General features: G+C 64.4%; 46 protein-coding genes, 1 tRNA gene and 2 pseudogenes (1 of these 49 running past the window's edge). 16 read left to right on the top strand and 33 right to left on the bottom strand.

Features of this window, described 5'->3' with window-relative positions:
- Positions 1–1,677: the 5' portion of a BPTD_3080 family restriction endonuclease gene (locus tag FHS94_RS16775; protein ID WP_425506199.1), read on the bottom strand. The gene continues 1,383 nt to the left of window position 1, outside the view; the window shows 1,677 of its 3,060 coding nt (coding positions 1–1,677); the start codon lies at positions 1,675–1,677; its stop codon lies off the left edge, out of view.
- 1,084 nt (positions 1,678–2,761) lie between these two features.
- Positions 2,762–2,851: transfer RNA gene (locus FHS94_RS16770), tRNA-Ser, on the bottom strand.
- A gap of 147 nt (positions 2,852–2,998) precedes the next feature.
- On the opposite strand from FHS94_RS16770, the gene FHS94_RS16765 reads away from it, so the two are divergent.
- Positions 2,999–3,751, top strand: a complete 753-nt coding sequence (locus FHS94_RS16765) for a DUF1134 domain-containing protein (RefSeq protein WP_184060006.1) — start codon at positions 2,999–3,001, stop codon at positions 3,749–3,751.
- Positions 3,752–3,760: 9 nt separating this feature from the next.
- Here FHS94_RS16765 and FHS94_RS16760 read toward each other — a convergent pair whose 3' ends face one another.
- On the bottom strand, positions 3,761–5,083 hold the full coding sequence (locus tag FHS94_RS16760; RefSeq protein WP_184060004.1) for a dihydroorotase: 1,323 nt from the start codon (positions 5,081–5,083) through the stop codon (positions 3,761–3,763).
- Between the two features lie 43 nt (positions 5,084–5,126).
- Between FHS94_RS16760 and ygfZ the strand changes: the two genes are divergently transcribed.
- Positions 5,127–5,900, top strand: a complete 774-nt coding sequence (ygfZ, locus tag FHS94_RS16755) for a CAF17-like 4Fe-4S cluster assembly/insertion protein YgfZ (protein ID WP_184060002.1) — start codon at positions 5,127–5,129, stop codon at positions 5,898–5,900.
- A 1,134-nt stretch (positions 5,901–7,034) separates the two neighbouring features.
- Here the strand turns inward: ygfZ and FHS94_RS16750 are convergent.
- From FHS94_RS16750 to FHS94_RS16720, 7 genes are all read right to left on the bottom strand, one after another.
- Positions 7,035–8,129 carry an OmpA family protein gene (locus FHS94_RS16750; protein WP_184060000.1) on the bottom strand — a complete coding sequence of 365 codons (1,095 nt, stop codon included), beginning with the start codon at positions 8,127–8,129 and terminating at the stop codon, positions 7,035–7,037.
- Between the two features lie 131 nt (positions 8,130–8,260).
- Positions 8,261–8,761 (bottom strand): DUF2793 domain-containing protein, encoded by a 501-nt coding sequence (locus tag FHS94_RS16745; protein ID WP_184059998.1) that lies wholly within the window; start codon positions 8,759–8,761, stop codon positions 8,261–8,263.
- Positions 8,758–10,080, bottom strand: coding sequence for a GTA baseplate fiber-binding domain-containing protein (locus FHS94_RS16740; protein ID WP_221234835.1), 1,323 nt, complete (start codon positions 10,078–10,080; stop codon positions 8,758–8,760). The genes FHS94_RS16745 and FHS94_RS16740 overlap by 4 nt, the downstream gene beginning before the upstream one ends.
- Positions 10,028–10,366 (bottom strand): hypothetical protein, encoded by a 339-nt coding sequence (locus FHS94_RS16735; RefSeq protein WP_184059995.1) that lies wholly within the window; start codon positions 10,364–10,366, stop codon positions 10,028–10,030. The genes FHS94_RS16740 and FHS94_RS16735 overlap by 53 nt, the downstream gene beginning before the upstream one ends.
- 100 nt (positions 10,367–10,466) lie before the next feature.
- Complete coding sequence (locus tag FHS94_RS16730; protein WP_184059993.1) at positions 10,467–11,192, bottom strand: hypothetical protein; 726 nt, start codon at positions 11,190–11,192, stop codon at positions 10,467–10,469.
- Positions 11,193–11,431: 239 nt separating this feature from the next.
- Positions 11,432–14,545: a TonB-dependent receptor plug domain-containing protein gene (locus FHS94_RS16725; RefSeq protein WP_184059991.1), complete on the bottom strand. Its 3,114-nt coding sequence runs from the start codon at positions 14,543–14,545 to the stop codon at positions 11,432–11,434.
- 146 nt (positions 14,546–14,691) lie between these two features.
- Positions 14,692–17,754, bottom strand: coding sequence for a glycosyl hydrolase family 28-related protein (locus tag FHS94_RS16720; protein ID WP_184059989.1), 3,063 nt, complete (start codon positions 17,752–17,754; stop codon positions 14,692–14,694).
- A 241-nt stretch (positions 17,755–17,995) separates the two neighbouring features.
- Between FHS94_RS16720 and FHS94_RS16715 the strand changes: the two genes are divergently transcribed.
- Complete coding sequence (locus tag FHS94_RS16715; protein WP_184060096.1) at positions 17,996–18,493, top strand: gluconokinase; 498 nt, start codon at positions 17,996–17,998, stop codon at positions 18,491–18,493.
- Between the two features lie 20 nt (positions 18,494–18,513).
- Here the strand turns inward: FHS94_RS16715 and FHS94_RS16710 are convergent, their stop codons facing one another.
- Both FHS94_RS16710 and FHS94_RS16705 read right to left on the bottom strand, forming a co-directional pair.
- A complete protein-coding gene (locus FHS94_RS16710) occupies positions 18,514–19,191 on the bottom strand; it encodes an FCD domain-containing protein (protein ID WP_184059987.1) in 678 nt (225 codons plus the stop codon).
- 40 nt (positions 19,192–19,231) lie between these two features.
- Positions 19,232–20,581 carry a GntT/GntP/DsdX family permease gene (locus FHS94_RS16705; protein ID WP_184059985.1) on the bottom strand — a complete coding sequence of 450 codons (1,350 nt, stop codon included), beginning with the start codon at positions 20,579–20,581 and terminating at the stop codon, positions 19,232–19,234.
- Positions 20,582–20,830: 249 nt separating this feature from the next.
- On the opposite strand from FHS94_RS16705, the gene FHS94_RS16700 reads away from it, so the two are divergent.
- Positions 20,831–21,097, top strand: a complete 267-nt coding sequence (locus tag FHS94_RS16700) for a helix-turn-helix domain-containing protein (RefSeq protein WP_184059983.1) — start codon at positions 20,831–20,833, stop codon at positions 21,095–21,097.
- Positions 21,098–21,229: 132 nt separating this feature from the next.
- Here FHS94_RS16700 and FHS94_RS16695 read toward each other — a convergent pair whose 3' ends face one another.
- Entirely contained in the window at positions 21,230–24,229 is a 3,000-nt protein-coding gene (locus tag FHS94_RS16695) for a glycosyl hydrolase family 28-related protein (RefSeq protein WP_184060094.1), read from the bottom strand.
- Between the two features lie 132 nt (positions 24,230–24,361).
- On the opposite strand from FHS94_RS16695, the gene FHS94_RS16690 reads away from it, so the two are divergent.
- Complete coding sequence (locus FHS94_RS16690; RefSeq protein WP_343055336.1) at positions 24,362–25,246, top strand: alpha/beta hydrolase; 885 nt, start codon at positions 24,362–24,364, stop codon at positions 25,244–25,246.
- A gap of 3 nt (positions 25,247–25,249) precedes the next feature.
- Here the strand turns inward: FHS94_RS16690 and FHS94_RS16685 are convergent, their stop codons facing one another.
- Complete coding sequence (locus tag FHS94_RS16685) at positions 25,250–26,593, bottom strand: family 1 glycosylhydrolase (RefSeq protein ID WP_343055335.1); 1,344 nt, start codon at positions 26,591–26,593, stop codon at positions 25,250–25,252.
- Between the two features lie 96 nt (positions 26,594–26,689).
- Positions 26,690–27,415 carry an SDR family oxidoreductase gene (locus FHS94_RS16680; protein ID WP_184059982.1) on the bottom strand — a complete coding sequence of 242 codons (726 nt, stop codon included), beginning with the start codon at positions 27,413–27,415 and terminating at the stop codon, positions 26,690–26,692.
- A 147-nt stretch (positions 27,416–27,562) separates the two neighbouring features.
- Between FHS94_RS16680 and FHS94_RS16675 the strand changes: the two genes are divergently transcribed.
- A complete protein-coding gene (locus FHS94_RS16675) occupies positions 27,563–28,459 on the top strand; it encodes an AraC family transcriptional regulator (protein ID WP_184059980.1) in 897 nt (298 codons plus the stop codon).
- 302 nt (positions 28,460–28,761) lie between these two features.
- Here FHS94_RS16675 and FHS94_RS16670 read toward each other — a convergent pair whose 3' ends face one another.
- The 8 genes from FHS94_RS16670 to FHS94_RS16635 form a co-directional block, all read right to left on the bottom strand.
- Positions 28,762–28,992, bottom strand: a complete 231-nt coding sequence (locus FHS94_RS16670; protein WP_184059978.1) for a hypothetical protein — start codon at positions 28,990–28,992, stop codon at positions 28,762–28,764.
- Positions 28,989–29,819 (bottom strand): hemerythrin domain-containing protein, encoded by an 831-nt coding sequence (locus FHS94_RS16665; protein ID WP_184059976.1) that lies wholly within the window; start codon positions 29,817–29,819, stop codon positions 28,989–28,991. The genes FHS94_RS16670 and FHS94_RS16665 overlap by 4 nt, the downstream gene beginning before the upstream one ends.
- A 23-nt stretch (positions 29,820–29,842) precedes the next feature.
- Positions 29,843–30,088, bottom strand: a complete 246-nt coding sequence (locus tag FHS94_RS16660) for a glutaredoxin domain-containing protein (protein ID WP_246348735.1) — start codon at positions 30,086–30,088, stop codon at positions 29,843–29,845.
- Positions 30,088–30,705 carry a hypothetical protein gene (locus FHS94_RS16655; protein ID WP_184059974.1) on the bottom strand — a complete coding sequence of 206 codons (618 nt, stop codon included), beginning with the start codon at positions 30,703–30,705 and terminating at the stop codon, positions 30,088–30,090. Before FHS94_RS16655 ends, FHS94_RS16660 begins: the two co-directional genes overlap by 1 nt.
- A gap of 12 nt (positions 30,706–30,717) precedes the next feature.
- On the bottom strand, positions 30,718–31,866 hold the full coding sequence (locus FHS94_RS16650) for a zinc-dependent alcohol dehydrogenase (RefSeq protein WP_184059972.1): 1,149 nt from the start codon (positions 31,864–31,866) through the stop codon (positions 30,718–30,720).
- Positions 31,867–31,946: 80 nt separating this feature from the next.
- Positions 31,947–33,881, bottom strand: coding sequence for a M61 family metallopeptidase (locus tag FHS94_RS16645; protein WP_184059970.1), 1,935 nt, complete (start codon positions 33,879–33,881; stop codon positions 31,947–31,949).
- Positions 33,878–34,249 carry a Rossmann-fold NAD(P)-binding domain-containing protein gene (locus FHS94_RS16640; protein ID WP_221234833.1) on the bottom strand — a complete coding sequence of 124 codons (372 nt, stop codon included), beginning with the start codon at positions 34,247–34,249 and terminating at the stop codon, positions 33,878–33,880. Before FHS94_RS16640 ends, FHS94_RS16645 begins: the two co-directional genes overlap by 4 nt.
- Positions 34,230–35,918, bottom strand: a complete 1,689-nt coding sequence (locus FHS94_RS16635) for a glycoside hydrolase family protein (protein ID WP_184059966.1) — start codon at positions 35,916–35,918, stop codon at positions 34,230–34,232. Before FHS94_RS16635 ends, FHS94_RS16640 begins: the two co-directional genes overlap by 20 nt.
- Positions 35,919–36,225: 307 nt before the next feature.
- Between FHS94_RS16635 and FHS94_RS16630 the strand changes: the two genes are divergently transcribed.
- Complete coding sequence (locus FHS94_RS16630; protein ID WP_184059964.1) at positions 36,226–36,945, top strand: Crp/Fnr family transcriptional regulator; 720 nt, start codon at positions 36,226–36,228, stop codon at positions 36,943–36,945.
- Between the two features lie 3 nt (positions 36,946–36,948).
- Here FHS94_RS16630 and FHS94_RS16625 read toward each other — a convergent pair whose 3' ends face one another.
- Positions 36,949–37,359: a CopD family protein gene (locus FHS94_RS16625; protein ID WP_184059962.1), complete on the bottom strand. Its 411-nt coding sequence runs from the start codon at positions 37,357–37,359 to the stop codon at positions 36,949–36,951.
- 166 nt (positions 37,360–37,525) lie between these two features.
- Between FHS94_RS16625 and FHS94_RS16620 the strand changes: the two genes are divergently transcribed.
- The gene (locus tag FHS94_RS16620; RefSeq protein WP_184059960.1) at positions 37,526–39,172 is read left to right on the top strand and encodes a cellulase family glycosylhydrolase; all 1,647 of its coding nucleotides are present in this window, start codon (positions 37,526–37,528) and stop codon (positions 39,170–39,172) included.
- A complete protein-coding gene (locus tag FHS94_RS16615) occupies positions 39,096–39,833 on the top strand; it encodes a calcium-binding protein (protein ID WP_184059958.1) in 738 nt (245 codons plus the stop codon). The genes FHS94_RS16620 and FHS94_RS16615 overlap by 77 nt, the downstream gene beginning before the upstream one ends.
- A 44-nt stretch (positions 39,834–39,877) precedes the next feature.
- Here the strand turns inward: FHS94_RS16615 and FHS94_RS16610 are convergent, their stop codons facing one another.
- Complete coding sequence (locus FHS94_RS16610) at positions 39,878–40,054, bottom strand: hypothetical protein (RefSeq protein ID WP_184059956.1); 177 nt, start codon at positions 40,052–40,054, stop codon at positions 39,878–39,880.
- A 1,118-nt stretch (positions 40,055–41,172) separates the two neighbouring features.
- Here FHS94_RS16610 and FHS94_RS16605 point away from each other — a divergent pair.
- Positions 41,173–41,529, top strand: coding sequence for a phosphatase PAP2 family protein (locus tag FHS94_RS16605; protein ID WP_246348734.1), 357 nt, complete (start codon positions 41,173–41,175; stop codon positions 41,527–41,529).
- 155 nt (positions 41,530–41,684) lie between these two features.
- The gene (locus FHS94_RS19815; protein ID WP_184059955.1) at positions 41,685–42,167 is read left to right on the top strand and encodes a COG4705 family protein; all 483 of its coding nucleotides are present in this window, start codon (positions 41,685–41,687) and stop codon (positions 42,165–42,167) included.
- A 3-nt stretch (positions 42,168–42,170) separates the two neighbouring features.
- On the opposite strand, the pseudogene FHS94_RS19950 reads toward FHS94_RS19815, so the two are convergent.
- Together FHS94_RS19950 and FHS94_RS19200 are read right to left on the bottom strand one after the other, a co-directional pair.
- Positions 42,171–42,299, bottom strand: a pseudogene (locus FHS94_RS19950) (energy transducer TonB); the annotation flags it as partial.
- Between the two features lie 411 nt (positions 42,300–42,710).
- Positions 42,711–42,980, bottom strand: coding sequence for a hypothetical protein (locus FHS94_RS19200; protein WP_221234832.1), 270 nt, complete (start codon positions 42,978–42,980; stop codon positions 42,711–42,713).
- Positions 42,981–43,102: 122 nt separating this feature from the next.
- On the opposite strand from FHS94_RS19200, the gene FHS94_RS16595 reads away from it, so the two are divergent.
- The gene (locus FHS94_RS16595) at positions 43,103–43,984 is read left to right on the top strand and encodes an AraC family transcriptional regulator (RefSeq protein ID WP_184059953.1); all 882 of its coding nucleotides are present in this window, start codon (positions 43,103–43,105) and stop codon (positions 43,982–43,984) included.
- A gap of 1,023 nt (positions 43,985–45,007) precedes the next feature.
- Positions 45,008–46,267 carry a hypothetical protein gene (locus FHS94_RS16590; protein WP_184059951.1) on the top strand — a complete coding sequence of 420 codons (1,260 nt, stop codon included), beginning with the start codon at positions 45,008–45,010 and terminating at the stop codon, positions 46,265–46,267.
- 1,272 nt (positions 46,268–47,539) lie between these two features.
- Here the strand turns inward: FHS94_RS16590 and FHS94_RS16585 are convergent.
- The 4 genes from FHS94_RS16585 to FHS94_RS16570 form a co-directional block, all read right to left on the bottom strand.
- The gene (locus FHS94_RS16585) at positions 47,540–48,802 is read right to left on the bottom strand and encodes a surface lipoprotein assembly modifier (RefSeq protein WP_221234831.1); all 1,263 of its coding nucleotides are present in this window, start codon (positions 48,800–48,802) and stop codon (positions 47,540–47,542) included.
- Positions 48,803–48,912: 110 nt separating this feature from the next.
- Positions 48,913–50,028: a transferrin-binding protein-like solute binding protein gene (locus FHS94_RS16580; protein WP_184059947.1), complete on the bottom strand. Its 1,116-nt coding sequence runs from the start codon at positions 50,026–50,028 to the stop codon at positions 48,913–48,915.
- A gap of 242 nt (positions 50,029–50,270) precedes the next feature.
- Positions 50,271–50,522 (bottom strand): hypothetical protein, encoded by a 252-nt coding sequence (locus FHS94_RS16575; RefSeq protein WP_184059945.1) that lies wholly within the window; start codon positions 50,520–50,522, stop codon positions 50,271–50,273.
- A gap of 232 nt (positions 50,523–50,754) precedes the next feature.
- Positions 50,755–51,948 carry a hypothetical protein gene (locus tag FHS94_RS16570; RefSeq protein ID WP_184059943.1) on the bottom strand — a complete coding sequence of 398 codons (1,194 nt, stop codon included), beginning with the start codon at positions 51,946–51,948 and terminating at the stop codon, positions 50,755–50,757.
- 499 nt (positions 51,949–52,447) lie between these two features.
- Between FHS94_RS16570 and FHS94_RS16565 the strand changes: the two genes are divergently transcribed.
- A complete protein-coding gene (locus FHS94_RS16565) occupies positions 52,448–52,966 on the top strand; it encodes a MucR family transcriptional regulator (protein WP_184059941.1) in 519 nt (172 codons plus the stop codon).
- A 408-nt stretch (positions 52,967–53,374) separates the two neighbouring features.
- Complete coding sequence (locus FHS94_RS16560) at positions 53,375–54,106, top strand: NYN domain-containing protein (RefSeq protein WP_425506197.1); 732 nt, start codon at positions 53,375–53,377, stop codon at positions 54,104–54,106.
- Between the two features lie 237 nt (positions 54,107–54,343).
- Here the strand turns inward: FHS94_RS16560 and FHS94_RS16555 are convergent, their stop codons facing one another.
- Positions 54,344–54,844 (bottom strand): TlpA family protein disulfide reductase, encoded by a 501-nt coding sequence (locus FHS94_RS16555; protein WP_425506196.1) that lies wholly within the window; start codon positions 54,842–54,844, stop codon positions 54,344–54,346.
- A gap of 67 nt (positions 54,845–54,911) precedes the next feature.
- The gene (locus FHS94_RS16550; RefSeq protein WP_246348723.1) at positions 54,912–55,556 is read right to left on the bottom strand and encodes a hypothetical protein; all 645 of its coding nucleotides are present in this window, start codon (positions 55,554–55,556) and stop codon (positions 54,912–54,914) included.
- 864 nt (positions 55,557–56,420) lie between these two features.
- Between FHS94_RS16550 and FHS94_RS16545 the strand changes: the two are divergent.
- A pseudogene (locus tag FHS94_RS16545) lies at positions 56,421–57,368 on the top strand (recombinase family protein); the annotation flags it as partial.
- Positions 57,369–57,671: the final 303 nt, after the last annotated feature.

Below are 57,671 nucleotides of genomic sequence, written 5' to 3'. Positions count from 1 at the left end.
TCTGCGGAAATCCTCAATCTCCTCGGCCGCCGCTGCTCGGAACTCGTCTGGGAGCGCGTCGCCGGCCTCCAGAGCCGCAGAATCAATCAGAATTGTTCGTGGTGAGGCTCGCCAAGTGAGCGATTGCTTTTCGACGTTTGAGAAGGCGTCAAGGCGGCCGGGAACGAGACGCCCCTCTTCGTTCCGGTACCCTGAGATGAAATCGTAAATCAGCTTCGACGTTGCTGTGTTATTGGCCACAACAATGAACACGGGAGGCAGTTCAATACCCTGTGCCGTCCAAGCAGCCGCCGTCTTCTCGTAATGCCCATACAGACTTTCGAGCGCTGCCCGTAACAGCTCGTCTAGGTCTTCAGGGGAATGAGCGACGCCGCTCTTTCGCCCGCCCCTCGGTAGCGCCTTTTTAGGAAGGTTGGCGTAGAGCCTGCGGAACTTGGGAGAGTCTCCCTCCGGAGCGTCATCCAAAACTGGCAAGCGCGGCGTCTTCACGATCCCGCACTCGATCGCGTCCATAAGCGAGAAATCGGAGACGACCCAAGGGAAGAGTGTACCCTCCGGAAACCCCGAGCCGCGCAAGAAGAACGGGGTCGCAGAAACGTCGTAAACTGCGATGAGTTCGTGCGTGCGTGCAACCGCCGCGACACCCGAGATCCACACCCGAGCGGCTTCGTTGTTGGCCTTCGCCTCTGAAACCTCGTCAGCTTCAACCTTCCGCTCCTCGCTGATCTCAGGTGGGCGAGCCTGGTAGCAGTGGTGTGCCTCGTCATTGAGGACAATCACTCTGCGAGCTCCCGCTAGATCCCCCGCCACACGAGCTACGACCTGCGTTTCAGACTCGAGAAATCGCTTCGGCACGAGTTCGATGTCGAGCGATCCATCTGCCCCTTCTTTGATCAGCCTATCTCCTAAGATCGTCCGCGTTCCAGCAGGCATGCTTAGCTGCTCTCGCGGTTGAAACGCATGGTAGTTCGTCACGACAACGCGCGCCCGAAGCATCTCAGGCATCATTTCCTGCGGAACGATGCGCCGGTCGGGATCACTATAGTAGTTGGATGGCTCCTCAGGCCGAAGCACACGTAGGCGGTCCCTGATCGTGATCCCGGGAGTGACGATCAAAAAAGCGTTCGTGAAACGGTTACTGGTCGGGCGGCGTGCCGCGTTGATGGCCTGCCACGCTATCAGCATCGCCATAACCGTGGTCTTCCCAGACCCGGTTGCCATCTTCGCTGCAACCCGGAAAAGGCCCGGGTTCGCCTTCTCATTCGCAGCTTCAACCTCTTGCCGGAACTCCTTCGGAGCGACCTCCGTCAGCCAGATCAATGTTTCAACAGCTTCGAGTTGGCAGAAGAAAAATGGGAGCTTTCGCGCACCCGGCTCACGCCACCAACGGAGGAGCCGTTCTGTCTCCGGGGTAACGTTCCATTGTGACGGAGGCAGACGGCGCCAGAGGTCGACCTTGGGCCTGACCAACCTCACCAGCGTGTTATCGGTTGGCTCCTGAGGATCGAGCGCGAGCGCTCCCTGAACGGCGCCCTTTTTGCTTGCCGCCACGGGGACTACATACCTGTGAGGGCGGCGGCCTTGACGTATCTCAGGGACCGGCTGACCCCGCGCGTCCAAGGCCCAGTGGCGATCCGGCTCGGCGAACGGCGAGTTCAGGATCGGGTTCGAAATCACGCTACGCTCTTCCCCCTGCTACAACGTTTTGACCTTACACGGGCACCTAGCAAGGTCGAGCCATTTCCGCCCTACCCGCGTCCCTGATTTCAGCTCCTGACCCCCTAAGATCAGCGCTTCCGCTTGCTTCTCGGGCGGTTGGAGCTTCCTGTCGTGAGGTAATCAACGCAAGCGCGGCGGCGAGTGCGCCAGCACCCGTCGCGGCGCTCGACGGCGGCGTAGCTCCAACCCTGGTACACCGAGCGCAGCCGTCGTGCTGACCGGCAATCCTTCGGGGGCCGGCTATCAGAGATTGACTTTCTAGGGATCAGAGCAGGGATGGGCAGCACAGCGTTCCATGCCCCGATCAGGCCGCCACCCTCAACTAGAGCCGTTGGTGCGGATTGGTCGCAGCGCTAGACGAGAGCGGCGCACGGGCTGCCTGTGACGCTCACTCGCGGCGTTGTACCCGGCTGCCCCCATCGGTGTCTTGAAACGGGGCGGCCTCTCGCTTGCGATAGGCTGAACCATTTATTGTTCGGACGGGTACTCTCAGGTTTGACCCCGGGACTGCGCACCAGTCCAGATGGAACCGTTCAAAGTTCGAACCGGCTCTTCTGCACCACGTGCCCCCTCCAGGAGGAGGGGGGCATCGAACAAGCTACTGTCCGTAATGTCAGTTGCCCCACCCCTTCATCCCCCAGATGAAAACGTCGCCACGGGCTGTCGTAACCACGTCCCAAGCTAAAGCCGCAAAGGGCCAGCTCGGTAGGCCCGGTGACGGATCATTCTGCCCGCGAACTAAAGCAGCAGCTTTCAGGGACTGTCGGGGAACCTTCCCGAGCCGCAGGACCCTTCAAGAAACACAGCGCAGCGAATGCCACCTTACGTTTCCAATCAGGTTTTTAAGCCTCGGGAGGCAGGTCACCGCGCCTGCAAATCTGGTGCTACCCACATCAGCGGGAACGAGACGTTTACCGATTCAAGCACGCCAGTGTTCGCCGTTGGCCGCTCAGAACCGGATGACAATGTGGGAACAGCCGAGGGAACCATCCCGGGGCAACCTCGCTTTTCCCAAACAACACAGAGCTTTGCACAGGGAGGTTGGCGGAGACGGAGGGATTCGAACCCTCGATACGGTTTCCCGTATGACGCTTTAGCAAAGCGTTGGTTTCAGCCACTCACCCACGTCTCCGGCTGCGGCGCTGGGGAGGGCTATAGAGAGGCGTTCCGCCGGGATCAACCGTGCTTGCTCGCCGACAAGCACCGGTTCGCCCGATCGTTCATTGCGCATCAAGGGGCACCGGCGCTACCGTCGCTGGGTTCGGATGTGGAGAGTGTGATGCGCGGTTGGATCGGGATAGCGGCAGGCCTGGTGCTGGTATCCACAGCAACTGTGTCCTCGGCCCAGGTCCGCACCGTTGACCCGAACCAGGCGATCGACTCCGACCTGTCTCCCCAGCCACAGGCACGCGCACCGCGTCCAACGCCGCGGCCCGAGCCGGCGGACGTGCCCCCGGCAGATCCGGCCCCCTCCGATCAGGCGCCGGTACAGGGGGAGGTGCCCTCCCCTGCTGCCCAGGCGCGCGCCGACGCAACCACCAACGCGGAAACCACTTACCAACGCGACGACCTGCTCGCGGCGGCGGAGGGGGTGTTCGGCAAGGGCGCGCAAGGCCTCGCCGGAATCCTGGAGAAGGTTCTGAAGGATCAGGGTCAGCCCAACGCCTATATCGCCGGGCGCGAAGCGTCAGGGGCGTTCGTTGTCGGGCTGCGCTACGGGTCGGGCGTCATGTCCCACCGCGTCGAAGGACAGCAGCCGGTTTACTGGACCGGCCCGTCGCTCGGCTTTGACGTAGGCGGCGACGCGAACAAGGTCTTTGTGCTCGTCTATAACCTGTACGACACCGAGGAGCTGTTTCACCGCTTCCCCGCCGCTGAGGGGCGGCTGTATTTCGTTGGCGGTTTCGCCGCCACGTATCTGAGGCGCGGGAACGTCGTGCTCATCCCGGTTCGCCTGGGTGTTGGCTGGCGGGCCGGCGTCAACGTCGGCTATATGCGCTTCAGCCACAAATCGCGCGTGCTGCCCTTCTAACCGGTCCGGTCAGCCGAACTCGGTTGACTCGAACCGGATCGGCTGACCGTCGGCTGCCTCGCCCAGGGCGCTGTCCCACATGGCGACCCTGCCCCTCACGATCGTGCCGATCGGCCGCCCGGTCAGGGTGCGGCCGGTGAATGGCGACCAGCCCGCCCGCGACGCCAGCCAGCTCTCCTCCACCGTCCAGCGCGCCTTCAGGTCGACGATGCTGAAATCGGCGTCATAGCCGACCGCGATCCGCCCCTTGCCGACGATGCCAAAGATCCGTTGCGGCCCTGCGCTGGTCAGTTCGATCAGCCGCTGCAGTGTCAGCCGCCCTGCCGCCACATGGTCGAGCATCAGCGGCAACAGTGTCTGGACGCCGGGCATGCCGCTCGGGCTGTCCGGATAGGCGGTCGCCTTTTCCTCACGACTATGTGGAGCGTGGTCCGACCCGATCACATCCGGCACGCCCTGCCCCAGCCAATGCCACAGCCCCTCGCGATGCGCGCCCGACCGGATCGGCGGGTTCATCTGTGCAAAGGTGCCCAGCGTCGGATAGGCCTCCTCCCCCGCCAGCGTCAGGTGCTGCGGTGTCACTTCGCAGGTCGCGATGTCCTTGTTAGCACCCAGCAGAGCCAGCTCGGCGGGGGTGGTGACATGCAGGACGTGGATCCGGCGCCCGGCCGCGCGGGCCAGCGACAGGATGCGGCGCGTCGCCAGGATCGCGCTCTCATCGTCTCGCCACACCGGGTGCGATGACGGATCGCCGGCCACGCGATAGTCGCGCCGATCGTTCATCCGCGCCTCGTCCTCGGCATGGATCGCGACGCGACGGTGCCCGGAGGCGAGCACGGTGGCCAGTTGCGCGTCGTCCGATACCAGCAGGTCGCCGGTCGAGGCACCCATGAAGATCTTGACGCCCGCCGTTCCCGGCAACCGTTCCAGTTCGGCGAGTTCCGCTGCGTTCCGGTTGGTCGCGCCGACGTAAAAGGCGTGGTCGCACCACATCCGTCCCTTGGCGCGCGTCAGCTTGTCCCCGATCGCTTCGGCGCTGTCGGTATTGGGACGCGTGTTGGGCATCTCGAACACGGCGGTCACTCCGCCCAGCACGGCCGCGACGCTGCCGCTCTCCAGGTCTTCCTTGTGAACCATGCCCGGTTCGCGGAAGTGAACCTGGCTGTCGATCACCCCCGGCAGGATGTCCAGGCCGGTGCAATCGATCGTCTGCCCGGCCTCCCCCGCGCCGCCGATCGCGGCGATCCGGCCATCGGAGACCCACAGGTCCGCAGCAACGGGGCCTCCCGGCAGGTGAACCGTGCCACCGCGCAGCACCAGGTCGAAGTTCATTGCCGCCCTTTCGCCAATCTCCCCGCCTTCCTACCTTCGCAACATGGATGAGGCCACCCCCGCGGCGACCACGCTCGCCGATCGCGCTCTGCTCCGGCTGTCGGGCCCGGACGTACGCGGCTTTCTGCAAGGGCTCGTGACCAATGACGTGACCGGGGCGCTGCCGGTCTGGACGGCCCTTTTGACGCCGCAGGGCAAGGTCCTGTTCGACATGCTGCTCTGGGCGGATGCCGACGACATCCTGGTCGATGCCGAAGCTGACCGGATGGACGCTCTCCAACGCCGCCTGACCCTATATCGCCTACGCCGCCCGATCACGATCGTGCCTGAGCCTGCCCTCGCCGTTCACTGGTCGCGAGATCGGCCGAGTCACTCCGGCGCTGTTCCAGATCCGCGGCTTTCGGCCCTGGGGTGGCGCTGGCTGGCGCCCCCATCGGCCCCAGCGACCGGTTGGCTTGCTCACCGACTTGCCAACGGCGTCGCCGAAGGAACGGCAGAGCTTGGGGACGGCCAAATACTCTGGCTGGAGTGTAACGCGGCCGAACTCCAGGGGGTAAGCTTCACCAAGGGCTGTTATGTGGGCCAGGAAAACACCGCCCGCATGCACTATCGCGCCAAGGTCAACCGACGCCTGGTGGTCGCGCCCGACCAACCGGACGACCGCGCCACGGCTCACTATCCTGGGCTCGGCCTCATGGTGGTCCATCGGCGTGTCGAGACACTGGGCGACGCCGTATTGCCGCAATGGCTGGCAAGCGCTCTATCAGCAGAACCGCAGCCGATCGAAGAGGACGCCCAGCTTTCCCCTTCAACATAGGCGGCGCCGACGGCATCGCGGCTTGATCTACTGGCACAATGTTAAATAAAATGCGGCCGTGTCGCCCTGCCAGGTCCCGGCAGTCCACACGCCCGCCATCATCCTTATTCGGTCCGGTCTCGCGGCTTCGGCGCAACTGCGCGCTCGAGTTGTGGCGATCAGCTAGGGTTCCAGGGCAGTTTTCCGCAACAGGCGGCCTCAGGGGTCGCATGGGGCTGCTACTGCGGGCGAGTTCCAGCACGACCCCAAACCTGAAGGACCCTGCGGCGCTGGATCAGCTCGAGGCGGCGAGGTCTGGTGGCTAGCTCTCCACCAGCCGCTCGGCAGAACCCTACACGTCGTATCTCGCGGACGTGGAACGCCGCCGCGCCCTTGGCTTTGCGCGTCAGTGCAGGTCTGTCTGGTCGCGTGGATGCCAGACACGTCGCCCCAATTAAGCTTCCGAACCGGCCTATCGGGGAACCGGGACTATGTAAGCGTCCGGGCGGAAACGCCTTTGCAGCAGCAGTCGGATCGCTGAAGCGGGCCTTGAAAGCACCCGATAGATCCGACCATCAAGGCCCGCCGCTGCACAGCGGTTCCTGGCAGCATCATGTCGGGTGACGAGCCAAGGTGATCACCAAAGCTGAGGGCGCCGCAACGAGGCCCCGCGCACCGCTCAGGCGCAGGTGCACCCGCAAGCCTGGCCGCGTCGGCAGGGAATTGTCCGGAGTCTAAACAGAGCAGCAACCCGCACCGGCGCCCGCTGCCCAACCTAGTCGCCGGCCGTAGTCGCCATACGACAGTCACTGAAAGCCCTGCATGCTCGGTCGCGTGGAACGGCTCAGCCTTACCGCCAACTTTCAGCGACACACGTCCTGTATCGCCTGGCCAAGGAGCAGCGGCACAACGACACGCTCACCATAAATCTTCTCGCAGACATCCCGTCGCGAAGGCGCTCTGCGGGCCAGCTTCGCAACCAGCGCGTCGCCGTGCGCCACCAATTTCGCTTCCGCCCGGATCGAAGCCGGACGTCCAGACCGTCTGCGACCCCTCTGCAACTGCAAGGCCGCTTTCAGCTCTTTCCCACAGCCCCCAAACAGAAAGGGAGGCCGGCTCTCGCCGACCTCCCTCTGAAACCACGCAAGTGGAAGATTACTGACCCGAACCCGGGCCGTAGGTCACTTCCACGCGACGGTTCTGCACTTCGCGAACGCCGTCGGCAGTCTCGACGCGCGGACGGCTCTCGCCGAACGCTTCGGTCGTGATGCTGCCAGCGGGGATCGAGCGACCCGACAGGTAGCTCTTCACCGCATCGGCGCGACGCTGGGACAGACCGACGTTGTACGTCGCGGCGCCCGAACGGTCGGCGTGGCCGGCCAGCATGACCTGCGCGTTACCGCAGCTCTGATACTGGGTAACCGCGTTGTCGAGAATCGACGCTGCTTCCGGCGTGACGTCCGACTTGTCCCATTCGAAGAACACGATGAACGGGCCAGGCGAGCACGGCGGGGGCGGCGGCGGAGCAACTTCGACCGGCGGCGGCGGCGGCGGCGTTTCAGCAACCGGCGGCGGCGGCGGCGGGGTCGGCTCACCGAAGTTGTAGGTCAGGCCGCCCAGGATGCTGTGCGAGCGATACCGGCCGTTGAACGAGTTGTTGCCAACGTCGAACAGCTTCACATCGTCCGCGTTGAAGAAGCGATACTTCAGCGTCGCGTCAACACGATCGGTCAGCGGAGCGCGGATACCCGCCAGGCCCTGCCAAGCGAAGACCGTGTCGGAGTCGTCGAGGAAGTCAGCGCTGCGACGCAGGCCATAATTGGCCTTCACGCGAGCAACACCGACACCGCCGCCGACGAAGCCCTGAATGCCGTCGTCTTCACCGAAGTCCAGCAAGCCGTTCAGCATGAAGCTGAGGGCAGAGGTGGAACCGCCGGCATAGTCGAACTGACCGGTGCCGAAGCCGGTGGTCGCGGTCGTGGAGCGGAACGAGTCCACCGTTGCACGACGATAGCCAACCTCGGTCTCGATGCGGATCGCACCGAAGTCGTAGCCGACGACGCCATCGACGTCGAAGCCATAGTCATGATCAACGCTTCCGGCGTTGCGAACGGCGCCAATGTCATAGTCGATGTCTTCGACGATCATCGCTCCGCCTTCTACGCCAACGTACCACGAGTTATCGCGGGCCAGCGCAGGCGAAGCGAGTGCAGTCGAGGCGAGTGCCAGTACGACGGCAAGCTTCCGCATCTTAATCCCCTTTCTAGGATGTCCTGTTCGGACAGCGCTAACTGTCTACGCGAGGCTTGGTTGCGCCGCAAGATGACAAAAGCCGGCACTGTTGCACAACGGCAACAACCCCGGATACCCGCACGGGGAACTCACGGTGCGATAAGCCCGTGCAGGCGAAGTGCGGCAAGGATGGACACAACCGCCAGGCGAGCTTCCGTATCCGCGACGTTCCCGCCCGCCGGCGCGGCAATTGCGGTTCCCTGAGCGCCGACCACCTGCGTGCCGCCCAGGATCAGCCGGGTTCCCGTCACCTCGCCGGGTTTCCACGCCGCCCCGGACCAGCGCCAGGTCAGTTTTCGTCCCGAGTCCCACACCGACATGCCGTCCACCGGAAGAATGAACCGCCACCCGCCCGCCGTCCAGCCGGCGATCGCGTCGGTCATCCCGCTCCAGGCCCCGGTCGGCGCGGAACCGACCAGCCAACACTTCCCGGCCGTCGGTTCCGCGGGCGGGTCGTTGCGCTCCGCCCCTTCCACGCTCGACCAGACCGCCAGGTCGATGGTGGCCAGCGCCTCATTATGGGTAAGTTCCTTTTGTGCCTGGCCTGCCTCCAGCATCGGCAAGCCCAGCCGCGCGGTTACGTTGCTCATACGTCATCTTCCCCCATCCAGATTTCGGCAAAGCGCGACAGGCCCAGCGTTCCGCGCTGCCTCACCCGTGCCAGCACTGCTCCGCCGCTCAATTCGACGGCACCGATGTCGATCGCCGGTGTATCGGTCTCGAACTCGCGAACGCCGCCGTCCGGCAGGTGCAGCGTCACCCGGTACCGCTCCGCTTCCTCAGCCAGTGGCGCATCGGCGCCGTCGAGCCAGCGCCAGCCAAGCCGGCTGCGCCGCCGCCATCGCAACAGCCGCCCGCCGCCGCTCGTCACCTCTGCCCGCAGGTCCATGGGCGAGGGCGGCACCACCGACGCACCCGTCACGGCCGCCTCGGCCAGCGCGGGTCCGTCATCGTCGCCCAGGCCCGTGGCCATCACCGTCACCCTGCCGCCCGGCGATGCGAGGGGCAGGTCGATCAGCCGCACGGTATCGGGTTCCAGAACCGCGAACCGGTCCCCGGCTCGCGCAGTTCCGATCGCCCCCTCCGTGCCGCGCCGCCCGCGCAGCAATCGCGACAAGCGCCACCGCCCTTCGCCGACGGGCGCAGCGTGCCCGAACTGGAGCAGCTCATCACCGACCAGCGCCAGATTGGCCCCGCCATCGAGCCTCCGGTCGTCCGCGTCGGCCAGTTCCATGTCCCGATGTGCAAGCTCGACCACCAGCGACGCGCCCGCATCGAACAGTGTCGAAGGGCCAGCACCCGGCGGATCGATGACGCGACCCATTACCGCGGGTGCGGCGGTGGCGCCGGCCGCCTGCCAGCTCGCCCCGTCGTCGGCACTGATCAACAGCGCCGCCCGCCTCCACCCCGCACCGCTGCCCGACGCAATTACTGCCAGGCGTGGCGCCGCGAGCGCGACGTCGTCCAGCGGCGGCAGCTCGACCGCGTGCAGCAGCGTCCGCCCGATCGTCAGGTCGGGTGCGGCCATCACCTGCCCGCTATCGGCGCGTGTTGCCGGCGCCTGGGGCGGCGTCACCGGCACCAGCGTCAGCCGCGGCGCCATCTGCTCGACACTGGCCTCCGCCACTCGCCAGACCCCCGGCTCTCCTGCGATCGCCACGCGCTCGCCAGGACCGATCGCCAGCCCTGCCAGCCCGGGCATCACCGTTCGCCGCGTCCGCTCGACCTCGCGCCTGGCGAGCAGGGCCGCTGCCAGCGTCTTTGCCTGCGTCCCCGCCATCGCGGCTGGAACCTCCACCCGCTCGTCAGCATCGCCCGCACCGGGACGCCGCGCCCGCTGCACGCCCGCCTGATAATCACGCGCCGGATCGCGCGATCGCTCCCTCCAGCCCGCCGTTCCGCCCGCCAAACCAGCGCAACAGCCCGTCGGCATAGGCGTCCTCTACCGGCCAGGCAGCATCCAGCGTCAGCGTCGCACCGTCCGCCGCGACCACCCGGCGCATCGCGACCGGACCCGCATCCCGCTCAACGCAGCCGCCATTCGTTGCGGGGCACCACGACGTGCCGCTCTCCCTCACGCGAAAAGATCGTGCCGCTGCTTCTGGGAAGGGCCCAATCCGGCCAACACAGCCGCCGCTCGCCCAGCGCCCGCACCGGGCTGGCGCCACGATCAGGACCGAACCAAGAGCCGCCATCCAAGCGCGTCGCCTTTCGGGCGCGTGCCCGCCCACCAGGTTCGATCCAGCCGACGCAGCGCCCAAACCGCACCAGTGCCTCGCACCGGGCGGCCCCCGTTCACGCCCGCGCCGCCAGCCGCTTCTCCACCGCCGCCAGCCGCCGCAGCAGCGCGCGCTCCAGTTCGTCGGCGGGCATCATCGCCACCGGCGTCTCGCGCCCCGTCCGCCGCACCCGCGCGTCACGCGCTGCCGCGATCTTCATCGCCTGGGTGAGGTCGATCTTGTCGCCCGCATCGCCAGCCGCCTGCCGCCCGACGATCCCCCCGCGCTTGGCGGAAGGGACGCCCCGCCCAGCCGCCTGCTTGTTCGCACCAACCTGCATGCGGACCTTCCGACCCTTGGCAGAGGGGTTGTCAGCCAGCGCCGGGCGGCAGCGTTCATCACCCACGCTGCCACCACCCACGCCAGCATCCACCCGTGCCTCCCCAGCGCTCGGAACCCCCTCCGCACCCGCCGCGCCCGATCCACCGCCGCTTTCGCGCCCGTCGTCGTCAGCGCCCGGCGCATCCTCGCTCGCCGCCCGCAACGCTCGCGCCATGGCGAGCATCTCCAGCCGGTCCGCGCCCTCATCCAGCGCCTGCTCCCACAGCCGCGCAAACACAGGATCGCGCCGACGCCAGCGATACGCGGCCGTCGCGTCGATCCGCGCCGCCGCTGCGGATGCCGCGACATTGCACGTCGCCGCGAGGTGCTCAAAGAACGCCTCGATCTGCCGCCGCGTCCAGCCGCCCTTGCGCCGCGTCAGCATCAACTGCCGCACGCCGTCCTTTCTGCTCTGCGCCATTCTCGTCCCCCCGGACGCAAGTCGGGCCGGCGGCACCCGGGCCTCTGCCCAGGCACCCCGGCCCGACTCGCTATTCTCCAGCGTTCCTGTTATGTACCTGAGCAGCGTCGCGTTGTCAACAGTTTTGTGCCTATGTGGTTCGCTCCCCGCTGTGCTTTAAACGAAGATCGCGGGAAAGGCACTCGGCCCTCCCCGCGATCCGCATCGTTCACACTACCGCAGCGCCGCGGTGGCCGGCATCAGAAATTGAACCGGACACCGATGCGATAGGTGCGACCCAGCGTGTCATACAGCGCGGGGTTCACGTCCAGGCCGGTGTTGGTCTGCGGCGAGGGCTCGGGATCATGGTCGAACAGATTGTCGACCTTGAAGTACAGGCTGCCCTGCTTGGTCACGTTCACCGACCCGCCAACATCCATGTAGAAGGCGCCGGGCATCTTGTTCCGGTTGATGGTCGGGTGGTTGCCGGTCGACTGCGGGCAGTTACCCGCCGAACAGACCACATACTGGTTGCCGAACACACCGTCGGAGAACCAGCGCTCCTGCAGGAACAGGCTGAACAGGTCGTTGCTATAGGTCTGCACCGCCAGCCACTTCCAGTCGGGGATCGCACCGCTGTTCGCGCCGGCATTGTCCACCGTGTCGACGCCGGCGATGCCGGCATTGACCAGGAACTTGTTCACATGGGTGCCAAGCGCGCGAACGGTGAAGTCACCCGGCAGGCCCAGCGGACGGCGCCATTGATAGCTTGCCTCGATGTCGAAACCGTCGGTCTTCCAGGATGCCAGGTTGAACGGCTGCACGTTGACGAAGTTGCCACCCTGCACCGGACTGTTCAGCACGAAGCCGTTACAGAACGTCTGGTTACCTTCAAAGCAGAAGCGGACGATCTGGTCTGGCGACAGGGTCGATACAACGCCGTTCAACTTGATCTTGTAGTAATCGAACGACACGCTCAGCCCTGGCAGCCAGGACGGCCGTGACAGCACGACGCCCAGTTCCGTATTGCGCGCGATTTCCGGTCGCAGGTTCGGGTTGCCGACCGTGTTCTGGAAAATCTGCACGGCGGAATTGGTGAATGGGTTGTTGAAGCTTGGCAGCGTCGTGACTGTCGGTGCTGCGAACAGTTCGGACAGGTTTGGCGCACGCACGTCGCGCGAGGTCACCGCGCGCAGGCGGAACCCATCGATCGGCAGGTCCCAGGTACCGCCGACCTTCCACGACCACACGGTGCCCGACGTGCTGTAGTGCGTGCCACGGCCCGCCGCGTTCAGGTTGGCCCGGCCCGCACCGTCGCTGTTCAACAGCGGGATGTTCACCTCACCAAAGCCTTCATACACGGTGTAGACGCCGCGGCCGTTCTTGTAGTTGCCGGCCGCCCAGTTGCTGCCCAGCGGACGGTTCAGCAGCGGGTCGGCGGGGTAGTCCGCGCTATCCGGGCTGATCGCGGTGACGCCCGCGCCATAGGGATCGGCGTTGACGCGGTAGAACTCACGCCGCGCTTCGCCACCGAACGCCACGGACACCGGGCCCGCCCACAAGCTGAACGGCTCACCGGAGATGTTCACGCTGGACACGTCCTGCGTCAGCTTGGTGTGCTGGAACGGCCCTGCGCCGGGCTGGATGTATTCCTTCGCGGCCGCCGACGGCGCGAAGTTGCCAAAGATGTTGATCGGCTGGCACCCGGCTGCACGCGCAACCGGATCGGCGCAGACTACCGCGCCGTTCAGCGTGATCGCATTGGTCGCCGCCACATAACGGTTCTGCAGGATCACGTTGTTGACGTTGATGTCCGAGATGGTGGTGCCATGCTCGTAGAAGATGTCATACGCCCAGTTGGTCCCGAACACTTCCTGCTGGCCCTTGGCGCCCGCGACAAAGCGGTACTGCTTGCGGTCGGTATAGACGCGCGTGTTGGGCAGGTTGGCGTTGCTTGATCCAAAGTTGAACTGCGTGATGCCCGCCGTGGTGCAGCGGTCGCGGATCAGTTGCGGCAGAAACGGGTTGGCGCACTGCACGGTCAGGTTCGGGCGGTTATAGCCCGGGCTCGGCTGGTTGCTCGACTTCACCTGCGCGACGTTGACGGTGACGTAGAATTCGTTGTTGTCGGCGAACTCGTAACCGATCCGGCCATAGCCGACCGCGCGCTGCAACTCGGACTTCAGCGACGCGCCCGAACCCGGCGCACCCGACAGGTCGCCGCCGACGCAGAAGGCGTTGCCCGGATAACAGCCGGTGACCGATCCGGTCCCGGTCGGGCGGCCGTTCGACCCATAGTTGAAGTTGAACGGCGTTCCGTCGGGCGCGAACGCGATGCCCTGCAGCGGCCCGTTGTTGATCAGGCCATAGCGGGCGTACTGATAAGGCTGCGCATAGTCGCTGTAGACGAACTGCGGCGACCCGTTGTTGGTCTGGCCGGTATTCAGCAGCGTGGTGGCGCGATACCAGTCACGGCCGCCCGCCAGGTCCGTGCCGAAGTCGCCCGGGCCGACGCCGTTCTCGTGATTATACTCGCCGCTCAGGATGACGTGGAGCCGGTCCTCGGCGAACGACTTGCCCACCGCCAGCTGCGCAAGGACGGACTCGTCATCGCCATAGGTGGTGATGCCGCCCTGCACATTGCCCTTGATGCCCGTGAAGCGCGTATCGGTGATGAAGTTGATCACGCCGCCGACCGCGTCCGATCCGTAGGAGGCGGACGCGCCGCCATTCACCACGTCGACGCGCTTCACCAGCAGCTGCGGAAACAGGCTGACATCGGGAACGCCGCTCACATTGGCGCCGACCACGCGCTGTCCGTCGAGCAGCGTCAGGGTGCGGATCGTGCCAAGCCCGCGCAGCGAGAAGGAGCTGAGGCCCTGCGTACCGCTGGATGTGCTGAAGGTACCCGTCGCCGCGCCGGTCGACCCCTGCAGCGATGGCAGCTGCGCGATCGTGTTGAACAGGTTGGGCTGCGCGTTCTTGAGGATCTGGTCCTCGCCGATCACGGTGGTCGGGGTCGGCGCGGCAAAGCCGCTCGACGTGATGCGCGTGCCGGTGACAACCACGTCGGGCTGGGCGGTTGGCGTGCCCTGCTGGTCGGCGGTGCCGTCCGCGGGCGAATTGGGGGCGGTCAGCTGCGGCGGCGCGGCGGGATCGGCGCTCTGGGTGGACTCGGGCACGCCCGCCGCATCGGGCACGGCCTGCCCGGCCTGGGGCGCAGCCGTTGTCGCCTGATCGGCCGGGGTGGTCGGGGTCGTGGTTGTCTGGGCAGCCGCCGGGGTGATGGCCAGCGCCGCGGCAAGCGCGACCAGGCTGACGGTTGTGCTGCGAACGCCGAACCCCGGTCCGTCGGTCTTCTTGAAGTTACCCATGTTCCATCTCCCCGTGTTTTGCGATCGCCCTGCCGGTCGCCGCCGACTAACCACGATCATTTAGTCCTACTTCGTACCCGATCGGGGCCGCCGCTTCATCTACGACCAAAGTAGCGTCGCCCCGGCGCACCACCTCCGGCCGCGCTTCAAGGCTGCGCCGCGTACAGGGCATGATGCGTCAGGATGAACAGCGTCCGGCCGTCATCACCGCCGAACAGCAACTGCAGCGGGCGATCGGGCACTTCGATCCGCCCGGCCTCCGTGCCGTCCGGGTTGAACACGAAGACCTGCCCGTTCGCGACATAGACACGGCCGTCCGGCCCCTTGGCGACGCTCTCGCCGCCGCGGCCCGAAAACGGCTTCAGATCGGTCAGCGCGCCGCCCGGCCCGACCAGCGCCGAATAAGTCCGGTTCTCCGATCCATTGGCGACGTACACCCGCTCGCCGACCGCGCTCGTCACCAGGCCATAGGTGTCGAGCGTATCGGAGAAACGCCAGCCGATGAAATTGCCCGGCCCCTGCTGCCAGACCCGGAACGCGGGCAGCGCCAGGCTACCATCGGGAGAGCGGTACTCGGTCGCCTTGGCAGTGCCCGCGTCCCGCGCGAACATCTCCGCAAGCGTGGTGAAGCGGTCGGTGGCCGGATCATATTGGTCGCGGAACTCGCCATTGTTCCAGAAGCTTGACGGCAGCGCGACCCGCGTGCCAGCGCGCGCCGCGACGGGCGTGGGCGCGATCACCCGGATCGACGCCGGATCGCCCGGCTTGATCGAATACACCGTCGCCGCGGGCCCGTCGGATGACAGCACCAGCAACCGGCCGGATTTGTCGACCGCCAGGTTCACCGGGTCCAGCGGCGCGTCGGCCGCGATCGACAGCCCTTCGGTCGCGGACCAGCCATGGATGCGGTGAAAGAAGCGGTCGGCGAAGAACAGCTTGCCCTTCGCATCCACCGCGCCACCCCCGATGGAGTAGAACCCGTCCGCCAGCTTGCGCACCTGTACCATCGAAGCCGGCGGCGCGGCGGCGGGCGCGGCGTCCGTGACATCAAGCACCGCGAACTCGCGCTCGCGTACTGCCAGCCCGCGTGTCACGTCCTGGATCGCGTTTTCGTACGGGAACTTGCTCGCGCGCAGATACGTCCCGCAGCCATTCGCGTCACAGGTCGAAAAGCCGCTCTCCGCATTCACATGAACATTGCGGAAGCGGATGTTGCTCGACCCATATAGCTTCACCGCTGCCGGCGCCGGCTGGAGCGAGCGGGTGACGCGATAGCCATGATAGTTGGCGAACAGGACGTCGCGTGAGTTGCGCACTTCCAGGGACACCGTGTTGCGGCTTTCGCCCGCTTCTTCTTCGGTCTGCGGCGCCAGGAACTCCCAGTTGCGCACCCCGTCCAGCACGATCTCGGCGCGCAGGTGATGCTCTGCCGACATTTCGTACACATGGCCGGGCGTGCTGGTGTTGCTGACGTACAACCCTGCCTGCGCATAGGTGTTGGGCGTCCACAGCCCGTTAAAGGTGCCACCGCCCCCGTCCGTCACCCACAGGCTGGCATATTGACCGTCCCAGCGCTTCTTGGGGTCGGCATCGGCGGTGTGATTGGCGTTGTACGGGTCGAACTTGCTGCCATCGGGCAGGATGGTGCCGTGCCCGCCCTGGAACTTGACGTCGTCCACCAGCGACCGCTCGCCCGCTCGCCACAACAGCCCGGTCGCGCGTGGGTTAGTGCCGCCGGTGTGCAGCCCCAGCCCCGTCACGATCGCATCGCCTCCGCGCGCGCTTTCCATCAGCGCCTTGGGTGCGCCCACGCCAGCATAGGCGGGCGTGTCGTCCGCCAGCACGATCTGCGTCATGCCCGGGTGCAGGCCGATCAGCACGCTGTCGGGGCGCAGCTTCAGCGTATCGGTGACCCGGTAGAACCCACTGGGGAAGTACACGACCTTGCGCGTGTCGATCGCCCGCTGGATTGCGCCGGTGTCGTCGGTTGCGTTGTCGCCCTTGGCGCCGAGGTCGCGCACATTGGCCCAGGTCGATGTGGCCGGGAACGGCCGGATCGCGGGGTCGCCGACGCGGGGCACGCTGCCGATCGGGCTTGCGTCCATCCGCGTCTCGAACTTGCCGATCTGCCCCAGCGCCGGGACGGTCAGGCCATAGGTGAATTCCTTGACCCGGTAACGCGGCGCGGGCCCCGCCACGGTCTTGCCGGACTCGCGGAAGCGCGCGAACACGGGCGTGCCGGTCGCGACGACATTTTCGAAGCCGACCTGGGTATAGGTGTTATTCTCGTTGCTGATGATCACGCCAGCGCGCGAGACATTCTCGAACCGAACGTTCTTGCCCCACAGCCAGTCACCATAGCCCTGGTCGATCTCGATCCCGACTGGCACGTTGCGGAACTGGACGTTGCTCAGCGTCAGCCCCGCCTCATGCTCGCGGATCGCGGCATCGCGCTGCCCGTCAAAGGTCGCGTCGAGCAGAGTGTACTGCCACGCGGGTGAGGTCTTTTCGGTCAGGATGCCATAGCGGCCGCCGTGAAAGGCCAGGTCCTGCCCAAGGTTGCCGACCTGGTAGATGCCGGCCAGCGCGGACCCGAGGCGGAAGTCGATATGGCTCAGGAACGCGTGCTGCGCGACGTGCGAACGCACGGCGGCGGCGGCCGGGTTGCCGTCCGCGATCTCGAAATCGACATTGGACAGCGCGGAATAAAATGTGCCCGAATTGGCGTCCGCGATATTGGGGTCAAACGGAACGCTGGTGGGCGGCGGCACCGGCACGCGCTGCGGCGTGGGAAGGTTGCCCGGCCCGGCAACGCTCGCTCCCGGACGGTTGCCGGTGAAGAACACCATGTTGCCGACGCCGCGCTGGAAGCCGGGGGTGTTGGCGCCCAGGAAGATCACGGGCCGCGTCTTGCCGACGCCGAACACCCGAACGCCCGGCCAGATATACAGGGTGCGGGTGATCCGGTAACGGCCCGATGGCAGGAACACGATGTTGCCGCCGGCCTTGCCCTCGGCCGCGTCGATCGCCGCCTGGATCGCGGCCGTATCGTCCGCGACGCCGTCGCCCCGCGCCTGCACCGTCACCGCCCGCGCGTCCTTGGGCGCGGCAAGCAGGGTCGATCGCGACGCGGCAAGCGCCGGCACCGCCGAACTTCCCAGCAGAACCGCGACCAATGAGAGCCTGGCGAGCTTCTTTGCGTTCAACATGTCATCCACCCTTGGCCGGGAAGCGGCCGCTTTGCGCAGCTTGCCTGATCGGTGCGTGAAAGGGATAGAGGGCGGCTGTCGCGTCCACGACCGCGACCATGGTCGTAATGGCATCATCGCCCGCGCGGCCGGTAAAACAATCAGGCAGCGGAACGTCGTTTTCCGCCGCAACCGGCGGAGGCGACTACGGGTGCAGCAACAGCGAACAAGGACGGACCTGCCCCCGTGTGCCCTGGTGATCATGGGCGTCAGCGGCAGCGGCAAGTCGACGCTGGGCATTTTCCTGGCCGACCAGCTCGGCGCACCCTTTTTGGAAGGTGACCTTTTCCACCCGTCTGACAACGTTGCCAAGATGCGCTCCGGTCAGCCGCTCGACGACAACGACCGCTGGCCCTGGCTCGACGACTTGGGTGCCGCGGCGGGCGCGGCGGTCCGGGAAAGCGGGCTCGCGGTGGTTGCCTGTTCCGCGCTGAAGCGGGTCTATCGCGAACGGCTGGCGGCCGCGGCGGGCGTCCCCGTGCTGTTCATCCTGCTCGAAGCGGACCGGGACGAATTGCAGCACCGCCTGACCTGCCGGCCGGGCCACTACATGCCCGCCAGCCTGCTCGGCAGCCAGCTTGCCGCGCTGGAACGGCCGGGCCCGGGCGAGCGCGCGTTGCAGCTCGATTCCCGCCTGCCGCCCGAACGCCTGGCCGAGGCTGCGCAGCGCTGGGCCCACGACACGCTTCTCGCGAGCTGATAACAGCCCGCAAGGGGACTTCAGGGCATCAGCCGCTTGCGGCCCTGGCTCAGGTGCCACCGCATCGCCAGCGCGGCGCCGTCCGCGTCCTGCGTCCGAATCGCCTCCACGATCGCGTCATGTTCCCCCATCATCGCCGCGATCACCTCCGGCGGGCGCGAGCGGGAGATGTCGACCCCCGCCTTCAGGATGCGTTCCACATCCTCGCGCAGATGGTCGAAGATCGACAGGAACGCGGTGTTGGCCGTCGCTTCTGCAATGGCGCGGTGCAGGAACCAGTCCTCGTCATGCGCCGGCGCGCTCGACAACAGGGCCGTGCGAAGCGCCGCCAGCCGTTCCTCGATCGCCTGCAGCGCTTCGGGGGAGCGCCGCTGCGCCGCCAGCCGCGCCGACTCCGCTTCCAGGACGAAGCGGACCTCGTACGTGCCGAGCGTCGCCGCCAGGTCCGCCATCGCCATGTGTGCGCCCAGTCGCTCTGACGGGCGACGCTTCACATAGGAACCAGCGCCCCGGCGCGCCTCGGTGATGCCGTCCGATGCCAGCCGCACCAACGCCTCGCGTACGATCGTCCGCGACATGCCGAACATTTCGGCCAGCCGCGCTTCGGACGGAAGGCGGTCGCCCGTCGCGAGCTGCTCGTCGTTGATGATCTGGACGATGCCCGTATAGGCCCGGTCGGCCAGCCGCCCCTCGATCACAGGCGTGCCGATCGGGTCAGAAGCTGCGCGGGGGACATGGTCACACGATGTAGCTTGCGACCATGACCAGCGCGAGCCCGACTACCGAGATGGTCGTCTCGAGAAGGGACCATGTCTTGAACGTGTCGGGCGTGTTCGTGCCGAGATAGCCCTTCACCAGCCAGAAGCCCGGATCGTTGACGTGGCTGAAGAACACCGATCCCGCGCCGATCGCCAGAACCACCAGCTCAGGCGACACGCCGGACGCCGCCACCACGCCCGGCATCACGCCAACCGCGGTGATGGTCGCCACCGTCGCGGACCCGGCCGCCAACCTGATCCCGACCGCGATCAGCCAGCCGAGCAGCAAGGGCGATATGGCATGCCCCAGCACCAGCCGCGCAAGCAGGTCCGACAGCCCGGCGCTCACCAGCACCTGCTTCAACGCGCCGCCCGCACCGATCGCGAGCAGGATGGCACCAGCCGGCCCCAGTGTTTCGTGCCAGATCGCATCCTGGATACGCGAGCTCGCCAGATGCCGACCGAACAACAGCGGCAGGGCAACGAGATTGGTGATCAACAGCGCAAGTACCGGATTGGCGGCGGCGGCGAGCCAGGTCACCCCCCGCATCCCCGGCAGCATCTGACCGATCTCGCCCGCCGCGATCAGCAGCACGGGCAGCAGTACCAGCAACAGCGTTGAGCTGCGGGCCGGCGGCGGCCCGTCCAGGATGGGATCGCCCAGCACCGGCGGGTCGAGCTTGACGCCGCGCGACACAAGGGCGGCAAGGACCGGCCCAGCGAGGATCGCGGTCGGCACCGCGATGATCAGGCCATAGAGCATCGTCAGGCCAAGATTGGCGTTCAGCGCTTCCACCGCGAGCAGCGGCCCCGGATGCGGCGGCACCAGCGCGTGCACCACGCCCAGCCCGGCGAGCGCCGGCAGCATCAGCCGCAGCTTCGCTTCATCGCCCGCGCCGCCCTTGGCATCGCCCGCCATCGCCTGCGCCGCCGCGACCACGATCGGCAGCAGCAGCACCAAACCCGTTTCGAAGAACAACGGCAGGCCGATCACCATGGCGATGCCCAGCGTCGCCCAGGGTGCCGCGCGCGGGCCGGTCAGCCGCAGCGCGCTGTGTGCCAGCGCCGCGGCGCCGCCCGACAGATGCAGCATCGCGCCGAGTGACAGGCCAAGCGATACTACCAGGCCGGTGCCGCCGATGATGTCGCCAACGCCCTTCTGCACCGCCTTGCCCGTGTCCGCGAGCGGAAGCCCGGCCAGCAGGCCAACGGCGAACGCGCCGCACAACAACCCGATAAAGGGGTGAAGTCGACCGCGCACGATCATGACAACCGCCAGCGCGATGCCGAACAATGCCGCGGCGATCAGCCGGATGTCCGCTCCGGTCACGCTTTCGCCCCGCGCGTGGCTGTGCCGTTGAAAGCCATAACGGTCATCCCTCCCTTGCGGTCTGTGCCGCGCTGCAATCTGTAAGACAGGTTTTTGGCCGACGGCAACAGAAAAGGCTTGATCCCGTCCATGAGTCGGGATCATACAAGCGACCTGTCCAACCGATTTCGGCGAAGACCGGCGCGGATGGATCGCAACGAAGCGGCGTTCGAGCACATGTGCGCAACGCCGCCGACGAAAGTTGGGAGGATGTTGGTGCACGCAAATAGCTCTTCCGCAGGCTCGCCAGGCGACCCGGTCGCGCTGGCGACGCTCACCCCCACCCAGATGCGGGTGCTGCGCGGTGTCCGTTCCGGGCTCCTGAACAAACAGATCGCTTATGACCTTGGCATCGCGGAAGCGACCGTAAAGGCGCACATGACCGCCCTGATGCGCAAGCTCAACGTTCGCAACCGAACACAGGTCGCCATCGCGGCCCAGGCGCTCGCTGGCCAACCCATTCCCGCGAACGCCTGAACCAGTCCCCCCTGACCGTCGGCGCCCACCCGGGCCCGGCGGTTTTTTGTGTCCGCCGAACTCCCCGACCGTCCGGCAGGACGATGGCCAGGCGGGGTCACCGCCTGGCCGCCACGCTTCAACCCCGGCTGCTCACAGGTCGATCGCGTACAGCGCGTGGTGGGCCAGCATGAACAGCGTGCGCCCGTTCTCCCCACCGATCACCAGCTGCAACGGCCGCTGCGGCACGTCGATGCGCCGGGTCAGCGAGCCATCGGGCGCGTAAACGAACACCTGCCCGTTTGCGACATACACATTGCCCGCGGCGTCACGCACGACGCTCTCGCCGCCCCGGTTCGCAAAGGGCTTGAGGTCGGTCAGGCTGCCGCCCGCGCCCACCAGCCCGCTATAGGTGATGTTCTGCGACGGGTTAGTCACGAACGCGCGCTCGCCGGGCTTGGCCGCCACGAAGCCATGGGCGTCGAGCGTGTCGGACCAGCGCCAGCCCTGGTGGTTGTCCGGCCCCTGGTTCCAGACGCGGAACGCGGGCAGCGTCAGCGATCCGTCCGGTGATACATACTCGGACTGCTTCACCTCACCGACTTCCCGCGCGAACAGCTCGGTCATGGTCGGGAACTGGTAGGTCTTGGGGTCGATCCGGTCGTTGAACTCGCTGTTGTGCCAGCTGTTGACCGGCAGCAGCGTCACCGCATTGCCGCGGGACCTGGTGGGCGTCGGCTGGATCACCCGCACCGCAGCGGGCTGTTTCGGGTCGATCGAATAAACCGTCCCGTCACGTCCGGCCGAAGACAGCACCAGCAGGTCGCCGGAGCGATCAACTGCCAGGTTCACCGGGTCGAGCGGCGCGTCGGCGACGATCGTCAGCCCTTCGCCCGCCGACCAGCCGTGGATGCGCTGAAAGAAGCGGTCGATGAAGAACAGCTTGCCCTTGGCATCCACTGCCCCGCCCGCGATCGAGTAGAAGCCGCTTGCCAGCGTCCGCACGCCCTGGGTGACCGGAACCATTGAGGCGGTTGCGGCCTGTGCTGGTACGGCGGGCACGTCCAGCGACGCGAACTCGCGCTCGCGCACCTCCTGCTGGCGCGTCATGTCCTTGATCGCGTTCTCGACCGGATATTTGCTCGCGCGCAGGTAGGTGCCGCAGCCCTTGGCATCGCAGCTCGCAAAGCCGCTTTCCGCGTTCACATGGACGTTGCGGAAGCGGATCTCACCCGAATTGTACAGCTTCACCGCCGCGTCCATCGGCTTGGCGGTGCGGGTGACGCGATAGCCATGGTAGTTGGCGAACAGGATGTTGCGCGAATTGCGCATCTCGGTCGACACCGCGTTGACGCCGTCCGCGACCTCCTGCTCGGTCTGCGGCGCCAGGAATTCCCAGTTCTCCACCCCGTCGAGCACGATTTCGGCACGGTAATGATGCTCCGCCGACAGCTCATAGACGTGGCCGGGCGTCTTGGTGTTGGACACATAGAAGCCGGCCTGGGCCAGCGTGTTGGGCGACCAGATCGCCGAAAAGGTGCCGCCGCCGCCATCGGTCACCCAGATGCTGGGATGCTGCCCGTCGAAGCGCGCACGCGGATCGCCAAAGCCGATCTTGCTGCCGGTGCCAAGGTCGGTGCCGCCACCGCCCTGGATCTTGACGTCGTTGACCTCCGACGCCTCGCCCGCCTTCCACAACAGCGCCGTCGCGCGCGGGTTCACCCCGCCCGTCCACAGGCCGACGCCATGCACGATCGCGTTGCCGCCCTTCGCGCTCTCGATCAGCGCCTTGGGCCCGCCGACGCCGGCATAGCCGGGCAGCTCATCGGGCAGATAGATGTGCGTCAGGCTGGGGTGCAACGCGATCAGCACCGTGTCGGGGCGAAGCTTCAGCGTGTCGGACACACGGTAACGGCCAAGCGGCAGGTAGAGCACGCGATGCGTGTCGATCGCGCGCTGCAGGGCGGCAGTGTCGTCCGTCGCATCGTCGCCCTTCACCCCCAGCGAGCGGACGTTTGCCCATTGGCTGACCGGCGGCAGCGCGCGGATCGCGTTGGCGCGGCGCTTGGGCGCGCTCGACAGCGGCTTGATGACGGCAGTGGTGGCATAATCGCCCATCTGACCGAGCGCTGGGACCTTCAGGGCATAGGAGAAGTCCGCGACCCGGTACGCCCTGCCCTGCCCCGCCACCGTGCGGCCGCTGTCACGGAAGCGCGCAAAGGTCGGCGTGTTGACCGCAACCGCGTTCTCGAAGCCTATCTGGGTGAAGACATTATTCTCTTCCGAGATCACGACGCCCGCCTGGGCGATGTTCTCGAACCGGACGTCCTTGCCCCATAGCGAATCCGACTGGCCGCGGTTGATCTCGATCCCGACCGGGGTGTTGCGCATGGCGACGTTGACCAGCGTCAGGTCGACCTCATGCTCGCGGATCGCCGCCTCGCGCTGTCCGTCGAACTCCGAATCGATCAGCGTGAACTGCCAGGCGGGCGAGGTCTTTTCGGTCAGGATGCCATAGCGCCCGCCGTAGAAGCGCAGGTCCTCGCACTCGTTGCCCGCCTGATAGATGCCGGCCAGGCCCGACCCCAGGTGGAAGTCGACATGGCGCAAATAGCCATGCTGCGCGACGCGGAAGCGAACGGCGACCGCACCGGCATTGCCCTGCCCGATCTCGAAATCGATGTTCGACAGGGCGGAGTAAAAGGTGCTGGAAGTCGCGTCGAAGATCGAAGGGTCGAAGGGCACGGTGGTGCGCGGCGGCACCGGCGCCTTGCCGACGCGGTACTGGTCCTCGCCGGTAAAGGCGACCATCGCGGCCAGCCCCTCGCCATAACCGAGCGTGTTGTCGCCCAGCACGATGACCGGACGGGTTGGACCCACCCCGAACACGCGCACGCCCGATCGCACCAGGATCGTGCGGCTGATGCGATAGCGCCCCGATGGCACGAACACGACGCCGCCACGCCCGCCCTGGGCCGCGGTGTCGATCGCGCGCTGCAAGGCGGCGGAGTCGTCGGCCCGTCCGTCGCCCACGCCCGCCGCGACGATCGCGCGCGGATCGTCCGGCCGCGTCAGGTACACGGAAGTCGACTTCGCCAGCGCCGGCACGGGCAGCAGCATCAAGGCCGTCGTGGCCGCCAGGATAGCCTTCATCACCCGTGTCTCCCGTATTGTGCGCTTCTCCTAGCCTAGGCGGTTTGGGGCAGCATGTGCGACCATCGTCGCAGTGACCCACCGGGCCGTCCATGGCAGAGCGGCCCGACCACCAGCAGGAGCAAACACCCCGTGATCCTCCGCCTCCTTGCCCTATGCCTGGTCGCGGCCGCGATGCCTGCAGCCGCACAGGTCGCCCCCGCCATCCCCGCAGCAGAGGTGGTGACGCTGTGGCCCAAGGGCGCGCCGGGTGCGCAAGCGCATCGCGGCGAGCCCGAGCGGATCGAGAACACCTATGTTCACAACGTCCACGCGCCCTCGCTGACGGTGATGCGCGCCGACCCGTCCCATGCGAACGGCGCGGCGGTGATCGTGGTGCCGGGCGGCGGCCACAACATGCTGGTGTGGATCAACGAAGGCATGGGGCCGGCAAAGGCGCTGACCCGCTATGGCGTTACCGCGTTCGTGCTCAAATACCGCCTCTCGCGCGAGCCGGGATCGACCTACTCGATCGAGCGCGACGCGGCGGCCGACCTGGTCCGCGCGGTGCGGTATGTCCGCGCCCACGCCCGCGATTATGGCATCGACCCGGCGCGGATCGGCGTGATGGGCTTTTCGGCGGGCGGCGAGCTGGTACAGCTCGTTGCCGACAATCCGCCGCCCGTCGCACTCGCCGGCGATGCGATCGACCGGGTGAGCGCACGGCCTGACTTCCAGGTGCTGGTCTATCCCGGTCCGCTCGGCTCACCGGCAAAGAGCGCTGCGGGCGCGCCGCCTGCGTTCATCGCAGCGGGTTCGCTCGACAAATGCTGCGCGCCACCGGCCATGACACTCTACAACCAGTTGCGCGATGCGGGGGTATCGGCGGAACTGCACCTGTTCGCGGACACCGACCACGCGTTCAACATCGGCGCGAGATCCGAACGGATCAGCATCCTGCACTGGCCCGACCGCCTGGCCGACTGGCTGAGCGACAGTGGCTGGTTGCACCCGCGCCCAACCGCTCCGGCCCGCTGAGGCTTACTCGCCCTGCGCCGCGGCGGCGGCGATCAGCATCTCCTCCGCGCGCACCCATTGCGCTTCCGCATGGTCGTCGCCGTCCTCGCGCGGCATCACCACCGGCACGGTCAGGCACAGGCTTTGGGTCGGCAGCACGTCGCGCCACTGGCCGATCAGCTTCTTGTATGCCCGTCCGACCGGGCGGATGTTGCGGTCCAGGTCGAACAGCCCGAGCGGATTGACGTTGCCGTTCTTTTCCCGAAGCGCGGTGTCCCAGTCGACCTGATCCGTCAGCGAATACCAGGTGAAGCCGACCACGGGCACGCCGTCGTTGCGCACGCGCAGGACGTTGGCCCACTCCTTCCACAGCCAATCCACCGCCTCCGTGCCGAGCGGCCCCTGGTTGAGGTTGGTTTCGGTGTGCATCACGGGCAGGCGATAGCGGGCGTGGTACTGCCGCGTGATCTCGCTGTAGCCGAAGATCTCACCCGCGGCGCGCGTCACGCCGTCATCAGACACGCGATGCTCGTTGGTGACGTAATAGTCGTTACCCATGATGCAGTGCTGCTTCAGGCGATTGTCGAGGAAGAAGTGATATTCCGCCCGAGTCATGCCGTTATCCATGAGGTATTCGTACATCTCTGAATCGACACGACGCCCGTAGTTGAGGTCCAGCGACAGAAAGCGCTGAGAGTTCATCAGCTCGGCGGGACGGATCGCCTTGGGCGACTCCGCATGGAAATATTCGGACGACTCGCTCTGGATGAAGATGGCGTCGGGCCTGATCTGCAGGATCTCGCGCATGGCCTGCACATTGGCTTTGACCAAGTGTTTGAGCGCGGTGACAAAGCCGCGATCGGTCTGCAATTGCTCGTTCCACCAGCCGTATCGCGCGGAAAAGGTCGCGCAGATGAACATCTCGTTCACCGGGGTATAAAGCTGCACCCAGGGGTAGCGGCGCGAGAACTCCCCGGCATAGTTGCAGAACAGGTCCGGGAAGTCCGGGTTCTGGAAATCTCCGATCCAGTCGGGCACGCCGAAGTGGCACAAGTCGACGATCGGCACGATGTTGCGGCGCCTCAGGTCGGCGAATGTTTCGTCCGCGAACGACCAGTCATAGCGCCCCTCACCCAGCCAGGTCTTGTGGATCGGCGGGCCGAACCGAAGAAAGCCGATCCCCATCTCCTCCACCAGCGCGAAGTCCTCGCGCCAGCGCTGATAATGGCCACAACTCTCCATTTCATCGATGCGGGTGCGGCCGTTATTGATGGTCGGCACGCTGTTCTCGATGCCGGTCGCAAACATGAAGGTGGTAATGGCGCGTCTCCCGTCCCCTGCCCGCGCCAACGCCTTAGCCACCTTCACGTGCCGAGTTCGCCAACGCTTTGAAACATTTTACGGCTGAAGCGGGTCGGGCGCCGGCCGCGAGAGGATCCCGCGGGCCGGCGCGAGGCACATCGCCTACATGTTCGCGGCCGTGGGGCGTACGATGATCTCGTTGATATCGACGCCGTCGGGCTGCTCCAGGGCATAGCGGATCGCGTGGGCGATCGCGTCCGGGGTCAGCGACTTCTGCCGCCAGTCCTTCAGCGCCGCCGCCACGCCCGGATCGCTGATGTCGTCGCCAAGCTCCGTCGCGGTCACGCCGGGCGAGATGATCGTGGATCGGATCTCGTCATGCTCTTGCCGCAGCCCTTCGGTGATCGCCCAAACGGCGTATTTGGTGCCGCAGTACACGGCCGCGGTCGGCAGCACGAGGTGCGCGCCCACCGAGGCCACGTTGACGACATGGCCGTTCCGCTGCGCCACGAAGCGCGGCAGCACCGCGGCGATGCCGTTGAGCACGCCGTGGATGTTGACGTCGATCATGCGCTTCCACTCGTCACGCTTCAACGCGGCGAGCGGCGACAGCGGCATCACCCCGGCATTGTTGACCAGCACGTCGATACGCCCGAACCGCTCCGCCGCGGCATCGGCAAAGGCGTCGAAGTCCGCCCCGTCCGTCACGTCGAGTTCGCGCCAGGCCACGCGGTCGCCCAGTTCCACGGCCAGCGCCCTTAGCCGCTCGCCACGCCGGGCGCCGATAAACAGTTGCGCGCCGGCGCTCGCCAGTTCGCGCACCGTTGCCTCACCGATGCCGCTCGATGCGCCGGTAACCAGCACGACCTTGTTCATGCTCTGCGTCATGATCTTCTCCTTGGGTTGGGGTGATGTGAGCCAGATGGCGCGTCGGGGCTGCGGACCGGTAGAGCGATCGTCCGATAGGCTTGCACGATCCTCCAGCGTTGCCCGACACGGGTTGCGGGAGAACGCCGTCGCGGCGATGACCCGGGCATGGAGAAGATCGTCGAGCTTGCGCGGCTCATCGAGCGTCATATGGCCGAGCCCGGCATCCTGGGCACGGCATTGCCGCGCCTGTCACTGATCCGCGCCAATCAGCCGAGCGTTCCGACGCCCGCCGTTTACGAAGCCTCGCTTTGCCTGATCGCCCAGGGGTCAAAGCGCGTGTCCATCGGCGATGCCACCATGGTCTATGACGCGTCGCGCTATCTGCTGGTGTCGGTCGACCTGCCACTGGTCGGCCACATCCTCCAGGCGAGCAGCGACAAACCGTATCTATGCTGCAAGATCGACATCGATCCCGCCGCGCTCGCCGAGTTGATCGTGGCCGAGGGCGGCAGCTCCAGCCGAAGCGACATGCCGGCGTTGGGAGTATACCCGAGCGATCCCGACCTGATCGACGCGGCGTGCCGGCTGGTCCGGCTGCTCGACCGGCCCGACACCATCGCCGCGCTCGCGCCGCTGATCGAGCGGGAGATCCTGTATCGGCTGTTGATGGGACCGCATGGCGCCATGCTGCGGCACGTTGCGACGGCGGGCAGCCACCTGAACCAGGTCAGTCGCGCCATTGCCGCCATTCGCGCCCGCTATGACGCGCAATTGCGCATTGAGGAGGTTGCAGCAGAGGCGGGGATGAGCACCTCGTCCCTTCACGCGCATTTCAAGGCGATCACTCACATGACCCCGCTCGAATATCAGAAGCAATTGCGGCTGCAGGAGGCTCGGCGGCTGATGCTGGTCCGCGGCGCGACTGCGGGCAGCGCCAGCTTCGCGGTCGGGTATGAAAGCCCGTCGCAGTTCAGCCGGGAGTATCGCCGATTGTTCGGCGCTCCCCCGCGCCAGGATATTGCCCGGCTTCAGACCGCCCCGGACCGCGGTATTGCGCTGTAATCACGCGCGAGCCGGCAAGGGCAGGCCTGGTCGAGATTGATCCAGGTGAGTATTTCCGTGCCTCATGCGAGCATGCGGTCAAGTTGATCTAGTATAACAACGATTGCTTGAACAAATGCCGTGGTCGACGGTTTGCCATCCATCTTGCTAGGATGTGCATCATGGACCGCCCACCTGTCAGCAGCCCCAACTACCTGCGCTTGGCGATTATCTGTCTGATTGCGCTGGTACTGATCGTGATCTTGTACAGCACAATTCAATACTGGGCATTTTGGCGCTGAGGCTAGCCGGGTGCGCCTGCTTCATTCAGGCTTGTCGGCCGTGCCCGCCGATCCACCGCGGTCAGGTGACGCGCCGTCGGACGGATAGGCATCGGCCCCGCCCACCAGACCCGCGCCGGCATCGTCGCCGGTGACCCCTGAGGCAGCGGCACTGCTCGTTCCCCTTACCGCGCTGGACGAGTTCCCCGATTCAGCGGACGGTCGTTCCGTTTCCGCCTGCGGTGCCCGATCGTTGCTGTTGTCGCTGATCATCTGACTTCCTTTGCGTGTTCCGTGGGCCGGCGAGCTGTCCCACCCCGCTGAGCGCGCAGGCCGGCACCCACGGCCGCCCCCGCGACGGCGACGAGGGCGATGACGCCCCAGGGCGACCGGCGACGCGGAATGTGGGTCGACGGGTCCTCGCCCCGATCCATGCCGGGCAGATTCTCTACCGCGCGCGAGGTCCGGGCAAGCGCATCCCCGGCCTTGGTCAATGCCCGCCGAGCGTGGCGGCCGCGATGAAGCGCCGCTTCGACATGATCACGGCTGCGGTCGAGGATCGTCAGGGGCAGCGCCGACAGCACATTGCCCGGCGGCCGCCGCGCAACGACCGGATGGGCGCGGGTCGGCGCGATCCGCTTGACCGCCTCCCAGGCGAACCCGAGCGAGCGCAACTGCGCAGGCGACAGCTTTTCCTGAAGGCGGGGCAGCAGCAGGTCCTCTTCGTCCCGCACGTCCGCGCGCAGCAAGTCCACGACCCGGGCCAGCACGTCCGCGTGATCGGGCGTCCCGGGCTCCAGCGCCTCCAGCCGGGTCACCAGCTGGTTGATCTGCTGGTGCTCCTGCTCGACACGCAGGGTCAGCTCCTGCCCGTCCGGCAGGACGCGACGAATGGCCGGCCACAGCACCGCTTCTTCGGCGAACGCGTGGGGAAAGACGAGCCGATAGATCCGGAGCAGCACTGCCGGCTGGCCGCTCGGGGGCGCTTCTGCAAGGCACCCGAGCAGCCGGTCGAGTTCGACGTGATCCGCCTTTTGACGGCTGAGCACGCTCCAGCGCCCGCCCATTTCCGCGACGTCCTGTTGCGCAAGCGATCGCATGGGCGGCTCCGTCCGTTTCTACGTCAGCGCTGTTCCGCGAGGAACGTTTCGAGCGCGTCGCTGCCGCCGATCAGCTCGCCGTCGATGAACACCTGTGGAGTGGTGTCGACACCCATGTCGGCCTTCAGCGCCTCCACCTCGTCGCGGCTGTTCAGCACGCGATCGTCGATGTTATATCCCGCCCGCTCCAGCATCTGCTTGGCCCGCACGCCAAAGGGGCAGGTGTGCTCAGGCAGCACCATGCGGTACAGGATCGCTTGCCCGGCCATTATGCGTCCAGCCCCGGCAAAGGCACCACTTGCGACGTCGCCAGGTCCGCGGGCAGCACCGGTTCGTCGACGCGGGCCGTCACGTGCGCAGGCTCGGCAGCGATGGTTTCGCCTTCATCCTCGTCGGCCCGGTCTTCGCGCCGCGCCTGCACGATCGCGACCAGCACTGCGCCGATCGCCAGCGTCGCCCCGGCTTTCAGCAGGAAGCCGTTCTTGTTGTGCTGCCATTCCGACTTGGCGCCCATCTCGGCGGGCACGTTCGGCACCTTTCCGGCGGCCAGATCCTCGATCACGCCCTCGACCACGTTGATCCGGTCAGCGCCCATCAGCAGCAGCCAATGCCACCAATCGGACTCGCTGCGCCGAAAGGCGTAGCGGCGGATCGCGCCGGACAGGCCGCTGGGCGGCGTGGAGGTGCCGACCACCGCGGGCAGGCGGTTGTGCTCGATCGATTGCAGCACCTCGACCTGCGGCTCCTGCAACGGCGGGCGATGCCAGGTCAGACCGCGGGTCTTCTGGTCCTCGATGTGCCGCATCGGATAGGTGGGATTGTTCTTCGGGTCCGTGTCGACCCCCCAGCCGGGGATCGTGGACGTGTCGACCAAAGCCTGTGCCATGTTCGTTTCTCCTCACGCGCCGTTGGGCAGCAGCACGGGCTTGATGCAGCCGTCGAGCTTAGCAGCGAAGATGTGGTACGCGTCCGCAACGTCGGCCAGCGGCACGCGGTGGGTGATCATCGCCTTGGGGTTGATGTGCCCTGCGCGGATATGCTCGATTAGGCGGGGCAGCAGCCGCTTCACCGATGCCTGGTTGGCGCGAATGGTGATGCCCTTGTTCACGACGTTGCCAATCGGGACCATGTTGCCGGTCGGGCCGTACACGCCGACCATCGACACGACACCGCCCTTCTTGACCGAGTTGATCGCCCAGTGAAGCGCGATCGCGTTGCCTGCCTCCAGCTTCAGCTTGGTGCCAAAGAACCATTGCAGTGCGTTGCCCGACGCATCGCCGCCGACCGCGTCGATGCACACGTCGGCGCCGAGCGAGTCCGTCTGCTTTTTCAGGAACACAACCACGTCGTCGATCTCGCGGAAGTTATAGACCTCCGCCGGGCCGAATGTTCGTGCGAACTCCAGCCGGTATTCCTCGCAGTCGATGACAATGACGCGACCCGCGCCGAACAGCCATGCCGAGCGCGCGGCCATCAGGCCGACGGGGCCGGCGCCGAACACCACCACCGTGTCGCCGGGCTTGATCGCGCCCATTTCGGCGGCCTGGTAGCCGGTCGGGACGACATCGGTCAGCAGAACGGCATCGTCCGGGTCCATCCAGTCCGGGATCACCGTCGGGCCAACATCGGCATATGGCACACGAACATACTGCGCCTGGCCGCCGTCATAGCCGCCCGCGGTGTGGGAATAGCCATAAATGCCGCCCACCGCTGTCGCCTGCGCGTTGGACTCATGGCAGTTGCCGAACAGGCCCTGCTGGCAGAAATGGCACTTCCCGCACGCGATGTTGAACGGCACCAGCACATGGTCGCCGACCTTCAGGTTCTGGATCGCCGGGCCGACCTGTTCCACGATGCCGCAGAACTCGTGCCCGAATGTCATGCCGACGCGCGTGTCGGGAACCATGCCGTGGTACAGATGAAGGTCGGACCCGCAGATGCACGATCGGGTGACCCGAATGATCGCGTCCTCGGGGTGGAGGATCTGCGGCATCGGCTTTTCGTCCGCACGAACGCGGTACGGGCCGCGATAATTCATCGCCAGCATCAATAAGCTCCTCGGGTTCGGGCGATCACGCCCATCTGCCTCGTCAAGCGAGCAAGGCCGCCGAAGTTCCTGACGTTGCCCTAGATTAAGGTTTTTCTCGCACTTCCCGTCGCATCAGGCAGCGGCTGCAGGATCGTGTCCAGGCGGCGGGATTGCCCGTCGTCCAACGGCTCCAGCCATGGGAAGCGCAGGCCGCCGTTAAAGTCGATACGGACCGAGCGGATCAACTTCCCCCGCGTAATGGTCAGGTCGACCCCGCCAGTGGAGCGACCGTCGCGAACCGCCTGCATCAGAATGTCGGGCGAGAAGGCGCGGTCGCCCACCGCCAGGATGCGCGCGCCGATTGTCAGCCGCGCAGCAAAGGCCGGGCCACCCCACAGCACGTCGGCCAGCTTGCCCTCGCTCGCCACGATCAGCCCCAGCGAATGGGTTAGATCGACTTGGCCCGACAGCGCATCCATCGCCGCCTGGAAAACATTGGGCCTGTCGCGATAGACCAGCCGGTAGCCACCACGCTCCAGCCCACCGAGTGGCGCGCGTTCATGCGTTTCGGTCAGGTTTTTCTCGAAGAACGCGTGCCAGTCATAGGCCGCGATGCCGTTGAGCGTGTCCACCACATCGGCAAAGACATAGGTGTCGGTCGCCCAGCTGCCGTCCTGCGAGCCGAAAAAGCCCTGCGCGAAGTCGTCCAACGACCGCGTATCCCCCGACAACTGCCGCAGCAGCGTGTCGACGTCGAGCCACATCAGCGACCCTTCGGAATAATAATCCTCGCTTCGTTGCCAGCTTGACCAGGGCAGCGGCGCGCGGGCGGCGATAATGGGATCGCGCGTCGTGTCGATCGTCGGCCGCCAGCGGCTACCCGGCCGCACGTCATAGCGCGACGCTGTTACCGCGAGGGCACCCAGTCCCTGTTCGGGGGTCCACAGGCCCGACCGGACGGCCAGCACGCGGCTCCAATATTGGGTCTGCCCTTCATAGACCCACATCAAGCTGTTGCGGATCGGCTTTTCGAAACAAGGCGACCAGCTGTCCGCCCCGCGCCGATGCTTGCCGTTCCAGCTATGCACATATTCGTGCGGTACGGTGTCGCGGCGCGGGAAGCTTTGCTCCCATTCGGTGAAATACCCCGGCAGGCTCACCCCTTCGAAAGAGCGATGATGCTCGATTCCTGCGGTGGACAGCTCGTCGCTGAGCGCCAGCAGCATTTCATATCGGTCGAAGTGGCGGGCGCGGAACAGGCGATCGGCCTGGGTAACCACGCCGCCATGCGCAGCCAGCTGCTCTGGCGTCGCGTCGAGCAGAGACGGCTGGTCGGCCGCGATGTTGAGGAACACTCCGTCCGAAAGCGGAACCCGGCGAAAATACCGGCCCGCGAGCACGGGTGAATCGACCAGCACGTCAAGCGGCACCGGTGCGAAACGCCAGTCCGCCCCGTCCTGCTCCGCCCCATCCAGGGCCGTTGCCATCTTCCAACCCTTGGGCAGGGTCAGGGTTGGCTCTACCGCGATCTGCCGGGCGTAGTGGCCGGCCGGGTAGAGCACGACCGTGTTCCAGGGCAGGAACAGCATGTCCTCCGAACACAGCACGCGCCCCTGGGACGCGTCTGTCGGGGACAGGAACTGAAAGCTTACCTCCAGCGCGTCAACGTCTTCGGGAACGTCGACCCGGAACGCGTTCACCGTCACCGGGTCCCGCTCCCAGGTCACCACACTGCCCCCCGCCCGAACCTCCAGGCCGGCGAACAGCTCGATAGGAGCCTGGGGGGCGTGGAAGCCCGGAAGCCATTTCGGATAAAGCAGCATCATCGGTCCGGACCGGACCACCGGTATCGTTTCCCGCACGGTGAAGATGCGGCGCTCTACGTCGCTCGCGTCCACCCGCAAGCGCAGCGTCCCGGGATAGGCTTCGTCGCGCGGTTCGGGGATCGGCGGCAGATCGGGGATCGGCTGAGCCGGAGCGCCCCGTTCACCGCGATCGAGCTGCAATGCTTGCTGTTTGCCCTCGTCGCTCACTCAGCCGCCTCCAGCAATATCTCGCCCGCCTCGACCCAGTCGCGGCAGCGTCGGCGATCACCAACGAAGCGCTCCAGGACCGTTTCCAGGCAAGGAAGATAGGACAAGCCACCCTCGTCCAACCCGGTCATCGCGGCTTCGCCATTCATCGGCAGGATCCGCGAGGGATCATGGCCGGCGACCGCCGCCAGGGCGCGGGCGATCTCCGCATCGGTCCAGCCACGCTCTGGCTGGAAGCTCACCGGCCCGCGATGCCCATCCAGCAACAGATCGATCACGCCGTCGACCAGGCATGGCGCATAGCTGCCGCGCCATTCCTGCTGGCCGTCGACGACCACCTGCTTGCCCTCATCCAGGGCGTCCAGCACCTCGGCCAGCAGATGCGGCTCGGCAGGGCCGAACAAGGGTGCGGCGTCGACGGTCAGCCACTCGCGGCCGGCCACGGCAGCCGAAGCGCCCGGCTCTACGATCCGGACCACAGCGCCGATGATGTCCCGTTCGGCATGGTATGCCGCCCATTCCGGCGCTGGTGGCGGCCCTGTCCATGCGAGCATCAAAGATCGCCCAGGGACGTTCAGCGGCCAGGCGCGCTGGAGAGGGCGTGTCCAGGACGACATGCGGCAGGGCCCGAATGGTGCATGCCGCGACCGCAGCGTCGGTCAGCATGGGATCGCCGGCAACAATGGCGAACGGCGCGGCCGTCACGGTCTTGATCGTCGGAACGCGGCGCTCCGCGTGCCACCAGCCCCGCTCGCCCACCCCCGGCCCGGCGGGGCGCCTGCCCTCTGCCAGGTCCTTCAGCACGCGCGCCATCAGCGTCGGGCGCGGCTCACCCCCGCGCACGTCGAACACGCCCGCCTCGTGATGGCCGCCGGTGCTCCTCACCATCCGGTTCCAGTCATAGCTGCCGAGCAGCGACCAGGCGGTCAGCGCCAGCACCTCCACGCCGCGCTGGCGCAGCGCTTCGGCCGTGTCCCAGCCTTCAATGAACCAGCGCGCCTGCTCGTCGCGGGTGGAACCGTTGTGGCACTCGGTAACCGCGATCGGCAGCCGGTATCGTTCCCAGGCTTGCTCGATCAGGCCGGACAGCCCGATCACCTGGTCGGGTATGCTGCGCGCGGCGTCGACGTCGACATGGGCGACGCCATTCGACAGATGAACGCCAGCATCCGCGACGCCGCGCCCGCCATGGCGCTCGACATGGTGGTCCAGCAACCGCTCGCTCGACAGGTAATGGTTGATGCCGATCACGTCGGGCGGGCACGGATCGTCAGCGATTCTCCGCAGCCGGTCACCCAGGCCAAAGCCTGCGATCCGGGCCCATAGCGGATGGCCGGGCACGACGGTGCCACACAACAGGTCCCAACCCATCCAGCGCCGCTCGTTCTGGAAATCGGCCTCCGCCTGCAAGGGCGAAGATGCATGGCAGTAGCCAAGGTCGTCGGTCTGGATCAGTCGCGCGGCGGGATTGATCTGCCGGATCGCCCGCATCGACAGTCGCGTCGCATCTATCTCGTTGAGCGACGCGTGCCAGAATGCGCGTTCATCCCGGTGACGCGGGTACCAGAAGCCGTAGAGCGCGCTGAACCGCGCGGTGGTCAGTGGTTCGTTGACCGGGGTATAATCCTCGATCCAGGGATAGCGCCCTGCGACGGCGGCGGCGTGGCGGGCCAGGCCGGGCGCGAAGCTGTCGTCGAGCAGCGAGGTATAATGCGGGCCGCTGCCATGATGGCACAGCGTCACGATAGGCTGCATGCCCAGCCGCCGTATCTCTGGCAGGCGTTCGTCGGTCCACGCAAAGTCCTGCACGTCAGGGCTTTCGGGCGATATGCGTTCCCACAAGGCCGGGTAGCGCAGGCGGGTAATGCCAAGCTGCCCGAACAGCGCCAGATCCTGCGGACGATCCTGGTGCCCTGCCCTTATTGTCTGGTCGAACCACGCATCATGAACACGATTAACGGTGCACTCGTGTCCACCCCAGAGTTCGAGGCGCGTGTTGGCACGCGCGGGCCAGGGCGTGGCCGCACTGATGGGCAAGTCTGCTCTCCCAAAGGATACGTGGTGAGCAACAACACGGGGGCGCTTTGGGTTGCGTCAGAACCGTTGGGATGAACGTAAATCAAAACGTTTTCACGCTATTAGGGCGAGAACCGTACCCATCGTTTGATCTGCAGCAGGATCCGGCGCGGCGGAAGCGAACCCTCAACGGCTTGGCGCGTTCGGCGGTCATGAAAAATGCTGCTAGATGCCCACACGCCAGCGCTCAGAATTCGAGCCCTGGCCATACAGGTGGTCACCGGACGCCTGGTTTTGCATCGATCCCGGACATGATGGGCGGCAACGCATGATTGAACGGCATCTGGCTAAGCTGCGTGCCCGCGGACAGGTCTCGGCGGAAGAAGAGCAGGCCATCCGATCGGCTGTATCAGAAACCCGGGAATATGCGGCCGACCAGATCGTGGTGCCGGCCTTCCAGGACCAGGATCATAGCACCCTGCTGCTTGACGGGTTCATGTGCCGCTTCAAGGACATGCGCAACGGCCAGCGCCAAATAACCGAGCTGCACGTCCCCGGCGACTTCGTGGACCTGCACAGCTTTACGCTCAAATATCTGGACCATGAGATTCTGGCGCTCACACCGTGCCGCGCCGCCTTTGTTCCCCACCAGAACCTTCAGCGTATTACCGATGATTTTCCGCGACTGACCCGGCTTTACTGGTTCGGCACCAACCTGGACGGCGCGATCCACCGCGAATGGGAGGTATCGCTTGGCCGCCGGTCGGCGCGCGCACGGCTGGCGACACTGTTCAGCGAGTTGCAGATCCGACTTGGAATTGTCGGGTTGGCGGATGACACCGGCTATGACCTGCCGCTCACCCAAAGCGACGTCGGGGAGTGCCTGGGGCTGACCAATGTGCACGTGAACCGGACCTTGCGGGAGCTACGGGAGGATGGCTTGATGGAGTTCCAGTCCGGCAGGGTGACGGTCCTCGACCGCCCCGGCCTGTGGCGCGCGGGCGAGTTCGACCCGCGCTACCTGTACCTGCAGCAGCGTACCCGGTGACGATCAGGACGGCTTAACCGTCACCAGGCCGATGATGACCAGAACAAGAATTGTCGAGAACGGCAGCAGCCACCATCGCAGGCGTCGCCGCCGTGCACCGGCAGCCGCTCGCTCCAGATCGAGCGACAGGACGATGTGGCTTGCGGTCAGAAGGACGACGCACACGATCTTGATCTGAAGCCAGCGCATCGGAAACCAGTTTCCCGCGTCGGCCAGGTGCAGGCCGGCTATCCAGACAATGGCGAGGGCGGGCGCAACGATCAGCCGATTGCCAAGCGCCAGGCGGCGCAGCTCTGCCGCATCGGACGCCCCGTCGGCCCCTGTTCCCGCAAGAAAGATCACGGTCGCGACATGCCCGCCCAGGAACAGCGTTATCGCCAGCAGATGAAGTGCCAGAACGGCCTGGTAGGACATGCTGGTCACCTACCACGTCGACCGGCGCGGCCGCCATGCCACTAAACCATCGCCCACTGGCCGGAAGCCGTAAAGCAAACCGCAATTGAGCACCGTATTCAGGAGCCCGATTTCTCCATCCGTACTATTCCCGACGGCGATCAGTCGATTGCGCACGCCAGATCAGATGCGCGACAAGCCAATAGTTCGTGACCCGCCATACATGTTGTTGGGCGAGATGCGGCCGGCGGAGACGATAATGATCGGGGTCAATCTTTACGCGGGGCAGTTCGGGACTGGTGGCACATATGGCAAAACCTATGTTTATCCTGGAAACAGCTATCTCGATTATTATGCCAGCAAAGGCATGGACGTCATTCGCATTCCCTTCGACTGGGAACGTCTGCAGCCGGTAAAGGACGGCGCCCTCGACACGGTAGAACTCGGCCGGATCAGGGCCGTGGTCGACCATGCCCGGACGCTGGGGCTGAAGGTTGTCCTGGATCCGCATAATTTCGGCTATGGTTTTGGCGAGATGGTCGGCGGAGGCACATCCAACGCTTCCTTTGCCAATTTCTGGGGACAGGTAGCGACCGCTTTTCGCGACTATCCCAACATCATCTTCGGCCTGATGAACGAACCGCACGACCAGACCGCGACGCAGTGGATCGGCTCCGCCAACGCGGCGATGTCGGCAATTCGCGCGGCCGGCGCCAACCAGTTGGTGCTGGTGCCCGGCACCTATTGGGATGGCGCTTATTCCTGGGTCAGCGGCGCCTATGATCGGCCCAATTCCGACGATAACGATACCGTCATCGGCGAAGGAGTGATCGACCCGGTCAACAACTACGCCTTTGAGGTCCATAACTACTTCGACGCCAAGAACTCGGGCACCGGCCCGACCGTGTCGGATACGAAGGGCATCGAGAACCTGATCGAGATCACGGCCTGGGCAGAACGCACAGGTCACAAGCTGTTCATGGGTGAGTTCGGATCGGAGGGAACCCCGCTCGACCTGCGCGCGCTCGACAATACCCTGGCGTATATGGACGATCATCCAGTCTGGATGGGGGCCACCTATTGGGCCGGCGGGCCCTGGATCGGGAGCTATCGCTACTCGATCGAACCCAATGCAAAGGATGCCAACGGCAACCCGATCGACCGCCCGCAACTGGGCGTGTTGCAGCGCTATGATCTTGACCCGACCACCAATCCCGCTGTGGCAACAGGCGTGGTTGCCGCGATTGACGCGGGCGGGCCCGGCTACAACGATACGGTGCGCCAGATCGCCTATGCTGGCGACGCGCCCAGCAGCTTCCTGCTCGGCACGTCAAAGGTGTCAAAGGACACAAGCCTGATCACGGCCACCAAGGACGACGCGCTTTATCAGACGGTTCGGTTCGGCAAGGCGTTCGGGTACGACATACCGGTCGCGAACGGCGTGTATGCGGTCGACCTGCACTTCACCGAAACTTACTGGACGACGGCGGGCAAGCGTGTGTTCGACGTCGTGGGCGAAAACCAGACCCTGTTGTCCCACGTCGACATCGTGGCCGCCACTGGCGATCGCCGCGAGGCTTACGATGTGACGGCGACGGTCACGGTAACCGACGGCGTCCTGGACCTTTGGTTCGACTCCACTGTCGCCGGCAGCGTCGACAACGCGACGGTCGCCGGCATCGTGATCCGCAAGATCGGTGACGGTCCCCCGGCCCGGACCCGCAAACCCGATCACCGGAACAGAGGCCGCCGACACGTTGAACGGCACCACCGCGGCCGACATCATCAGCGGCCTGGGCGGCAACGACGTGCTGAACGGAAACGCCGGCAATGATGAACTGATAGGCGGCGCCGGCAACGACAAGCTGAATGGCGGCACCGGCATCGACAAGATGACCGGGGGCATCGGAGACGATACCTACTTCGTCGACGATGCGGGCGACCTGGTCATCGAAAGCGCCGGGCAGGGCACCGACACGGTCAACGCCGATGTCAGCTATGTCCTTCCGGACAACGTCGAAAAGCTGGTCCTGCGCACCGGCGCGGCAATCAACGGCACCGGTAACGCGCTCGCGAACCGGCTGGAGGGCAATTCAGCGGCCAATTCATTGTTCGGCGGTGATGGTAATGACGTTCTGGCGGGCAAAGCCGGGAACGACATTCTGGCCGGCGGCACGGGCGCCGATGCCTTCCTGTTCGACACGGCGCTTAACGCCACCACCAACGTCGATCGCATCATGGACCTTGTTCATGGAACGGATCAGCTGCGGCTCGAGAACGCCATATTCACCGCCTACCTGACAACGGGTGCTCTTGCAGCGAACAGCTTTGCCTATGGCACCACGGCGTCTACGCCCGACGTTCACATCCTGTACGACCAGGCGAGCGGGTCGCTCCTGTATGACGCGGACGGCTGGGGCCCAGCCGCGGCCACCCTGTTCGCGGTGCTCAATCCCGGACAGGTCCTGACAGCCGGCGACATCGTGATCGTGTGATCGCCCGCTGAGCTGCGCCATTGGCTGCCGTCAGCGTGCCGGATTTAATCGGCCTCGACCCAGGGACGGGCGAGTAGCGCGTCCACTGCGGCTTGCTCGATACGATTCGCCGTCTGAAGCGCCGCTTCCGGGGTGAAGGACGACACGGCACCGTCCGGGCCGTCGATCAGCACCTCGTCCGCCACCTGCTCGACCTCGGCGGGCTTGTCATGAGCTTTCATTCAGGTGTCCTTCGGCGAGTTCGGCTGGGCACTTCTTCCCGCCCGAACAACGCATCGGGGCCGATTTTTGTCCACCAGTCGCCGGTTCGGTCGTGGCATGCTGCAAACATGATGACTGCCGGCCACCATGACTTCAACGTGCCAGTTGAATGCTGACCTCGCTCCCGGGCGGGGTGCGTTTCGCGGTTCAGAATTCGGAAAGAGATCACGGGAGGGCGTTGATGCGAAGAGGGCCGAGTTACGTCGCGTAAGTTCGCACGACCAGCTCGCAGCTGTCCTGTGCAAGTCCGTGCACAAGATCCTCATGGCGGATGCATTCAGATCAGTGTTCTCTGCTCCAACGAGAACCGTTCGTAGTTGGTCGGGAAGTACTCTCCAGGGTCAGCGATAAGGCTGAGTGTTGCAGCCCTCATGCCGCCCGTTCCGTCCGGCAAACGAACAGCCACATAGGCGTTTTGTCGGACCGTCATCGGGACCGTGCTGCGATGCTGGCAAATTTGCGGCCCTTCTCGCGGTGAAACGACGGTGACTATAGGAGCATGTTTTTTCGTCGTCGCGGTCTCCAAAACCGTCGGCTGGTGGCGTCGAGTCTGAGGTCTGCCGGTGAGCACGTACGGACGCTACGACCGGGTCGCCCCCGAATGTCCGGGTTGGGTGGGAGGCCGTCCATCCGCTTTCCGGTGCGGACATGACGAAGCTGGACATCGCATGGCTGCTACCTGACCACCCGGACCGCGAAAGCTCCCTCGCCCGCGCACGGTGCTTGTGCCATGATCGAAACCTGCATTGCGACACCGCTCAACGGCCGCTCGCCCGATTCAGCTTAACTTGCGATATTACTTTGGCGCATCCGAACGCTCACCATGATGCCTCTGCCCGGCCTTATCGCTGGCACACCTGTCAACTTGAGCCTGCAACCAAGGAGGCCAGAGCTTGAAACGACCGTCCGTTGCACTGCTTGCAGTGTCCATCGCTGCTTTCCACTCCACGCCGGCGATGGCCGGCCACCACGGCTGGGCCAAGGCGAGCAGCGCCGGCCGCGACTTGCTCATAGGGGCGGCGCTCGGGGTTCCGGCGTGCAAGGCGACTGGCGCGGCGATCTGCAAGCAGGTGGCAGCATGCTGGCAGCAGGCAGCACCACCTGGTTGCTGAAGGAGCTCGTTCACGAACGCCGGCCCGACGACAGTGACAATCGGAGCTTCCCGTCCGGGCACACATCGGTTTCCTTTGCGGCAGCGACAACGCTGGAGAAGCGATACGGCTGGAAAGCCGGTCTGCCAGCACTGGCCGTCGCTCGCTTCGTCGGGTTGGCCCGTGTCGAGGCAGACAAGCATTACATTCACGATGTTCTGGCCGGAGCGGCGATCGGAGGCGCCAGCGGTTTCCTGCTGACGGGGCGTCACGACGACCGGGTCCGACTGGTGCCCTGGGCGGCCCATAAAGGCGGCGGATTTGAAGTCGCCTGGCGTTTCTGAGCGATAATCTCGCGACCACTAGGCCAGGGTACACCTGTTCCGGCCTCTCGCCCTGTGCAAAATTCCGCCACGACGTTGGGTGAACCAAACGTCGCCTCCTGAATGTCGCGATGAGCGCCCTCCCCGGGCCGCGTTTCTCCGCTAGGCGCAAGCCCATGCAAGCGCTCGGCCGCCGAGCCGTCAAGGTTCGAGCCGTCACGCTCGTGTTCTGGATTCTCAAAACTCTTGCGACCACGCTCGGCGAGACAGGCGGTGACACGGTTTCGATGACTTGGCTCGGTGAAACCACGGCCGAGGCAGGACAGGCCGGCATCAACGGCTATCTCGTTGGGTCCGGCATGTTCAGCCTGCTCCCGGTGCTGCTCGTGTGGCTGAAGATCAGGGCAACGCACTTGCGCCAGGTCGAGATCGGGCAGCTATCGCGCGGCGGTGAGGAGGACAGGCGCTGGTGCCTGGGCAGCTGCAACCGAGTCGTAAGCCCAGCCATTTGCCTTGTTTGCTGCGGCGTTCATGGCCTGCAACTTGGCTTCATAGTCACCGTCCAGACCATCATCGAAGTAGATGTCCGCAAAGTACTTCTGATCGTGGCCGAAAGCTCTAGGCAACGGATGCATGCTCGCCATCCTGCGCACTGCTGAGAGCGCGGCGCGATCTAAGGCGTGGCTGCCAGAGCTGTGAAAGAGCGTCACTTTGTCGGGGCGACCTGACTCGCTGCAACTGAATTTCACTCGAACAATGCCGCTGCCAGCGAATCTTCCCAAGATGGGCATCGGGTAGTGAAGGCGGTTCGCGAGATCGTGCTGCACCTTCTTTTGCCAAGCTACGAACGTCACCGGTCGCGACGTGACGACCACTTGGTCCTGCCTTGCAAGGCTGGCTGCGGGAATGGTCGATAGCACCGCGGCGCAAGCCGCAGGGATCAGATATCGTTTCATGGTGTCGTTCCTAAATCGTCCACCGAAATGCGAGTTCGTCAGAATGGACCGATCCGGACCTTGTACGCCCCGCGCGACCCGATCCAAGTGGGGCTAAGCCCACGTAAATTTCGCGCTCAGAGGAGTCCCCACAGGTGCCCTGCACTGGAGACCGCCGATGAATGATGCTGCAAGGGCCAGCTCGGAGCCGCGTTCGATGCCTTGAAGCCAGCGCGGTGGGTGCCGGGCATCCCGGATGCATGAGCGCTAGCTGGATTCAAGGCTGCTGAACGGATAACGACGGAGGACCCCTCCCTTGTTGATGGATGGGTCGATTATGTCATAGTCGATCCGCCAGGCCGTCAGCGCCGACATTCGATATCGGAAAAAGTCACCCGGCATCACTGTCTTGTAGGCGAACGCGGCAGCCCCAAGCACTGTAGAATTGCCGGATTTCAAATATGCGACCGCGGGTTGGTACCCGGCTGATGCCCGAGCGCGGGCGTTACTGGCGCCCACCCATTCTTGCTTCTTCATGGACTGGACGTGCCGAACGGCAGGTCGCTGGCGATAGGCTATGGTTCATGCCAAATCGCAAGATCCGTCGAGCGCATCATGTTCGCTAGGGCCTAGCTGGTGCCGCCACGAAGGATAGGACGATGAAGGCAGCGCTTTCCAACTACCATGCCCGGATGCAACGGGCGCTGGATCACATAGACCGGCATCTGGAGGATGACCTGGACTTGGACACTGTGAGCGGGATCGCAGCCTTCTCGAAGTATCACTTTCACCGGCAGTTTACGGCGACCTTCGGGCTGTCCGTGCATCGCTATGTCCAGCTCGCCCGCATGAAGAGGGCATCCCATCGGCTGGCATACCGGGACGCCCAGAGCGTCACCGATGTAGCGATGGATGCCGGTTACGACGCTCCAGATGCCTTCGCTCGCGCCTTTCGGCAACGGTTCGGGCAGTCACCGTCGTCGTTCAGGAAGTCTCCCGATTGGGAGCCGTGGCTTGCGGCCTTCGGGCCTCTCGACAGCGCGAGGAGCAAGCTCATGCAGACCACCTACACACCCGGCGACGTAACAATCCGCGACGTGGCTCCAACGCCCGTGGCGATCATGAAGCATCGTGGCGACCCGGCGACGATCGGCGCGACTATTCAGCGGTTCATCGCCTGGCGGAAGGCAACCGGACTGTTGCCGAGGATCAGTCCGACCTTCAACGTGTTCCACTCCGATCCGCGCGCGACGCCCCCGGCTGAGTACCGCACGGACCTGTGCGTCGGGACCGATCGACCGATCGAGGCAAATGGCGAGCGGATTGAGGCGGGCACCATTCACGGCGGCCGCTGCGCTGTGCTGCGTGTCGTCGGCAACACCGACAATCTGGAGCCTGCCGCCCTGTACCTCTACCGCGATTGGCTTCCAGTCAGCGGCGAAGAGGCGCGGGACTTCCCACTTTACTGTCAGCGCATCGCTTTCTTCCCGGAAGTTCCAGAGCATGAGGCGGCCGTGGAACTGTTCTTGCCTTTGAAATAGATCTGCGTGGGGCGGCATTGTTACGCAGCGACAGGCCGCTCCTCCTCAAGACACGGATCTTTCCAGGAAGGTAGGTATCCGCGCTTAAAGCCGACAGCGGTCGTTCGGACTTCCACGCGAACCCGGCCATTCAGGCCTGACCGCAGCGGATCATCCATTCGCCATGGCTGGCTAAGCGGACGCAGGTTCGTAAGCTGTAACGCCCAAGCCTCTAAAGACTGAATGCCTGCTCATTGAGAAGACTTGTGGCAGCTGTCACGAGCTGCGCTCCTGCAAATGGCTTGGGCAGCAAGGCCCTCTTTAGGACGCCGTACGCTTGCCAGTCAGCAGCGCTGTCTCCGGTGACATGCCGGTCCGGCATGGGCAACCACGTCGTGACGATGAGAACAGAGATGGAACTGAGCGCGGAGCGAGGCGGATTGGGATAAGCCCCTTCATGATGCCACGGCGAACGCAACTCGTGCCAGCCGCCTCGTGCAATGAGCGTTGCCGCAGACTCACGTGGAGGAGTGTCTGGTTTCGCGACCAGCCGGACGCTTCCCCCGGGCCAGCCCCGCCGTCCTGAGTTAAGGTACTCTAGAAAGGTGGTGCCGCTTGCAGGACTCGAACCTGCGACCCCCGCATTACGAAGGCTACTCAAGCAAACCGCTTTTTCATTGTGGACCAGTGATTTACGACAGCCTTTTCCATCCTCTACCCTGTTGACCCATAGCCTTCCCAATTGCGGCGACGTCCGGGATCAGCCCGCTTCCAAGCTAACGCGCTTTGGATAGGAAACAGTCGGAAACTCGACCTGCGCCAGACCTGCTGCGGCTCTCGCAGCTCAGCAATAAGTGGCGGACTAGCGAGCGCGGTTGACCAGCCTGATTGTGACTGGCCTGGCCCTTGATCGCGGGGTTCCAACCAGAAAACTGGTCGGCCCTCGCTCGCTCATGGACATTTTCGCGTGCTTCGAGAACGTTCGGTTCGGATGGGGCAGAGCAGCAAACCCTGATAACCTGATCCGCTGCAAGAGGGAGCGTTATGAAGCGGTTGCTGGTCCTATCGTTGGCGCTGCTGGCATCGAGCATAGGCGCTCAGGAGGCTTTCTCAGACGCGGCAACGGCCGGTAACGAAGCGCTCGACCGGGGTGAGTATCTCCGGGCGTTGACCATCTTCAAGGCAGCAGCGCTGAAGTCCGATGGCACGATCGCGGACGAGGGGGCCTTTCAGGCATGGGAGCAGGCCCTGCCTATGGTGGCGGGTGAACTGCCGGTCGGCGGCTTACGCCCGCGTTCGGGAGAAGCGCCCAGCCCCGACCCGGAGATGCTTGCACAGCTTCGTTCGGCCATTCCCCACGACGCTGTTGCGGAGATAGTTGCTCGCGCCAGAAGTACTCGCATTGTTGTCTTGAACGAGGCACATCTGAGTCCGCGAGATCGAGCCTTCGGATTAGGGCTTGCTCGGGCACTGAAGCCTCTGGGCTACACGATCCTAGCTGCGGAGGCGTTCAACAACGACGTCGATCCCGGCCCGAAGACGCCGCTCGGTAAGCTTGCCAGAGACGGGATCGTCAGGCAGTCGACCGGTTCCTACACGGGGGACCCTGTGTTCGCTGCATTCGTCAGAGAGGCGATGGCTCTTGGCTATGCGCCTGCGGCATACGACTGGCGTTTCGACCAGTTTCCGAAGGCAACAGCCTCCAGAGAGGAATCAATTGCTGTGCGGGAGGAGGCACAGGCGCAGAACATTCGCACAGCGCTTCTGCGCAGCGACCCCAAAGCCAAGGTGCTCATCTATGTCGGCTACAGCCACGTTGCCGAAGAACCAATGGAGAGCCGGACGGGCGGAAAGTCGCTGTGGATGGCCGGCCGGCTAAAGCGCCTCACTGGCATCGACCCGCTTACGATCGATCAGACAACCTTGGTCGACACGGCGCCGTCGGTCGCCGCCGCATACTCCATCGCGTCAGCGCACGTCACCCGACCAAGCGCGCTATTCGCGGCAGGCATACCGCTTGTCGTCGGACAGTACGCTGGGAGAGTAGACCTCCAGATCGTGCACCCTCACCGGACCTACCATTACGGCCGCCCGGGTTGGCTTTCAGCGCTGGGCGGCCGTCCTCTCGCTATCCCGGCAACGTTGCTGCCCACGCAAGGCCAGCGCCTGGTCCAAGCGTTTGCGGTCGGGGCGCCCAAAGATGCCGTGCCGCTTGATCAGGTTCTTGTCGAGGCAGGCAAGACTGCACCGATGCTGCTGGTGCCGCCGGGCAAGGTGCGGTTTGCGGTTCAGGATCCCAATTGAGGATTACGGGAGGGCGTTGATGCGCGGAGGGCGGGCCGATTGGGGAGGCAAGGTTGAAGATGTTTGGGGTTGCGCGGGCGAAGCCGATAACTGATGATTGCCACCGCTATTGGGAGAGACCGGATGTACAAGGTCGGTGCTTTTGCACTCTGCTTGGCTTTGGCATCGCCGACGGCAGCACAGAGCATTCCTGCTCCAAAGCCCAATCCAAATCTTCGTTGGTCTGATCACGGGCTAGGCGCTGTTGCAAACCTAGGACCTTCTCAGAGGAATGTAGCTTCCGGCGAAGACCGCGTTTGCCTCGAAATGAAATCGTCGCGGAGACTGGTTTGTCATACACGCAATGAGTGGCAGGCAATTGCCCGCGGGATGCAGTCGCGTCCGGAGAAATGATTGCCGCCGGCGGAATTGGAAACGCTTCGCGCTTGCGCCTGCACACGATCTACCGTCACTTGCCTGGAGACTCTGACGGACTGTGGGCGGGAGCAGGCATTGCCGCACCCATTTGAACCGTCGCGATCACGGCAGGCTCTGTGGCTCGGGAACGGGAAGAGACTTCAGTATCGCCCGAAGCTCCTTGTTCCTCGCCGCATACCTGTCGCGATCGCAGCCAAAATCTGCAGAATAGAACTGGTCGACTGAGGTGCCGAGCCAACGAATTGACATGCCGCCGTTGTCAGTAACGTAAGGTCCGTCGCATGGGACGCCACGCAGGGAAAATGCCCGCACATCTTCGCCTGCCATCGTCTGAGGAGACCGCCGAAACACTTCCATGCGTCGGATAAGGTCATCGAGCTGCTTCGACGCGAGCAAGAAGCACCTGTGCTCGCCGTTGGATCGATTCAAATAACGGCCATTCCCCTCAACGTCGATTGTGATGTCTAGGCCCGGTGCCCAGATCGCCACTTGTCGCAGCGCGGGAGGTCTTGGCTCGCTGCATGCGGCTAGCCAGAGTGCAATGGCGGGAACGATCGCGGGCCGCATTGACCAACAGTGCGCGACCGTCAGAGTGTCCGCAACTGGGCGGCAAATCCCCGTCGTCTTTTTTCGTTGGCTTGGCGCGTCTTAACCAACCTGGATCTTTAGGAATTCACGAATAGTCACTTACACAATAGCCCGAATGTCGCGATCTCGCGAGTGGTCGTCGCACGTTTGCGGACATGTGCTGACGTGTACATACGACGAGAACAGTTCTCGCCCACTTGTCTTAGCGAAGCTGCTCGCCAACAGGTTTTCACTCGACCATGTTCGAGACGATAAAACAGGAAAGGTCTAGAAATATCTGGCTAGCGTAACCTCAAGTCTGCTTCTTCTGATCGAATATAAGCCAAGGGAGGAGCTAATACGATTATATGTCCAGTTTACTTGAGGAGAAAAGCCATGCAATCGTAGTATCCGATTGCCAACGGTCGCGCGAAAGACAGCGCGATTGTCAAGTCGAGGCTTCAGATCAAAAAGGGGGATGGCCGCATCGAAGGTCGCCCGCGACACGCCCACGCTCGCCCCGACGTTGAACCCGCGCGGCAGTTCACCCCCGATCCCAACGTTGCCGCCAACCTCTTTGCTTGAGAACGCGTTCTCGTGGAGCCACTCGCGCCGGACGAAGGGGCCGATTGACGCGACGATGGTGCGGGTAAGCGCGTGCTCAAACGTGCCATAAACACCGCCTTGCCACCCATCATAGCCGCTGTCGAAAAAGGCTTGATTGCGGCGGACGTCGATCTGAAAACCCAGACGATCTGCCCGTCCGAGAGTCATCTGGCCCCCAAGCCGAGCCCCGAACTGCTGCGTGATCGAGCGACCACCAAACCAGCGACGGGCGTAGGTACCCTCGAAAGAAACGCTGTTGGTGGCGGTCAACCGATACTCGGCTCCCGTGGCAGACTGCACGGCAAAGTCGTCAAACTGATTACCCGAGTAATTGGTGCCGTTCGCGTCTAACTCCGCCAGAACAGATATCTTGGCAGTGATTGGCAGCCTAAGGCCGGTAGAGAGCTGCGCCGTTGCCCCCAACCCGGAGGTCGCCTTCGCGTCCTCGTTCAAGTCGGCACTATATGCTGCATTACCGAGCAAAAGAGTGACAGATTTCACCGATGTAGCATTATTAACGTTAGTGTCGGGCGCGAGCCCGACGTTGACATCGAGCCGCCACGCTCTGCCGCTGCGGATCGTATCACGCGCAGTTCGGATCGTTCGCGCGACCTGCTGAGGCAGATCGGCGTCTTGTTGAGCGATACGCAACTGTCGATCTGCGCTCGCAGTCTTCTTCAAAGCCATAAATGCCTGCGCGAGCTCCAGTCGAACCCGCGTTTGCCGCGGATCGTTCGCGAGGATGGCCATGAACTGATCCGCGGCGCTGGCATAATCTCCCGTCCGCGACGCAATCAGACCACTTAGGAACGCCGACTTCAGTTTAAGCCCTGGCGCTTGCCTGAGGACGTCCACGAGTGGCTTAGCTTCGGCATAGCGACCTTCGGCCACGAGCCGCTCGGCCGCTCCGAGCAACTGCGTTGGCGTCAACTTAATCTGGCACACCCCCGCGGAGCATGACTGCTCCGGCCGGGCCGCTACAGGTGACGCCGCAAGGCACGTCGCAGCCGCCGCAAGACCTATTAGCCTCATAGCGGCTCCTCCGGTGGATCGATTTACTTCTTTGTGCCCGTGAAGCCGCCGAGGATGTCAACGCGCTGATTAGGGATACCGCCGACGATGCGGAAATTGCCGCCAACGTTCTTGGCATCCGGTCCGTAGAAGGCTCCATCAATTGAGCTCGCCCCAGCCGTTGATGTGCCGGCGCTTACACTGGCGAAATCAACCGGCGTCGCTTTCCCATCGCTGGTGAACCCAGCAGCGGTGAACTTACCGGAAAACGCATTGGAGAATGCACCCCAGCCCGCTGTCCCAGTCGCACTAAAGGTCGAACCAGCGGGTATGCTGAGCGCAGCGTCAGAGATCGGCGTATTTTGGACGAACGCCGGTCCGACGGCGCCGGAAAGAGTAAGCGCCACCTTTCTAGAGGCAAAATCGACATCGACAGCGCTGCTCCCGGAAAGCCACTGCTGTGCCGGCGCCGAACCATCCCTCTGTGCCACCATCGTCGCCAAGAACTGGCCGTCAAAACGTGCCGTTCCCTTGGTTGGTGTCTGGAACATCGAAGTTCGCGTACCGAAAACGAGGACGCCTTGTTCTGACGTAGATGATCCATCGGCGTTTCGCTCGTTCCGTTCGAAGCCGGCGAGGGAAACAAACGATCCAACGCTGTTTGGTCGTTGATAGAAGAACGTCAACGGCACCGATCCGTCGAGCACGGACAGGTAATTGAAGCCCGTTAGCAGCGGGACCTGTCTCTCTACGGTAGTTGGATCGGCGGTCGTGCGGTGGCCTGGGTCTTGAAACGTAATGCTCCGGCTTACCTTGGCTTTCTCGTCGGCGAGCGTCATCACGAAGATGCCGTCGCGAGGATCATAGCTGATGGACCCGGCAGGAGAACTAGCTGTGCTGGCGTTACCCTGATAGAGGCTAGTGTTGTCGGAGTTGATGGAAAGCGAGTGCATCGCACCGAGCACATCGAACTTGGCCGCCGCTGCGACATCGAACATGTTCGCCTGAGTTGCAGTGCTTCCCGCTGGCGGCGGCAGGGTGATGCTTTCTGCCGCTGGCAAACCTCCGGTTCCGGCAAACGAGCCAGCTGAGGAGAGACCGCCTCCCGCTCCACCGCAGGCGGCCAGCGGCAACGCAAGGGCAACGATCAACGAGCGCATTCAAACCTCCCACCCTGTACTCTCGGGAGACGCACTACCCTCACGTACTTAACAAAGCGTTTGCTGCGCCTGTTTGTCATAGAAGCTAAGCTATCCGGATCAGCACAACGCCGGCCGTCCGAGCCGCAAGGTGGTTGACGCCGATAAGCTCAGTCGCAGACGGAGAACCGGTAAAGCTCGAGCTGAACGAATGGCCACTTCCGGTCGCTCGGACTTCTCGCCTGCGCGTCCATGTTTGGGCGTCAGCTGCCGGTCGCAATCAAAGCCGCAAGATGGTCCCGCATCCGCTCGCGCTTCGAGGCAGCGTAGCGTTGATGCCGCCCACGGACGTCGTCGTCGTCAGCCCAATGGCTCAGTTCTTCCCAAGCGTTCTTTTCAGCGCGATTGAGAGCGAACGGATCGGGCACGGCAGTATTGAGCTCGGGTTCGCTGACATCCCCGCCATCCGCCACGCGTTGTAGAACTTTGAGGAGAAAAGCGCGAGCGGCGGTCATTTTGGCACTGTGCTCCACCTGCGGGATGTCCGCTACTGGGCGTTCGCAGTTGTTCGCGCCGACCCTGCCCGGAACGGCAGCTCTGCCCCTGAGACTCCCGTAAGCTGCCGTTCTGCTTGCCACCCATCAGCGGACAGTCGTTGAGCGCAGGCCAAGCTTTTCCGCTGCCCGAAGCTGAGCGTACAAGCTTTGGCTCCGTGCCGCTGCCACGCCCAGAGACGGCTTGGAGTCCTCACCAGCCAAGCGCATTGCGTTGCAGGGGAATGTCTACAACTCCCCCCGCCGCAGCCAACGCCTGTTGCACTTCGGCGCGCTGAGCGACCTTCGCTCGTCGAACCTGGCGCGGGTCGCTGGGCTGGCCAGCAATCGGATCCGCGTAATGTGCCAGCTCCTTCAAAGCGTTTGCGCGCAGCGCTGCATGTGAGAGCCGCCTGACAAGCGACGCGGCCGCACCGACGTCGTCACCGAGACAAAGTCGCAGGTCCGTGACAGTAGCAGGGTCGTCGCTTTCGTGCGCGGTCACCTCTCGAAGCAGCGCTTGCGCCTCGTTAGCTTCGCCTGAGAGCGCGAGGGCGCAACCGCGTACGCTAAGCGCCTGCATCTTCCCGTAGGGGCTCATCTCGCGTTTCAGGAACTCAGCGCTTACCGTACGAAGCGCGTCATCATACCTTGCAAAGGCGATCTGCTGAGAGCCCAAGTTTATCACCTGGCTGACATTGGGCATGCCGCTCTCGCTGACGGCGCTTCCGCTCGCGAACGAGGCAGTCATGCCCTCGTAGTTGCCGGCCATGCTGTTCGCATAGCCGAGTTCGTTCCACCACCACGGCAAGGTCTCGCCCTGGTCCGCAAAGGGTCTCTTGCTGTTGATACGGCCCCGTGCGGCTTCAAGGACAACGATGGCATCGGACGGACGGCCGAGCTGACGAAGCGTGTTGGCCTCTGCGATGATCAGGCGTAGCGAGTCTGGATACCGGTTCTTGAGGTCACGCGATCGGCGCAGATCCGCCTCGGCAGCTGCCCGCAAATTGGGGGCTGGTTGGCTCGCGGTGCGAAGATCAGGGTTGAACAGGACTTCAGTGATCGCCGAGACGCTGGTCAGCCCTGCCATCATTGCCAGCGCGCCCGCCCGGTCACCCTCGGCGAGCAGGCGGCCAGCCAACAAGGCTTGAGCGCTGCCGCGTCCGTCATCGATCGTAAAGGATGGATCGGCGGGATCGTAGGATGAAGCGGCCATAACTGTGAGCAAGCGCTTATCCAGCGCAGCTAAGTTTGCTTGGTCGAGCGAGCGGTGCAGACCCCACATCCAGCGTGGGTCAAGTCCGTTGAGCGCGGCGCCACGGCCCTGTGTCATCGCCTCCGCGGTTTCTACCGCTTGAGGGTAACGCTTGCCGATATAGTCGGCGAAGAAGCGCATCGTCCAAGCCATGTCCGACGCTTCGGTTAGTGCCGTCGCCCGCCGCGCATACTGTGCAGCCTTTTCATTTCGATTTGCGCGAGCGTTGCAGACAATTGCGAGATCGTAGGCTGCGGCAAGAAGTTTGTCCGGCATCTTATCTGGCTTGCCGTCCACGACTGGGCTAATCTCCTTCAGCGCCTTTCCGCAGTCCTCCTCCTGCGCGGCTATGGCTGCTGCACGAAAATGCACAATAGCTGCCGAATTGGGACCCGGCTCGCTCTCGGCGCTCGCGAGTGGAAGCGGGGCCGCGGCAAGAGCCAGCAGGCAAATAACAACCAACTTCATCTGCTTGTCCCCGTCTTGTCCCCAGCTCGATCTTTGCCCGTGCTGACGGATGGCGCAACCGGCTATTCAGAGCATGTTTGCGGCCAGGGAAATCAAACATCGATCTTTGCTGAACATTGGGGTGGTTTATGATCCGTCATGGATGTAACCGGTTCCACTCAGATCAGCGGAAGGCGTACCGAGAGTGACCGAAGACCCCACGAACACCGTACAACTTGCAACCGAGCTGACGATCGCCTGGCTGGCCAACCCGAATACCCGGACCGATTCCGATGCCGTGCCGGCTTTCCTGCAATCGATGCATGACGCGGTCGCGAAGCTCAACGCTTCGTCCGCGCCGCAGGCCGAAGCCGAGCCCGTCCAGGAACACACGCCGGCCGTGAGCGTGCGTAAGTCGCTGGCGAACCCCGATCACATCATCTCCATGATCGACGGGAAGCCGTACAAGACGCTGCGTCGTCACCTCACCACCAACGGCCTCACGCCTGACGAATATCGCGAGCGCTATGGGCTAAAGGCTGACTATCCGATGGTGGCTGCGAACTACTCCGAGAGCCGCCGCGCGATGGCGAAGAAGATCGGTTTGGGCAGGAAGCCTGCGCAGCAGGTTTTGGATAACGCTGGGGCAACAGCTAAGACGGTTGGGAAGAGCGGCAAGGCGGCGATCGCGGCTGCTAAGAGGGTGCTTGGCTCGGCGGAGTAGCGAATGAGACACTCCTTCTCGCCCGCTTGATCGAAATGGCTGAGCATGGCGGACGGTTCATCCGCCATGGTGTCCAACACTGGCGCGGATGCGCGGCCTATGCGCGCAGATTGGGCGCGGTACCCACTCGGTACCCGCTATGTCCAGGTTTGGTCGAGCCCTGCCTTTCCACTTTCGGGCGACTAGGGGCGATAGCTGCCGTTTATCGCAGCCGCTGCGCATGGCGGCTGGCCGCCCAGCTCCAGTTACTGTCGAACCCTAAAGAGAACCGTCGCGTCTCTTGAGCCTGCCACCGGCGGGGTCTCGGATCCCGGGCGTAAGCTGCGCGGCCCAGAAGTCGGATTAGAGCAACGTCAACGCCTTCAGCATTAACTGCGCACCATGTCGCTCGTTGCCCCTCTTCCCCGGTTGGCTGTCCTCATCGATGCCGAGAACATATCGCCCCGCATCGCCCGCCGCCTCTTCGAAGAGATCGCAACGTTTGGTGAAGCGAGCGTGCGACGCATCTACGGTGATTTCTCGGAGGAACGGCTCAAGGGCTGGGCACAGATCCTTACCGACCACGCGATCATACCCCAGCAGAACTTCGCGCTGGCCGCGGGCAAGAATGGGGCAGACATCGCACTGGTAATCGACGCGATGGACCTTCTGCACAGCGGCCGGCTCGCAGGATTCTGCCTGGTGTCCTCGGACAGCGACTTCACCCGCCTCGCTGCGCGCATTCGTGAGCAGGGTCTCGACGTGTTCGGCTTTGGTGAGGCGAAGACTCCTAAGAGCTTCCGACAAGCCTGCAAACGCTTTGTCCTGACGGAAAACCTGCTTCCCCGGTCTGAGCCTGCTGCACCAATGGCCAGCGAAAAGGCTGCGGTCGAGCCCTCTGGTACACCCGTTACTGCACCGCGCAAGCCTGCGCAGGCAGCAGCTATGGTCCGACGGGCGATTGCCCAGCTTGAAGATGATGAGGGCTGGGTTCATCTCGGAGGTCTCGGGTCACGGCTTCTGGCAATGGATCCCGAGTTCGATCCACGCACGTATGGTTGCGCCAAGCTGACGACGCTGATTGAGCAAGCAGGCGGGTTCGAGGTACGCCGCGGCGGCGGCATGTCTGTGCAGGTCCGGCAAAGGAGTGACGCGCACTAACGTTTAGCTCTGTCGCCTTTAGAAGCGACAGCTGTCCTGCGCTCTCACCGGTGCTTGGCCGCCGTCGCAACTCAAGGTATGCCAGCCGTGGTTAGGTCGCGTAGCTGCGGGTCGGCTAAGTCCCAATCGCTAACGTTGTGCGCCACATTAGAAAGTGCCACCCTTGGGGCCGTCGGCGCCACTCGATTGGTAGATTAAGCCAGATGCAGCCCGCTGCTGCATATACGAGCTTGCTAGCTAGCTCGCGTGCGAATGCTCGTTCAGCAATGGAATTAGCTCGCGGTTGAGATCATCGAGCTCAAGCGCACTTGCCTTGACGTAGCGCACCACTCCTGCGCGATCGATGATGATGTTCGTCGGCACGGCAGGCACGACACTGGATATGCCCTTGATCCGGCGCACTGACGGGATTGCCATTGCCGCGAATAGCTGTTTCATTCCCGCCGGCGCCGAAGCCTCGATCGTAATCGCATATATGCGCAATCCGCGATCCCGCAGCTTACGATAGTAGGCGTCGAGCAGCGGCAGCTCCCTGCGACAGGGCACACACCAGGTCGCCCAGAAGTTCAGCACGACCACCTGCCCCTTCAGGCTCTCAAGGGTGACCTTCTCGCCGCTAATCAGCGTCAGCTCTACCGGCGGAGCGGGCTGGCCGACCTTGGGCTGCTTGGCCGGGGCTGTCGTTGCCGCCGCGGCCGCGATCGAAGCCGCCAATACCATGTTCAGTCGCTTCATCATGTCTCCGGAGTCGCAAGCAGCTGGGACGCGACGATTTGCCGCGTCCCAAGTGCAGTCAGCTGGAAGATTAGGCCGCGGGCTTGGTCGCGACAGCGGGTGAGAGAGCCGGCTGAACCTGCACCGGCATCGCTGGCGCTGGCACGTTCACCTGCATCGGCGCTGGAGCCGTGGCGTTGAACGCCAGAGCGACGTCCTCACCGATGAAGGCGGTCACTGGCGCGCCGGTCGGGATCATGGCGCTGGTGCCGGTCATGAAGAAGCCCGCAACGGGCACGAACGCGATCGCGCCCACGACGCCAGCAGTGCCAGTCACGCCCTTGTCGTCGAAGGTGCCCGATAGGCGAATCTGCCGACCGTTGACGGTGACGTACATGACCTGAGCCGTCAGATGGCCCGACTTGCCCCACATGCCCTTGTTGCGCACCTCGGTGACCTCACCGACTGCGGGCGCCCCGACTGGGATAACGGTTTGACCGTTGACCAGCACGGCCTCTGCCACCTCAAGGTTGAAGTGCTGGCCCACGCGAAGCTGCTTGCCCTTGGTCGTGAGTGTCTGCGACATCCTGAGCGGGACCTTCGTTCCGGTGCGCAGAACGGCTGCATCGGTGTTTCCGACCGCGAGCGGCGCTGGTATCGGCGACGAGTTCTGCGCGTAGGCTGCAGGCGCAACGACGAACAGCGCGCATGCGAGCGCGCGTACAGTGATGGTCATCTTATTCCCCCCTCCGAATCGGCCAGCCCCCCGGCCGAGAACGTGAATGAGATTACTTGTCACACGCCAAGTCAAGAGACAGCATTGGGTACTGAACCACTCCGGATGCTTTATGCATGCGCAGATCAGTGTCGTGTCACGGTTGGCTCTCCTCAGTAACCGTCGCCTCTAGCTCGATTTGCAGTGTTTGCCCTTGCGCTTCAGCTCACGGATGCCGGCGACAAGCCCAGACCAGCCCCGATATGCTGGTTAGCAATGCCGCAAGCCCAAGCAGCACGGGTGCATCGATGATGATCATAGCGCGACTCCTCTCCCGACCGGGCTACGCCGAGTCGGGTGCTGTAGGACAGAACATTCGGAGAACTTTTCTGTCCGAAGTTCGGCCCGACGCGTCTGAGGTATCCCCAATCATGATGATCGAGGAGCTACCCCGACCTTGTACTTCTTTGCCTCTTCAGGATCTCCAAAGCCCCGCTTGCCTTTGCGATCGCGACCTCAACAGCGTGCAGGTCCGCCGCTAGCGCCAGTTCCGGACGAGCTGTCATGGACACGATAGCTCCGAGCACCGCCTCTGACTTGCTGGCCAAGCACATAAGATGATGCCCACTCGGACCGATTAGCCCGTTGATCCAGTTGCGAGCGGTGCGATCAGTGACGTTTGTCCAGCGCTGAATCTGCTTGGCCGCATTCCTGCTGGTCCCAAGCTCGTTTCGCAGCGCCTGACAGACCGCGGCTACGTACTGCGCTTCGGTTAGCTTTGCCGCCGTGTTTGGAAACGGCTTGCCGGTTTCAGGAAACATGTTTCCGTTCCTCTAGGGTAAACGGCGGCGTCGGGCGTACGCGCCTCCCGTTCAGAGGCCGCCCATGGTCATCAACTGGAACACGACCGAGGACGACGAACCGCCACCTCCAACCCGGGTCCGAGCGGCCGAGTACGTCCGCATGTCGACCGAACACCAGCAATATTCGACTGATAACCAGGCCGCCGCAATCCGCAGCTATGCAGAAGCGAACGGTTACGAAATCGTCCGGACCTACGAAGATGATGGAAAGAGCGGCTTGTACCTCTCGGGCCGTTCAGGACTCAAGCTGCTGCTCGCCGACATTGAGGCCGGCAACACTGATTTCGACGCGCTGCTTGTTTATGACGTGAGCCGCCTTGGTCGTTTTCAGGACCCGGACGAGGCCGCTACTCACGAATTGCGCATTCGAACGGCTGGCATTCAGGTCGAGTACTGTGCCGAGCAGTTCAGGAACGACGGCTCAATAAGCTCCACCATCATCAAGACCGTCAAGCGCACGATGGCAGCCGAGTACAGCCGCGAGCTTTCGGTGAAGGTGTTTGCAGGTCAGGCCAACCTTATCCGACGTGGCTACAGGCAGGGCGGCAATGCCGGTTACGGCTTACGCCGACTCCTCATCGACCAGAACGGCGAGGCGAAAGGCGAGCTTGGTCACGGAGAACACAAGAGCATCGCGACCGATCGCGTCGTGTTGGTGCCGGGACCTGCAGACGAAATAGCGGTAGTTCGGGAAGTGTATCGCCAGTTCACCGAGGAGGGTATTGTCGAGCGTGACATCGCCAACCGGCTCAACTCACGCGGGCTTGTCACCGATCTTGGACGTCCATGGACTCGCGGAACAGTCCACCAATTGCTTATCAACGAGAAATATGTCGGCGATAACGTTTGGGCACGGACCTCCTTCAAACTGAAGCAGGAGCACGTTCAGAACGCAGAAGACGAATGGGTTAGGGCCGAGGGCGCCTTCCCTGCGATTGTCGACCGGGATGTGTATACCCGGGCTCGCTCCATCATTGAGGCGCGCTCCGAACGGCTGAGCAATGAAGCCATGCTCGAGCTGCTGACCTCTGTTTACAAGGCGCGGGGCATGCTTACCGGCCTGATCATCGATGAGGCTGAGGATGTTCCGTCTAGCAGCGCTTATCGTACGCGTTTCGGAAGCCTTCTGCGCGCCTACGAGTTGGTCGGTTTCGCACCCGACCGGGACTATCGGTACTTAGGGTCAGGACTCATTGGTTATAGCCAGAAGATGACGGTGGCCGCGAGCGCGACGGCAGAGAAGAAGACGGTTGGGCAGCGGTCGTAGCGAGTG

The organism is Sphingomonas aerophila (assembly GCF_014199305.1).
Taxonomy (GTDB): domain Bacteria; phylum Pseudomonadota; class Alphaproteobacteria; order Sphingomonadales; family Sphingomonadaceae; genus Sphingomonas; species Sphingomonas aerophila.
The sequence above is the reverse complement of the archived record's forward strand: the minus strand, read 5'-3'. Positions and strand labels throughout refer to the sequence as shown.

Bases quoted from the DNA above. Each gene is read 5' to 3' on its own strand.
- FHS94_RS16765 (WP_184060006.1), top strand. From the start codon at position 2,999: ATGCGCGGTTGGATCGGGATAGCGGCAGGCCTGGTGCTGGTATCCACA.
- FHS94_RS16760 (WP_184060004.1), bottom strand. From the start codon at position 5,083: ATGAACTTCGACCTGGTGCTGCGCGGTGGCACGGTTCACCTGCCGGGA.
- ygfZ (WP_184060002.1), top strand. From the start codon at position 5,127: ATGGATGAGGCCACCCCCGCGGCGACCACGCTCGCCGATCGCGCTCTG.
- FHS94_RS16750 (WP_184060000.1), bottom strand. From the start codon at position 8,129: ATGCGGAAGCTTGCCGTCGTACTGGCACTCGCCTCGACTGCACTCGCT.
- FHS94_RS16745 (WP_184059998.1), bottom strand. From the start codon at position 8,761: ATGAGCAACGTAACCGCGCGGCTGGGCTTGCCGATGCTGGAGGCAGGC.
- FHS94_RS16735 (WP_184059995.1), bottom strand. From the start codon at position 10,366: ATGGCGGCTCTTGGTTCGGTCCTGATCGTGGCGCCAGCCCGGTGCGGG.
- FHS94_RS16730 (WP_184059993.1), bottom strand. From the start codon at position 11,192: ATGGCGCAGAGCAGAAAGGACGGCGTGCGGCAGTTGATGCTGACGCGG.
- FHS94_RS16725 (WP_184059991.1), bottom strand. From the start codon at position 14,545: ATGGGTAACTTCAAGAAGACCGACGGACCGGGGTTCGGCGTTCGCAGC.
- FHS94_RS16720 (WP_184059989.1), bottom strand. From the start codon at position 17,754: ATGTTGAACGCAAAGAAGCTCGCCAGGCTCTCATTGGTCGCGGTTCTG.
- FHS94_RS16715 (WP_184060096.1), top strand. From the start codon at position 17,996: ATGGGCGTCAGCGGCAGCGGCAAGTCGACGCTGGGCATTTTCCTGGCC.
- FHS94_RS16700 (WP_184059983.1), top strand. From the start codon at position 20,831: ATGTTGGTGCACGCAAATAGCTCTTCCGCAGGCTCGCCAGGCGACCCG.
- FHS94_RS16695 (WP_184060094.1), bottom strand. From the start codon at position 24,229: ATGAAGGCTATCCTGGCGGCCACGACGGCCTTGATGCTGCTGCCCGTG.
- FHS94_RS16680 (WP_184059982.1), bottom strand. From the start codon at position 27,415: ATGACGCAGAGCATGAACAAGGTCGTGCTGGTTACCGGCGCATCGAGC.
- FHS94_RS16675 (WP_184059980.1), top strand. From the start codon at position 27,563: ATGGAGAAGATCGTCGAGCTTGCGCGGCTCATCGAGCGTCATATGGCC.
- FHS94_RS16670 (WP_184059978.1), bottom strand. From the start codon at position 28,992: ATGATCAGCGACAACAGCAACGATCGGGCACCGCAGGCGGAAACGGAA.
- FHS94_RS16665 (WP_184059976.1), bottom strand. From the start codon at position 29,819: ATGCGATCGCTTGCGCAACAGGACGTCGCGGAAATGGGCGGGCGCTGG.
- FHS94_RS16660 (WP_246348735.1), bottom strand. From the start codon at position 30,088: ATGGCCGGGCAAGCGATCCTGTACCGCATGGTGCTGCCTGAGCACACC.
- FHS94_RS16655 (WP_184059974.1), bottom strand. From the start codon at position 30,705: ATGGCACAGGCTTTGGTCGACACGTCCACGATCCCCGGCTGGGGGGTC.
- FHS94_RS16650 (WP_184059972.1), bottom strand. From the start codon at position 31,866: ATGCTGGCGATGAATTATCGCGGCCCGTACCGCGTTCGTGCGGACGAA.
- FHS94_RS16630 (WP_184059964.1), top strand. From the start codon at position 36,226: ATGATTGAACGGCATCTGGCTAAGCTGCGTGCCCGCGGACAGGTCTCG.
- FHS94_RS16625 (WP_184059962.1), bottom strand. From the start codon at position 37,359: ATGTCCTACCAGGCCGTTCTGGCACTTCATCTGCTGGCGATAACGCTG.
- FHS94_RS16620 (WP_184059960.1), top strand. From the start codon at position 37,526: ATGCGCGACAAGCCAATAGTTCGTGACCCGCCATACATGTTGTTGGGC.
- FHS94_RS16610 (WP_184059956.1), bottom strand. From the start codon at position 40,054: ATGAAAGCTCATGACAAGCCCGCCGAGGTCGAGCAGGTGGCGGACGAG.
- FHS94_RS16605 (WP_246348734.1), top strand. From the start codon at position 41,173: ATGCTGGCAGCAGGCAGCACCACCTGGTTGCTGAAGGAGCTCGTTCAC.
- FHS94_RS19815 (WP_184059955.1), top strand. From the start codon at position 41,685: ATGCAAGCGCTCGGCCGCCGAGCCGTCAAGGTTCGAGCCGTCACGCTC.
- FHS94_RS19200 (WP_221234832.1), bottom strand. From the start codon at position 42,980: ATGAAGAAGCAAGAATGGGTGGGCGCCAGTAACGCCCGCGCTCGGGCA.
- FHS94_RS16595 (WP_184059953.1), top strand. From the start codon at position 43,103: ATGAAGGCAGCGCTTTCCAACTACCATGCCCGGATGCAACGGGCGCTG.
- FHS94_RS16590 (WP_184059951.1), top strand. From the start codon at position 45,008: ATGAAGCGGTTGCTGGTCCTATCGTTGGCGCTGCTGGCATCGAGCATA.
- FHS94_RS16580 (WP_184059947.1), bottom strand. From the start codon at position 50,028: ATGCGCTCGTTGATCGTTGCCCTTGCGTTGCCGCTGGCCGCCTGCGGT.
- FHS94_RS16575 (WP_184059945.1), bottom strand. From the start codon at position 50,522: ATGACCGCCGCTCGCGCTTTTCTCCTCAAAGTTCTACAACGCGTGGCG.
- FHS94_RS16570 (WP_184059943.1), bottom strand. From the start codon at position 51,948: ATGGCTTGGACGATGCGCTTCTTCGCCGACTATATCGGCAAGCGTTAC.
- FHS94_RS16555 (WP_425506196.1), bottom strand. From the start codon at position 54,844: ATGATGAAGCGACTGAACATGGTATTGGCGGCTTCGATCGCGGCCGCG.
- FHS94_RS16550 (WP_246348723.1), bottom strand. From the start codon at position 55,556: ATGACCATCACTGTACGCGCGCTCGCATGCGCGCTGTTCGTCGTTGCG.